This window comes from Gemmatimonadota bacterium, from assembly GCA_041390125.1.
Classification (GTDB): Bacteria; Gemmatimonadota; Gemmatimonadetes; order Longimicrobiales; family Gaopeijiaceae; genus JAGQIF01.
The window spans coordinates 57164-113721 of sequence record JAWKQN010000012.1 but is presented as its reverse complement, the minus strand read 5'-3'; the positions used below and the strand labels follow the sequence as shown (position 1 = coordinate 113721).

Here is a 56558-nt window from a genome sequence, read left to right as displayed (position 1 = left end):
GCCGATCTGTCCTCCGGAGAGGACAGATCCGACCGGGGCGGCGCGCCGGCCCGTTCCCCGATCTTCTTCCACGACAATCTCTTGCGGCGACGTCGCGTCCGGGGCACAGGCTCTGCCCCGGGGGCGGGCAGTGGTGCTTGGCCAGGGCCCCGACCCCTCGGCGCCCGACCCGGCACCCCAGGCACAAGGAGGTCGCCATGAGAACGGAGTGGTTGGGAGCCGCATTGCTCGCTCTGCCGCTTACGGCCTCCTCCGCTTCGGCGCAGGCCCGGGTGGAGGTGGACGAGTGGTGGGAGGCCGAGCAGGCCGTGGCGCCGGATGCAGCGCTCTTCCGGGGGTCGATCGAGGACATCGAGCTCACGGACGCGGCGTACGACGCCTACGGCCGGGGTGGGCGCGGGAACCGCGACGCACGCGGGGGGGACGACCGCTACGGTCGCGAGGAGGACCGCGACGGTTGGGACCGGGACGGACGGGATCGCGACCGCTACGACGATCGTGACGACCGCGGTGACCGCGACCGGTACGACCGGCCCGGCCGCGTGGACGCTCGTGGCCGCATCGAGGTGCGTCCCGGCTGGAACGCGCGGGTGGTGGTGGTGGCCGGCCACGACCGCTACGACCGGGACCGCTACGCCTACCGGCCCGCCTGGCGTCCGGTGGACTGGCGGGTGTCCCTCCATCCGCGGGCGGACCGCTTCGGGCACGGCCGCCTCGATGCCCGCGACCTCTCCCGCATCCTCGGCGGTCGCACGGTCGACCGCCTGGATCGGCACGCCGCCCGGATCGGCGCCCACGGCCCGCTCGTGGGTCGGCTGCTGCCCGGTCGGCGGGGCGGCACCGTGCTGCAGGTCCGGGCGGGCCGCACGCCGGTGGCCGAGCTGATCGCCTACGGTCGGGACCGCCACGTGGATGTGGTGCGCCTCAACGTCCGGCGCTACGACGAGCGCTGGGATCGCTGGGACTGACGCTCCAGGGGCGAGACCGGCGACCGGGGCGTGGGGGCTTCCTCCCACGCCCCGCGTCGCGTCCGGAGGCGGGGCCGTGTGCCGGGGGACGGCCCGCGGTACCTTGGCCGCTCGGATCCGTGATCACCGCAGGAGTGCCCGACATGGCCCTGGCCCGCCGCACCGCCGCGTTCCTCCTCCTCCTCGTGTGCGCGTGCACGCCCGCCCTGCCCGCCCAGGCCCCGGTCCGCTACGAGATCACCTTCGCCAACGCCGTGCACCACGAGGCCCGCGTCACGGTCACGTTCACGGAGGTGCCGTCCGGCCCCCTCGAGCTGCGCATGAGCCGCACGTCTCCGGGTCGCTACGCGCTGCACGAGTTCGTGAAGAACGTCTACGACGTGGAAATCACCGACGGGAACGGGCGTGCGCTCCGGGTCGAGCGGCCGGACCTGCACCAGTGGACGGTGACCGGACACGGCGGCACCGTCCGCATGACCTACACGCTGTTCGGAGACCGCGGCGACGGCACCTATGCCCAGATCGACCCCACCGGCGCGCTGCTGAACGCGCCGGCCACGTGGGTCTGGGCCCGTCAGCTCCGCGATCGTCCGGTCGAGATCCGCTTCGCGACGCCCGCAGGCAGCGACTGGGACATCGCCACGCAGCTCGAGCCCACGGACGATCCGCAGCGCTTCCGCGCGCCCGATCTCGCCTACCTGATGGATTCGCCCACGCTGCTCGGCGACATCGCCTGGCGCGAGTGGACCGTGGCGGGCAACCGGGGCACGCAGACCGTCCGCTTCGCGCTCCGACACCAGGGTACGGAGAGCGCGCTGGACGACTACGTGCGCATGGTGCAGGCGGTGGTGCGGGAGGAGGGAGCGGTCTACGGCGAGTTCCCGACGTTCGACTACGGCACGTACACGTTCCTGGCCGCCTATCTCCCCTGGGTGTCGGGCGACGGCATGGAGCATCGCAACTCCACCGTGCTGACGCGCGTGGCGCGCCTGCCCGAGGACGCCATCGGGGTGCTCGGCACCGTCGCACACGAGTTCTTCCACGCCTGGAATGTGGAGCGCATCCGCCCCGTCACGCTGGAGCCGTTCGACTTCGAGGCCGCGGACGTTTCGGACGCGCTCTGGCTGGCCGAAGGGTTCACCAGCTACTACGACGACCTGGCCATGCGGCGCGCCGGCATCCTGGATGACGCCGCCTTCGGCGATCGCATCGCCGGCATGGTGGACGGTGTGGTCAACAGCCCCGGCCACCGCCACCGCAGCCCCATGGAGATGAGCCGCAACGCCCCGTTCGTGGACGCGGCGGTGTCGATCGATCCCCAGAACACCGCCAACATCTTCATCTCCTACTACACGTGGGGGTCGGCGCTGGGCCTCGCGCTGGACCTGACGCTGCGCTCCCGCTTCGACCGTACGCTGGACGACTTCATGCGCGTGATGTGGGAGCGACACGGAAAGCCTTTCCGGCCGTACACGGTGGACGACGCCCAGGCCGCGCTCGCGCAGGCGAGCGGCGATGCCGGCTTCGCCGCGGACTTCTTCGACCGCTTCGTGCGTGGGAACGAGCTGCCCGACTTCGAGGTGCTGCTGGCGGAGGGCGGCTTCCGTCTCGCGGCCGCCCGCCCGGAGCGCGCCGTCCTGCGCCTCGCGCTCGCGAACGATCCCGCCGGCGTGCGCATCCGCTCACGGCCCCTGGAGGGCTCCGCGGTCTACACCGCCGGGCTGGAGGAGGGCGACGTGATCACCACCCTGGATGGCACTGCGGTCCGCTCCGCCGAGGACGTGGCGCGCGTGCTCTCGGGCCGTCGGCCCGGAGACGCCGTCACGGTCGAGTGGCGGGCGCGGGCCGGCGCGCAGCGCGCCACACTCCGCCTGGACGCCGATCCCGGGCTGGCCGCGACGCCGCTCCCGGGCCCGCACCCGCTCCGGGAGGCCTGGCTGCGCCCCCGGGCCACCCCCCGCTGACCGCCGAGTCTCCCATGCGTATCCGTTCGTCGTGCGCTCTCGCGTTGCTCGCGTCCCTGTTCCCGCTCGCCTGCGACACGAGCCCGGACGCGGATCTCCTCATCCTCGGTGGCGAGGTCTACGACGGCACGGGCGGTGAAGCGGCCCGGCAGGACGTGGCCGTCCAGGGCGACCGCATCACGTTCGTCGGGGACGCCACCGCCCGTGGCCTGACCGCCGCGGACACCGTGGACGCCACCGATCTCCTGGTGGCCCCCGGATTCATCGACATGCACTCGCACGCGGAGCTGGACGAGGACTGGGGCCGCGACGGCAAGCCCTTCCTCTTCCAGGGCATCACCACGGTGGTGCTGGGGCTGGACGGGGGCGGCGATCCAGACGTGGCCGGGCAGCTGGAGCGCTGGCACCGGAACGGCATCGGCACCAACGCCGCCGACTTCGTGGGCCACGGCGCGGTGCGTCGGGCCGTGCTGGGCATGGAGGCGCGCGCGCCCGACGACGACGAGCTCGAGCGCATGAAGGCGCTCGTGCGTCAGGGGATGGAGGGCGGCGCCTTCGGCCTCTCCTCCGGTCTGTTCTACACCCCCGGCTACTACGCCACCACCGAGGAGGTGATCGAGCTCGCGCGGGTGGCGGTGGAGCTGGCCGGCTCCGAGGGCGCCATCTACGACACGCACGACCGCGACCTGGGCGCCTCCTATCAGGGCATCGGCTACGACGCCTCCGTGGCGGAGGGCATCCGCATCGGTGAGGAGTCGGGTGCGCGCGTCATCTTCAGCCATTTCAACCCGCAGGGTGCGCACAACTACGGACGGGCCCCCGTGGGAGCGCGCATGATCGAGGAAGCGCAGGCGCGCGGCGTGGACGTCCAGGCCGCCCAGCACCCCTACACCGCCACGCAGTCCAACCTGGCCGCCTACGCGATCCCGCGCTGGGCCGCGGCGGGAGGTCAGGCGGAGATGGAGCGGCGCTTCGACCATCCGGACACCGCACGCATCCTGGACCGCCAGACGATGGAGATGCTCGAGATCCGCGGGGGCGCCGACAAGATCCTGATCGTCGAGCCCGACCCGGAGCTCAACGGCAAGACGCTCGGCCAGGTGGCGCGCGAGTGGGACCTGCCGGTCCCCCAGACGGTGCGCCGTATCCTGCGGAACGGCAGCGCGGCGGTGATGAACCTCGACCTCTACGACACCGAGAACACGAAGATCCTGGCACGGGAGCCCTGGATGATGACCTGCACGGACGGGCGCACGCCGAGCCCCGACCAGGTGATCACGCATCCGCGGCCGTTCGGTGCCTTCACCAAGAAGCTGCGCGATTTCGTGCTGGACGAAGACGTGATCTCGATGCCGTTCGCCATTCGCAGCATGACCGGGCTGGCGGCGGATTTCCTGCGGCTTCCCGACCGCGGGTACGTGCGTGAGGGCATGAAGGCGGACATCGTCGTGCTCGATCCCGACGGCATCTACGACCGCGCCACCTACGAGGAGCCGCAGGTGTTCTCCGAAGGGACCGTGCACGTGCTCGTGAACGGCCAATTCGCGATCCGCGACGGCGAGGCCACCGGCGCGCTGGCCGGACGGCCGCTGGTGCGAGGCGGCGGAGAGTGGGTACCGCCGGAGCCGTGAGGCATTCCCCGCACGGTGGGTCTCGGACCTGACACGCGCCTGAGGGTCTCGTTCATCTCCTGGGTGCCCGCGAGCTCCCCGGCGCCGAGGTACCCCCGTGCTCAGCGCCCCCTACGGGCGCGACTCGATCCCGCGGAAGGCCTCGAACGAATCGCCGCTAAGGAAGAATCGCACCGAACCGACGAGCAGGAGCACGGCCATGGAGGCGGCCAGGGCTGCGATGCCTCGACCCACCGCACGACGCGTTTGCATCGCGTATGCGATGTTCAGGCCCGCCGGGATGGCGAGCGGCAGATTGCGCGGCCCCGTGAGGAGAAGCGCGAGGATCAGCAGCGCATTCACCCGAACCGTGGCGGAGCGGTCTGACGTACCGCGGCGGATCCTCGCCGCGTTCCGGGCCACCAGGACGGCAGGCACGAGAAGCACCACGCCGATCGCGTGGAGCACGGCGGGCTGGCCCCGCACCGTGCCGTCGAGAGCCAGCAGGGACACGGCGAGGAGGTGCCCGGACGCCATCGTCGCGATCAACACGCCGGTGTATGCGTTCAAGGCGGCGCCCCAACGCGCCGGGCCCTCGGGGGGAGATCGGTGGAGCTCCCGCGCGGCCACAACCAGCGCGAGGAGCACCGAAGGAGCGATCCAGTACGCCTCGCGCGTCACCACGTCGAGCGCCGCTGCCATGGGGGGGTCCCTATTTAGGTAGACACAGTGTACAATCAATTATGACGCGGGTTCGGATGGCGCGCAACTACGACATGCGGAAGCGGGGGAAAGCGGCCGAGCAGGCTTCGGCGGAGATCGTGGCCGCAGCCCACCGTCTCCTCGCTCGCCCGGACGGGGGGACCCTCACGCTCGAGGAGGTCGCGCTCGAGGCCGGCGTCTCCCGTTCGACCGTCTACAACCGCGTCGGCCGCCGCGCAGAGCTGCTCGAAGCCGTCTTCAAGGACCAGGGCCGCCTCATCGGGTTCGACCGGGTCCTGGCGGCGTTGGCGCTGGAGGATCCGCACGCGGCGGTGGACGCCACCGTACACGAGTCGTGTCGCGCCTGGAGCGTCATGCCGGTCGCCATCCGCCGCACCCTGGCCTTGGCGGTGATGGACCCGGAGGTGCGCACGCTCGTCGAGCGCTTCGAGCGCGCACGGCGTGCGCATCTGGCGACTCTGGCGACCACCCTGAGCGAGGCGGGCGTCCTTCCCCCGCGCATGGACCAGGATCGGGCCCACGCGACGCTGGTCCTGCTCACGGGCTTCCCGGCCTACGACGCGCTCGCCTTCGACCGCCCCGCAGCCGAGACGGAGGCCCTGCTGGCGCGCATGGTCCGCACGGCGCTCGGGCTCGGAATCGCGTAGGGCGGACCGGCTCGGGACGATCCCACCCGCACGGCCGAGCCGCTCACCCTCGCAGCGCTGCCACCGGATCCAGGGCGGCCGCCCGGCGCGCGGGCAACCAGGCCGCGAGCCACGCCGTGGCCAGGAGCAGCCCGGCGATCGCTCCCAGCACCACGGGATCTCCCGGCGTCGTCTCGTAGAGCAGCGAACGCAGCACCCGCGTGAGCGCGAGCGCGGCGACGATACCGATCAGGCCTCCGATCGTCGCCAGCGCGATGCCCTCACGGATCACGAGCCGCAGCACGCGTCCGCGATCGGCGCCCAGCGCCATGCGGACGCCCAGCTCCCGCCGGCGCTGCAGCACCGCGAAGGACATCACCCCGTAGATGCCCAGCACGGCCAGCAGCAGCGCGACCCCCGCGAACGCGGTCAGCAGGGTGGCGCCGAAGCGGGCCTGGGCCGTGGCCGCCGCGGTGCGCTCTTCCAGCGGGACGATGTCCTCCACCGCGAAGTGGGGCGCGGCCTCCCGTAGCGCGCCGCGGAGCGGACCGGCCAGATCACCTCCGCCGGCCGCCTTCACGAACACCGTCGGGCGCGGATGCGTCGCCTGCAGGAGCGGCACGTACACGTCCGCGCGCGGTTCCTGTTCGGGCGTCTCGTAGCGCACGTCCCCCACGATGCCGACGACGGTGGCCCCTTCGTGGAAGCCGCCACGGTAGAGGGCGACTTCCCGTCCCAGCGGATCCTCTCCGGGCCAGAAGCGCTCGGCCGCCGTGCGGCTCAGCACCACGACGCGCGGGGCTCCGCGGATGTCGGCCCGCGTGAACGCGCGGCCGCGCAGGAGCGCGATCCCCAGCGTCCCGAACCAGCCGCCCGTGACCATGTGCATCTGCACTTCGGGCGCCTGGTCGAGCCCGATCTCGGGCCGGTCCGCGAACGTCATCACCGTGGTGCCGCAGCCACCGGAGAGCGGCGCGCACAGCGCGAGGCCCGCCTCGGCGACGCCCGGAAGCGCGGCCAGCCGCTCCTCGATGCCGGCGTAGATGGACGGCAGCGAATCCGCGGACGGCGTGCCCGGGGCCAGCGCCATGCGCGCCGTGAGGACGCCCTCGCCGTCGAAGCCGGGATCGACCGCGAGGAGGCGGCCCAGGCTCCGGAGCATCAGGCCGGAGCCGGCGAGCAGGACCACGGCCGCCGCCACCTCCACGACCACCAGGACGGAGCGACCGGTCCGGCGCCCCGAGGCGCGCGAGCCGGTGGCCTCGCCGCCCTCCTTGAGCGTCGCGACCACGGGCGCCTGACCTGCGCTCCATGCCGGGAGCAGGCCGAAGACGAGGCCGGTCAGCAGCGCCAGCCCGATGCCGAACACGAGCGGCAGCGGCTCCAGGCGCACGGTGGAGAAGTCCACGAGACCCACGCCGTTGGAGCGCAGCAAGGCGATGGGATCCACGCGCCGCAGCAGCGCCGTGCCGGCGGCCGCGACGCCGATGCCGGCGAGGCCCCCCACCAGCGAAAGCAGCAGCGACTCCGCCAGCAGCAGGCGCCCGACGCGCAGCCCGGACGCGCCCAGGGCGCGGCGGACCGCGAAGTCGGAGCGGCGCGCCAGCGCGCGCCCCAGCAAGAGGCTGGCGAGGTTGACGCACACGACCAGCAGCACGAAGCCCACGGCGCCGAACAGGACCAGCACGGAGCGGCGGATCTGGGGAGCCACGCGGGCGGCGTCCAGCGGCTCGGCGCGCGCGCTCCAGGCCGCGTCCGCGTCCTCGGCCGGATAGACGGCGTCCACGCGCGCACCGGCCTGCAGCACGGCCTGCTGCGCAGGCTCCGGACCCACGTCCGCCCGCCGCCGACCCACGAGGTTGAAGACGTGCGACTGGGGTTCGGACAGATCCGTCTCGCCCCAGCTCATCGCCGGCAGGAACAGGTCCGCGCGCCCGCTGAGCCCGCGGAATCCCGCCGGCGCCACGCCGATCACTTCGTGGGGTCGCCCGTCGATGGGCAGGCTGCGCCCGATCAGGTCGGGATCGGCGCCGAAGCGGGTGCGCCACAACGCGTCCGTGAGCACCACGAGCGTCCGCGTCCCCGGACCCGTGTCCTCGTCGGCGCGGAACGCGCGGCCCACGCGCGGCTCGATGCCGAGCGTACGGAAGTAGGTGGCGCCCACGATCTCGGCCGCGACCCGCTCGGGCGTCTCCGACGTGATCATGGCCGGCCCGGCGGTCGTGTAGACCGCCAGGTCCTGGAAGGCGTCCTGCGCGTCGCGGAAGACCTCGTACTTCGGATACGACCAGACGGATTCCCGCTCGGGCGAATCGAACGCCTCCGCTCCCGGCCGGACCAGGCTCACGCGCATCAGCGCATCCGGATCCGGGAACGGGAGGGGGCGGAGCAGCAGGGCCCACACCGCGCTGAAGATCGCCGTGCTGCCGCCGATGCCCAGCGCGAGCGTCAGCACACCGACCAGCGTGAACCCCGGGCGGCGCTGCAGGCCCCGCACGGCGTACCTCAGGTCCTGCGCCCACTCCCCCATGATCTCCCTCCGGTAGATGGTGCGGTCCCGGCGTGCAGCGCCGCGCTCCAGGCGGCCGTGCGCTCCGCGGTCCAGGCCCAGGCGTCGCTCGGCTTCGCGACGCGCCGCGTCGGGATCCATGCCGGAGGCCACCAGCCGCTCCACACGCGCCTCCACGTGGAAGCGCAGCTCCTCGTCCAGCTCGTGCCGGGTGCCGGCGCGCGAACGCAGCTTGAGCCGGAGGGTGCGCAGGACGCCGGGGCGGATGCGGGACATGGGCGCGTCAGGCGGAGCGGGCCGACAGGATGGTGGTCAGCGCCGCCGCGTAGTCCGAGATGCGCGCGCTCTCCTCCTCGAGCGCGGCTTTGCCTGCACGGGTGAGCGTGTAGTAGCGGGCCCGGCGGTTGTTCTCGGTGACCCCCCACTCGGCGCGGAGCCAGCCCTTCCGCTCCATCCGATGGAGCGCCTGGTAGAGGGCGGACTCGTCCACGGAGAGCTGTCCACCGGAGCGCTCCTCCAGCCAGGTGGTGATCTCGAACCCGTGGCGCGGTCCCCAGACGAGCGCCTTCAGGACCAGCACGTCCAGGGTGCCTTTGAGCAGGGTCATCGCATCCGTGGGGTGCGGGGAACGAGCGGGCGCGGCCTTCGGGCGGATCCCGGCCGCCGAACCGGTGGGGGCCGCCCTCTTTCCCCAGACTCTTACCCTTAGAGTCTGTAGTCAAGAGGAGGGTTGCCCGCTGGCTCCGCCCGGGGGGCGGCGGGCCCTGCGGCGGGTCCGGTTTCGCCGTGGACCGCGGCCCACCTATGGTGGAGGGGTGAGCAGCCCACCCACCGACCTGGAGCAGGCCCGCGCCGCCTTCGCGCGCCGCGCCTGGCGCGAGGCCCGCGACGCGTTCACCGCGGCCCGCTCCGCGGGCCCGCTGTCGCGCGCGGATCTCGGCGCCCTCGCCGTGGCCGCCGATCTGACCGGCGACGACGAGCTCCTGATGACCGCCCTGGACGAGGCCCATGCGGCGGCCGTCGACGCGGGCGCGCCGGTCGAAGGCGCGCGCTGGGCCTTCTGGATGGGCTTCCATCTGATCACCCGCGGAGAGATGGCGGCAGCCGGCGGCTGGTTCGGCCGCGCCCAGCGCCTGCTGGAGCAGACGGAGGATGCCTGCGTGGAGCGCGGCTACCTGCTGCTCCCCGCGGCGCTGCGCGCGCTCGAGTCGGGTGGGCTGGAGCAGGCGCGGGCCACGGCGGCGCGTGCGATCGAGATGGCACAGCGCTTCCGCGAGCCCGACCTCCTGGCGCTGGCCCTGCACGTGGAGGGGAGGGCGCTCCTGCGCGCCGGCCAGCTGCCGGAGGGTCTCGCCCGCCTGGACGAAGCCATGGTGGCCGTCGCGCGCGGCGAGACGTCCCCCCCGGTGACCGGGGTGGTGTACTGTGCCGTCATCGCCGCCTGTCGCGAGGTCTGGGAGCTCCGACGGGCGCAGGAGTGGACCACGGCGCTCACGCGCTGGTGCGAAGGGCAACCCGATCTGGTCCCCTTCGCAGGCGAGTGCCTCGTCTTCCGCGCCGAGATCCTCCAGCGCCGTGGCGAGTGGGAGCAGGCGTTCTCTGCCGCCCACCGCGCGTTGGAGTGCGCGCAGCGGAGCGGGAAGGCGAGCGTCGTGGGGGCCGCACACTACCAGCAGGCCGAGCTGCACCGCGTGCGGGGCGCGCTGGAGCACGCGGAGGCCGCCTACCAGGCGGCCAGCCGCGAGGGTCTGCAGCCCCTACCCGGGCTGGCCGCGCTCCGCCTGCACCAGGGCGACGTGACGGCCGCACACGCGCTCCTGCGTCGCGCGCTGGCGGAGACGCCCGCCGCACATCGGCGCGCCCGGCTCCTGCCGACGTGGATCGACGTGCTGCTGCGCCGCGGCGACGTGGGCGGCGCGGAGGAGGCGGCAGCCGAGCTCACGGACATCGCCCGCCGGTTCGGATCGGATACGCTGGAGGCGACGGCCGCGCGGGCGCAGGGCGCCGTGGCCCTCGCTCGTGGGGCACCGGAGGACGGGGTGGCGCCGCTGCGGATCGCCGCCGACCTCTGGGAGTCCAGCGGGGTGCCGCACGAGACCGCGCGCACCCGGGTCCTGCTCGCGGCGGCCTGTCGGGCCATGGGGGACGCGGAAGGCGCCGCGCTCGAGGAGGACGCGGCCCGCCGGACGTTCGCGGCGCTCGGCATCGACCCCGATCGAGCTCCGCTCGACGCGCCGGGCAGCGCAGCCGATGAGGAAGCGCAGGACTTCGGCCTCACGCCGCGGGAGCGCGAGGTGCTGGCCCTGCTCGCGACCGGCCTCACCAACCGCGCCCTCGGCGAACGGCTCGGCATCCGGGAGAAGACGGTCGCCCGCCACGTCGCGAACCTCTACGGGAAGCTCGGGCTCTCCTCGCGCGCGGCGGCCACGGCCTTCGCCTACGAGCACGGGCTGCTGGGCGGTCCTGCATAGAACGACCCACACGCGGCCAGGGGGCGCTGCACGATCCGCCCGAAGCGACCCGTTCGGCGCTTCGGTAGGCTTCGAGGAGGAATCCCAACGACCTCGGAGGATCCATGGACCACCCCGCGCGCACCCACTCCGTCGACACCCTGGTGATCGGAGGCGGCCAGGCCGGGCTGTCGGTCGGCCATCATCTCGCACGCCGGGGCGTCCCCTTCCTGATCCTGGAGGCCCGCGCCCGCATCGGGGACGCCTGGCGCGAGCGGTGGGACTCCCTCCGCCTCTTCTCGCCCGCACGCTACAACGGGCTCGACGGGATGCCGTTCCCGGCGCCCGCGTGGACGTTCCCCACGAAGGACGAGATGGCCGACTACCTCGAGCGCTACGCGGCCCGCTTCGCGCTGCCGGTCCGCACCGGCGTGCGGGTGGAGCGCCTGACGCGGGAGGATGGCCGGTTCCGGATCGAGACCCGCGACGGTCGCTTCGATGCACGCGCGGTGGTGGTGGCCATGTCCGACTACCAACGACCGCGACGGCCCGACTTTGCCGCCGCACTGCACGCCGACATCCGGCAACTGCACTCGGCGGACTATCGCAGCCCCGCGCAGTTGCAGGACGGGCCGGTCCTGATCGTCGGCGCCGGCAACTCGGGAGCGGAGATCGCGCTGGAACTGTCCGACCGTCACCCGGTCTGGCTGTCCGGCCGCGACACGGGCGCGCTCCCCTTCCGCATCGAAGGCGCCGCCGCACGGCGCGGGCTGGTGCGTCTGACCTTGCGCGGCCTCTTCCACCGCGTGCTCAGCGTGCGCACGCCGATCGGCCGGGCGCTGCGGCGTCGCATCCTCCACCGGGGCGGGCCGCTGATCCGCACCCGACCGTCGGACCTGCAGGCGGTGGGCATCCAACGTGTGGCGCGCACCGCAGGCGTGCAGGAGGGGCAACCCGTCCTCGAGGACGGGCGCGTGCTGCCCGCCACGAATGTGCTGTGGTGCACGGGCTTCGAGGCCGGGTTCGACTGGATCGACCTCCCGGTGCACGGGGCCCTGGAGCCGCGCCACGCCAGCGGACGGGCGCTCGATGTCCCGGACCTGTGGTTCGTGGGCCTGTTCTTCCAGCACGCCCTGTCGTCCGCGATGGTCCACGGTGTGGGCCGGGACGCGGCCCGGGCCGCCGCGGCCATCGCAGAGGGCTACGCGAAGACGACCTCGCCCGCCTCCACCACCACGCGGTCGTCGATCGTGACCGTGGGCGCGTAGAGCACCATGTCCATGTGCACGGGACAGCGCACGGTGCCGCCGTAGAATACGTTGTCACCGATGGCCACGTGGACCAGGCCCCGGGCCTTCTTCTCCTCCTCGAAATCGCCGTTGCGGCGGCAGGCGCCGTTCAGGCCGATCCCGATCTCGGCGATGTTGTCCGCACGCGGCACCTCGGTCACGATCTTCGCCAGGGCACGCGAGCGCGTCCCCTCGCTCTCGACGGCCACCACCCGGCCCTCCTCCACGCGCAGCACCACGGGCTCGCCCCCGCCCAGATGCGCGATGGGGCCGTCCACCACGATGCGCCCGCTCGCCTTGCCTTCGTTCGGCATCTGCGACACCTCGCCGTCCGAGAACGCGGCCTCGAGCCCCATCTCGGTGGCGAAGCCACATTCGACGATGACGTCCTCCCCGGCCATGGTGGAGGACAGATCCGTTCCGGCGGGCGTGGTGATGCGGATCCGCGAGCCCGTGCGCCACAGCGCGGCGAAGCGATCGCCTTCCTCCTTGAGCGCGTCGTAATCCGCCAACGCGCCGCCGGACGTGAAGTTCTCGAGGGTACGCATGACCATGGACATGCCGCGCAGCGTCTTCGCTTTGTACAGCTTCTTCACCGCGTGATGGTAGGTCGGGGCCCCGCCGGAGCGCGTGAGCCCGATCAGCACGTCCGCGGACTCCAACGCCTTCTGGATCACGGGCGTGAGCTCGTTCTTGCGGTCCGTGCCGCGATCCGGCTGGGTCAGGACGGTGAACTCGGCCCCCGCGTCCAGGATCTGCGCACAGAGCGCGTCGACCATGACACGCTCGCTGGAGGGGTCGCAGACCAGGGCCACCTGCTCCCCGGGCTGGATGGCGAGCAGACGACGGACGATGAGACGGGCCCGGTCCTCGGGCGCGGCGTGCGTGGCGTTCATGGGGTCGGGATCAGGGAGTGGGAGGTCAGCCGTCGAGGGCTTCGATCAGGACCTGGTTGGCGTTGAACAGCGGAATGAGGACGCGGTTGCGGCGGGCGTCGTAGCCGATGTCGGCCGGGGCCTCGATGTCGGTGACGATCCTGCGGAGCGCGCCCGTGGGCCCGACCCGCAGCACGGCTTGCTCGCCCCAGCTCGAGAACATGAAGCCCCCGTCGCGCACGAACTCGACGCCGTCCAGTTGGCGGTCGGAGGCGGGCAGCACGGTGGTACGCTCCCCGTCGGCGGTGAGCGTGAAGACCTCACCGGACCCGAAGGTGACGACGAAGATGCCGCGGCTCCCGACCGCGATGCCGTTGGGGTGGCCGAGGAAATCGCCCTCCGCGATGGCGTTCATGCGGCCGTCGGCGGCCATGCGGTACACGGCGTCCGTCCCGGAGGGCGCGAACCCTTCGCTGAACCCGGTGTCCGTCACCCACAACGTGCCGTACTCGTCCGCCGCGATGTCGTTCAGGAACGTGGCCTCGGGCACACACACCTCGCCGGTGGGCGCGCCGGACGCCAGGTCGAAGATGCGCACGCAGTCGATGTCGGCCACGAACAGGGAGCTCCCGGATACGGCCATGCCCTTGGGCGCGTTCAGGGTCGCGTCGGACGTGGACCCGTCGATCCACTTGAGGGCGATCACCGACCCGTCGGGCGCGACGCGCGAGATGAACCCGTTGTCGTCCCGACCCAGCGGATCCCCGTTGATGTTGGAGACCAGGTAGACGTCGGAGATCGTGTCGTGCAGCACGGACTCGGGCGTGGCGAACCCCACGTCGGCGATGGTGATGCGGGCCTCGGTGGCGAGCGTGCCGGCCCGGCTTCCGGGCTCGCTCTCGCCGCCGCCGCAGGCACCGAGCGGCGCCAGGAGCAGGACGAGCGCGACGCGGTGCCGGATCGGGGCCAACGACATGGAACCTCCTCGGGGGAGCGGGATGCGGACGGCCGTCCGTCCTGCGAGCCGGTGCTCGCGGGAACGGAGGCCCAGCCTGTAGAATCTGGGCGTCGACCCGGGGCCCGCGCGAGGGCCGGAGCGTCCGTCCGCTCGCCCGCCCCACCGATCCGACCGTCAGGAGACCCCGATGCGGAGCCGCTCCACCCCCCTCTCCCTGCCGTTGCTCGTCCTGCTCGCGGCCTGTGCCGGCGGGGAGCCCCCGTCGGGTGAGGCGGCCGACCTCATCCTCACCAACGGGCGGGTGGTCACCGCGGACGACGCCGTGCCGGACGGAGAGGCGCTCGCGATCCGCGACGGGCGGATCCTCGCGGTGGGCACGGCCGAAGAGATGGCCGTCCACCGTGGTCCGGAGACGGAGACGCTGGATCTCGAGGGCCGGCTGGCCATCCCGGGCTTCATCGAGGGACACGCCCATTTCATGGGCATCGGGGACGCCCAGCTGCAGCTCAACCTCATGGACACGGAGAGCTGGGAGGAGATCGTCCAGCGGGTGGAGGCCGCCGTGGCCGACAGCCGCCCCGGCGAGCTCATCCGGGGCCGCGGGTGGCACCAGGAGAAGTGGACGCACACGCCGGCCGGGAGCGTGGAAGGCATCCCCACCCACGCCTCCCTGAGCGCCGTCTCCCCGGACAACCCGGTGGTGCTGGTGCACGCGAGCGGCCACGCCGCCTTCGCCAACGCCAAGGCCCTGGAGCTGGCGGGGATCGACGCCAGCACCGCGGACCCGGCGGGCGGCGAGATCGTCAAGGACGCGGGCGGCCAGCCCACCGGCTATCTCAAGGAGACCGCGGAGGAGCTGCTGGCGCCCGTGGCGGCCGCGGCGACCCCGGTCGATCCGCGCCGCCCGGCGGAGCTGGCCAACCAGGAGCTGATCGCCAAGGGCATCACCTCCTTCCAGGATGCCGGCGCGCCGACGGCGGTCGTGGATCTCTACAAGGAGATGGTCGACGCGGGCGACATCGACGTGCGCCTGTGGGTGATGCTGGGTGGCTCCAACGCCGACCTGGCCGAGGCGCTGCCGCGGTACCGGATGGTGGGGTACGGGGACAACCACCTCACCGTGCGCGCCATCAAGCGCTACATCGACGGCGCCCTGGGCTCGCACGGCGCCTGGCTGCTCGCGCCGTACACGGATCTCCCCACCAGCTCCGGCCTCAACACCGTGCCCATCTCCGAGCTCGAGGAGACGGCCCGGCTGGCGGCCGAGAACGACTACCAGCTCTGCATCCACGCCATCGGCGACCGGGGCAACCGCGAGGTGCTGGACATCTTCGCGGCCACGTTCGCGGACCATCCGGAGAAGGACGACTGGCGCTGGCGGGTGGAGCACGCCCAGCACCTCGACCTGGCCGACATCCCCCGTTTCGCCGAGCTGGGCGTGATCGCCTCCATGCAGGGGATCCACGCCACCTCGGACGCGCCGTTCGTGCCGATCCGCCTCGGCGATCAGCGCGCCCACGATGGCGCGTACGTCTGGCAGAGCCTGATGCAGAGCGGCGCGGTGGTCATGAACGGCACCGACGCCCCGGTCGAGGACGTCGATCCCATCGCCAACTACTACGCCACGGTGTCGCGACGCACACGGGACGGCTCGGTCTTCTATCCCGATCAGCGCATGAGCCGCATGGAAGCGCTCAAGAGCTACACGATCCAACCCGCCTACGGAGCCTTCGAGGAGGACCTCAAGGGGACGCTGACGCCGGGCAAGCTGGCGGACGTGGTGGTGCTCTCCCAGGACATCCTGGAGATCGCGGAGGAGGAGATCCCGAGCACCGAGGTGGTCTACACCATCATCGGTGGCCGCGTGGTCTACCGGAGGCCGTAGGGGTGGAGCGGCAAGGCCTCACGGGCGCCGTGCGACCGGGCATCGTGCGACGGTTGGCCGTGCTGCGGGCCGCCGCGCTCTCGTGCGCCCCGCGTTTGCGCACCGTGCTGCGGGCCGCCGCGCTCTCGTGCGCCGCCGTGCTCGCGGCGGCGCCGCTCACGGCGCAGACCGCCCGCCCGCCCGTGGTCATCCTCACGACGGGAGGGACCATCGCGTCGCGCAGTGATGCACCCATGGCCAGCGGCGACAGCCTGGTGGGCGCCGTGCCGGCGCTGCTGGACCACGCGCAGGTCACCGTCGAGGAGTTCAGCCGCGTGGGCTCCTCGCAGATCACGCCGGCGCATTGGCTGGCGCTCGCCCAGCGCATCAACGGCTTGTTCTCCGAGCGCCCCGACCTGGCCGGCATCGTGATCACGCACGGCACCGACACGATGGACGAGACGGCGTTCTTCCTGAACCTGACCGTGCGCGACGAGCGGCCGGTGGTGATCACCGGGTCCATGCGGTCGGCGACGGAGATCTCCGCGGACGGTCCGGCCAACCTGCTGAACGCGGTGCGCATCGCCGCGGCCCCGCACGCGCGCGGGCGGGGCGTGCTGGTGGCGCTGAACGAGGACATCTCCGCCGCGCGCGACGTCTGGAAGACCGACAACCGCCGGGTGGACACGTTCGCGTCCCCCGAGCTCGGCCATCTGGGCTTCGTGGATCCCGACACGGTGGTGTTCCTCCGGGCCACGCTGAAGCCACACACCACGGAGAGCGAGCTGGACGTCCACGACGTGGAGGTGCTGCCCACCGTGCTGGTGGCGCACGACCACACCGGCTTCGATCCGCGCGATCTCCAGGATCTGGTCGCCCGCCGTCCGGACGGCATCGTGCTGGCGACCTTCGCGGGCGGGCGCACCAGCCCGGGGGCGCGGGAGGGCGTCCGCGCGGCGGTGGCCGCGGGCATCCCGGTGGCGCTGGCCTCCCGGGTGCCCGGGGGCCGCATCGTCGGCGATCCGGCCGCGCCGCTGGGCGCGGTCCTCGCGGCCGACCTGTCCCCCTGGAAGGCGCGCATCCTGCTGATGCTGGGCCTCACGCGCACCCGGGACACGGACGGTCTCCGGAGGATCTTCGCGCGGTACTGAGCGACGCGGACGGCATCCCGGACCGAAACCCGGCTTGCCCGCAGCCGTACGAGTGCGGAGATCCTTTCGGACAGCGACAGATGGCAACCACCCCTCGCACGCACCCTGCGCCCGACCGCTCGGCCCACCGGCCCGCCCCCCCGGGTCGGCGAGCGGTCACGCTGCGGGTCCTGGCCGAGCTGAGCGTGATCTTCGTCGGCGTGTTCGGCGCGTTCGTGGCCGAGGACGTCCGCCAGACCCGCGAAGACCGGCAGCGTGCCCAGCACATCTACGCCGCGATCCTGGGCGAGATGCACGCCTTCAGCTCGCGGGCCCCACTGGTGGCCGCGGAGATGGACAGGATCGAGGCGGAGTGGAACGCAGCGCGAGCGCAGGGCCACGCGCCCCCACCCCCCTACTACCGTGAGCCCCGAGCCGAGTCGCCCCCCTCGGCGATCTGGGAAGCGACGCTCGCGTCGGGGGGTGTGGCCTTGCTCGATCCGGACCTCTTCAACCGCCTCGCGGTGTTCTACAACCGTCTGATCTCGATGAGCGACCGATATCGGCGCTACAACGAGGTCACCGAGCGCGAGATCCTGCCGCACGTGGACGACGGGCCGGATCGCTTCTACGAGGAGTCCGGACGATTGCGCGGCCTCTACCGCGCACACCTGTCCATGCTGGCGGAGATCCGGGAGGAGCTGGCGCTGCTGATCACCGAGGTGGGACCGCTGGAGCGGGAGCTCGAAGTCGTCCTCGGGGAGCCCCGCGCGCCGTAGCGGACCGCGTCCCGTGGCGCTCGGAGGGCCCTCCGAGCGCGTGTCTCCGGCCCGGGGCGGCGAAGAAGACGCGGGGACGCCTACCGACCCGGCCGCGTCAGCACCACGTCCCCACCCGGCCCTCGCAAGGTCGCGAAGAGCGCAGCCCGTGGACCCTCGGTCACCGGCAGGGGCACGTCGAGCACCGCGAGCCCGTCCCGCAGCCGCTGCGGCTCCGGGTGCTCCGCACGGAGATCCACGAGGGTGACGTCCCCCGTCCACCCCGCGGCGGGGTGCGCCGAACCCGACCAGTCCAGCAGGAACGGGAGCGGCCACTCGGGATCGACGGAGTACGGATCCGTCATGGACCAGGCGAGCAGGCTGCCGTCCGGACGCCGGCGCGACCCGGAGACCGGCTCACCGAGCGCGAGGCCGGCCGCGCGTGCGCGCCGCACCGCCCCTTCCAGATCGGTTCCGGCCGCTGCCCAGGCCACCAGACCCGGCTCCTCCAGCCGATCGATCCCGAACAGGGTCGGCAGCTCCCCGCTCTCGCGCTCCGGATCGGGTCCGATCACCTCCACGTAGCACCGGGGCCCCAGCGCCAGGATGCGGTTGCGGGTCCCCCACGCCGGATGGCGACCCCCGGGGCCCGGGGCCACGCCCACGCGCTCCTCGAACCAGCGGACGCCCTCCTCCAGGTCGGGGGCCGCCACCACCAGATGATCCACCCGCTCGAGGACCGACACGCGATTGCTCCGGCATGAGGCTCCGACTACGCTCCGCGCACGGTGACACACCTCGAGCGCTGGAGCAACGGATGATCGTGCGCATGTGGCACGGCTGGACCACGCCGGAGAACGCGGACGCGTACGAGCGCCTGCTCCGGGAGGAGATCTTCCCCGGCATCGCAGCCAAGGGCGTGGCCGGATACCGCGGCATCCGGCTCCTGCGCCGGAGCGCGGGGGACGAAGTGGAGTTCGTCACGCTGATGGAGTTCGACGCGCTGGACGCGGTGCGGCAGTTCGCGGGACCGGACCATGAAGCCGCCTACGTACCCGCCGCCGCACGCGCCGTGCTGAAGCGCTTCGACGAGCGGTCCCGTCACTACGACGTCCGGGAGGAGCGATGAGCGACTCCACGTCCGCTGCCCGCCCCTGGGTGCTCGCCGAGAGCCGCTGGGAGGACGTGCAGGAGCGGTCGTACGATCTCGCGCTGCTCCCCTGGGGCGCCACCGAGCCGCACAACCTGCACCTGCCCTACGGGACCGACACGCTGGAGGCCGAGTCCGTGGCCGTCGAGGCCGCCCGCCTGGCCTGGGAGGCGGGCGGGCGGCCCCTGGTGCTGCCCGCGGTGCCGTTCGGTGTGAACTCCACCCAGCTCGGCCTCGGGCCCACCCTGCACCTGAGCCCCTCCACGCAGCTCCAGATCCTCTTCGATCTCATCCGCAGCGTGGAGGCCGCGGGCATCGAACGGCTGGTGCTCTGCAACGGGCACGGCGGCAACGATTTCAAGCCGCTGATCCGCGAAGCGCAGGGCGAGACCGACGTGTTCCTGTGCGCCTTCGACTGGTGGCGCGCCGTGGACGCCCGCGGCTTCTTCGACCGACCCGGCGATCACGCCGGAGAGCTCGAGACCAGCGTGGTGCTGGCGCTGCGACCCGACCTGGTGGCGCCGCGGGAGCGGTGGGGAACCGGCGATGCGCAGCCGTTCACGGTCGCGGCCTTCAACGAAGGCTGGGCCTGGACTCCGCGCGACTGGCCCAGTGTCACGCAGGATACCGGCATCGGCGATCCCGCCGCTGCCACCGCCGAGAAGGGCGACCGCTTCCTTACTGCGTGCTGCACGCGGATCGCGGCCTTCCTGGTGGAGCTGGGGAGGACTCCCCCGGACGCGCTCTACGAGCCGTTCTCCGACGAGCCGACGACACGGGGCACGTCATGAGCACCATCCCCTCGCTGGAGCGGGACGTGCGCGGGCTCGAGCGCTACGCCGAGGTGCCGCGCCGGGCCGCTTGACGGCTGCGTCTCAGAGGATCGCGTCCAGGTACAGATCCAGGCGGAACTGTCGGTTGGGGCCGTTCAGACCGCGGGAGAGATCGATCCGGATCAGCCCGTCCAGCAGGCTCCCGCCGATGCCCACCCCATAGAGCAGGTCGTCCGCGGCGAAGGCGTCGCGCGCGCCCGCCCACCCCGCGTCCCCGAAGGCGGAGAAGCTCCCCACACCGTCGAAGGTGCGCGCCAACTCCAGCCGGCCTCGCGTGAAGGACGGGCCGGAGATCACGGACGGAGGATAGCCCCGCAGCGTGCCTGCCGAACCGAGGAACCAGGCGCGCTGCGGCGGCGCGTCCCCGAACGTGGTGCCGGCACCGGCCTCCAGGCCCGCCCGCCAGCGGCCCCCGAGCGGGACGGCCACCCGCAGGACCGCGCTGGTGCGGGCGTAGTCGGACGTGGTGTCCGCGCCGATGGCGCGCCAACGCGCGCCCTGGCCGAAGAGCTCCAGGCCCGCCTGCACGCCCAGCGGATCCCCGCCCCACCAGGGAGACACCCTCAGCTCGGCGCCCGCCTCCTCCAGGTCGGTGGCCGGCACGTTACCCCGGAAATCCCAGGAGTCGTCGAAGGCGTGGAAGAGGGCGAAGCCCGCCTCCGTCTCCAGCCGGTCCTGACGCTCCGCCCACAGGCGCAAGGCGAACGATTCCCGGGCCCCGGTCGGCGGACTCCACGTGAGCGAGGCGCCCGTGGCCCGGTAGTACTCCCCGTTGTCCCGTCCGAAGAAGAACGCGTCGAGCGAGTTGCCGAAGCCCAGGTAGCCGGCGCGGGGGTCCGTCGCCGTGACCTCGCGATAGACGCCGAAGGTGAGCGTGCGCAGCACGGTGGAGCGCTCCAGGTCGAGGCGCGCCGAGGGCTCGAAGCTGGAGAAGCCCAGGAAGCCGCTGGCCCCCAGGGTCCACGGCCCGCCGATGGCCGCCTCCACCCGCCCGCCCAGGGCCGGCCCCTCGACGCGGTTGTAGCGCACCAGGTCGGGTCGGGCCCACCCCCAGCTCGCCGACCAGGGCAGGCCTTCGATCGGGGGCGCGGGCAGGTCCGCGAGCGTGCCCAGGTACTCCGCAAGCTCGTCGTCCGTGGCGAACCCGTCGGCCTCCTCCCAGATCGGCGGTGGCAGGTGTGGGCTGACGGCCACCTGGCTCCGGTCCTGCGGGACCAGCAGCAGCGACTCCCGATCCCGCGCGGCGGGCTCGGCACGCGACATCTGCTCGTAGGCCACCGGCTCTCCGTCGGAGAGCAATTGCGCGATGAACGCCATGGCCTCCGCGCGCGACCCGAAATGCACCTCCTGCACCGCACCGGTCGGATCGGCGCCCACGGAGAGGTCCACCGTCTCCTCGCCGTCGTCCTCGGCCGTGGTCACGGACTCGATGTCGTACGCCACGTCCATGGACACCGGCATCTTCAGGATCCCGGCGGCCACCTCTCCTTCCATGCGCAGCGTGCGCGGCAGCCAGACGCGGAAGTCCCACAGCGCGTAGTCCACCGCGATCATGGTGAGGTCGAACGTCCACGGCTTGAAGAGCCCCGGCACGTACTTGAAGGAGCCCTGCTCTTCCTCCTCCTGCAGGTCCGGGATGTCGCGGATCGCGTCGAACTGCTGGCTCAAGCGGAAGACCGCCCGCACCAGCGCGCCGGACTCCGGCTCGATCCAGAGGCTGCCGGTGATGCGGTGCACGTCCGCGCGCCGCGGCAGCACATCCAGCTGGACCGTGCGGAGTTGACGTCCGCCGGGTAGGCTCAGGGTCAGCGTGTCTCCGCTCTCGAAGCGATAGAGGCTGTCGGCACCGGGCGCGAGCGGGTGCGCGAACCAGAAGTCGTCGTTGTCGGGTTGGAAGGCGTCCTCGTCGGAGTCCCCCATGCCGAAGAACAACCGATCCCCGCCCGGCTCGAACGGCTCGTCGAACGGGAGGTCCTCCAGCCAGTCCAGGTCCCCGTCCCGGATCGCCGCATTCCGTCCGGGATACTGGGACCGTGTCCCCAGCACCTGCACCACCGGATCGTACTCCTGATCCCAGAACGCGCGCACGGCCGTCTCGTTGCGGTAGAGGACGCGGTCCTTGAGCGGCGTGCGCAGCGACGCCGCGATGCGCTGATCGATGCGGGCCGTGTAGCGCAGGATGGAGGTGTCCAACGCACCCCAGGTGTCCGCCGCAGCGCTCCAGAGCGTACGGGCAGCGGGATCCACGAAGGCATCGTCGCGGAGGGGAGTCTGGGCGTGCAGGCCGGGCGCGGCCAGGCCGAACAGCGCGAGAGCGGCCAGCGCCGCCGACGCTCCGCTCCACCCGGTTCCGCCCTGTGTCGCGCAGGGGGTCCGCATCCGCGGCTCCACCGTGCGCGGAGACCTCTGCCGGATCATCGGGGTCCTCCTGCCGACGCCGCCGCGCTCCCGAAGCGGACCTCCTTGAACTCCTCCCAGGACACGTAGCGCTGCGCGGGCTCGCCGCCGTCCTCGCTCGGGGCCGGTGTGATCAGGATGCCCTTGTTGTCCCAGTCCACGTCGTTGGAGTCGTCCATGACCAGCTCGCGTCCGTCGACCAGCACCACCCGCACCCCGAAGGCCTCACCCCGCTCGATGCGCGCGATGCGTCCCAGCTCGACCTTGAACGAGTGCCCCCGCTCGATGCGGCCGACGCGTCCCACACCGACGACGAAGGCATCGTCCTCGGCCCGTCCGTCGAGCAGCTCCCAGGTGTACGTCTCGTCCATGTCCCACCGCAGCGTGCCGCGGATCTCCTCGCCCGTCTGGGTCACGACCGTGCCCTGGAGCGGCGCGCCGCCGTCGAAGGCATCGTAGGCAGGGCCGTCCGGCGCGGGCTCGAAGTCCACCCGTTCCAGCGCGTCCCACTCCACCTCGATCATGCCGAGCCCGGGATCGGAGATCTGGACGCCACGGTGCCCACGGCCCACGTCGTTGGAGCCCGACAGCTCGAGCGTGCGGCCCGACCGCAGGGTGACCTTGGCCGAGCGGCGCTCGGCCTCGATGGAGGCGATGTCCCCGAAGGGGATGTCGTGCTCGTCCCCGTCGTCGTCGCGGCCATCGAGGATGTCGGACGTGAACGCCTCGTCCAGGTCCCAGGCGAGGAAGCCGGTGAAGGAACGGCCGCGGTCGTCCTGGACGGTGCCGTAGAGGCGCTGGGAGCGGGCGCGCTCACCCGCGGGGACCGCCGCGAACGTCACCCGCTCCACGTCCTCCCATTCCAGCTCCGTGGTCCGGCCGTTCCGCTCGACGATCAGCTCGCGCAGGGAAGGGCCCAGGTCGGTGGCCCCGCCGGAGAGCGACACCCGCCCGCCCCCTTTCAACACCAGGTCCACGCTGTCCTCGTCCGCGACGACCAGTTCCGCCAGGTGCCCGAAGCGGATGCCGGAGGCGACGCGGGTGGGGAAGTCCGGATCCTCCTCGTCCCAGGTGACGCGGTACCCGCGCAGCTGGATGGCCCGCACGGGCCGTTCGCCTCCATGCTGCTCGGCGATCCACGTGTCGTAGGCGTCCTCCGGCAGGGTCTTGGTCCCGTCCAGCAGGTCCACCCAGCTGGCCTCGTTGCGGTCCCAGCGCAGGAAGCCCTCGTGGACCTCCCCGGCGTGCGTGTGCACGCGCGCCCAGATGCGGTGGGCATCCTGGGCGTGGAGCGGGGCCGCGAGGGCCCAGAAGAAGAGCAGGAGGCGAAGCGGGTAGGGCGTGCGCATGTCGGGTCACCGGCGGAACGGACAGGCTCCCTCCCGTACGGGGGGGTCGAATGGCTGGTTTCAGGGCCGGGGTTCCATGGGGGTCTCAGGGCCGGGGGGTCCATGGGCGGCGTCGGCGTACCCCCGGTGACGCGGTCCGGGGCTCGTGCCGGTCTCAGCCGCCGATCCCCTCCATCTCGGCCACCGCGTCCAGGAATGCCTGCCCGTAGCGCTCCAGCTTGGCGGGTCCCACCCCCGGGACGTCCAGCAGCTCGGCGGCGCTGCGGGGTCGCAGGTCGGCCATGGCGCGCAGGGTGCGGTCGTTGAAGACGATGTAGGCGGGCACGTTCTGGCCGTCGGCGATCTGCTTGCGCACCTCGCGCAGGCGGTCGAACAGCGGGCTGTCGTCTTCGCTCGCTGCGGGGCGCTCGGCCCGGTCCCGGCTCCCCCGGCCGCTGCCGCGGGCGGGCATGCCCTCGGCGGCCAAGGCTTCCAGCGTGGTGCCGGTGCAGACATCGCAGGCGTCCCCGCACGCCTCCAGCGTCTCGTCGAAGTAGCCCAGGATCGCGCGGTGGCGACACCCGCCGTTCTCCACCAGGCGGAACAGCCCCCGCGTGGCCTGCAGCTTCATGTGGTACTGGTCGGGATCCTCGATCCCGTCGAGGAAGCGTTCGTGCAGCTTCACGTCCGCCCACGAGTAGAACAGGAAGCAGTCGCTGGGCAGCCCGTCGCGGCCGGCGCGCCCGATCTCCTGGTACCAGGACTCGACGTCCTTGGGCATGTCGCGGTGGATGACGAAACGCACGTTCGACTTGTCGATGCCCATGCCGAACGCGATCGTCGCCACCACGACGTCCACGTCGTCGCGCGCGAACGCATCCTGGCTGCGTGAGCGCTCCTCGTCGGAGAGCCCGGCGTGGTAGGCCACGGCGTTGACGCCCTTGCGGACCAGGAAGGCGGTGGTCTGCTCCACGCCTTTCCGCGACAGGCAGTACACGATCCCGCGCTCGCCCTTGCGGGCGCGGATCAGGCCGAGGATCTCGGCCCGGGTGTCTCCTTCGCCCTTCTTGCGGCAGTAGATGCGCAGGTTGGAGCGGAAGAAGGAGCCCTTGAACCCCTTGGGCTTGACCATGCCGAGCTGCGCGAGGATGTCGCGCGCCACCGGACGTGTGGCCGTCGCGGTCAGCGCCAGCACCGGGATGCCCTGCAGCTCCTGCTTGAGCCCACGCAGACTCCGGTACGCCGGCCGGAAATCATGCCCCCACTGCGAGATGCAATGGGCCTCGTCCACCACGATCAGCGACAGGGGCCAGCTCTGCATCTCCCGGCGCAGGAAGCGCGTGAGTGCCTCGGGTGCCAGATACACCAGCTCGTAGGCGCCTGCGCGCAGACCGGCCAGGCGGCGTTGGCGCTCTTCCGCGTCCAGGGAGGAGTTGATGGCCGTGGCGCGGAAGCCGAGCGCGTCCAGCGCGTCCACCTGGTCCTTCATGAGCGAGATGAGCGGGGACAGCACCAGCACCGTGCCGGGGAGCAGCTTCGCGGGGATCTGGAACGTCAGGGACTTCCCGGCCCCGGTGGGCATGACCGCGATGCAGTCGTGGCCCTCCGTGACGGCATCGATGATCAGGCGCTGGCCTGGCCGGAACTCGCGGTAGCCGAAGACGGTGTGCAGGACCTCGTCCGCGTTCATGCGCTCCACGTCTCCCCGAGCACGCGCACCCAGTTGCGCCAGGCGATGCGCTCCAGGTCGCGTTGATCGAAGCCGGCGGTCCGGAACGCGTCGAGCAGCCGCGGCAGCGCGGTCACGTCCGGCAGATCCCCGGGCATCGTGGCCCCGTCGAAGTCCGAGCCCAGCGCCACGTGCCCGATGCCGATCCGGTCGGCGACGTACCGGGCGTGCCGCACGATCTCGGAGAGCGACGTGGGGCGGGAGGCGTCTCCGTCCGCGCGCAGGAAGCCGACATGGAAGTTGATGCCCACGAGGCCGCCGCTGGCCCCGATCGCGTCGAGCTGCGCGTCCGTGAGGTTGCGCGGAGAGGCGCACAGGGCGTGGGCGGCCGAGTGCGTGGCCACCAGCGGTGCGTCGCTGATGCGCGCCACGTCCGCGAAGCCCGCGGCGTTCAGATGCGACAGATCCACCAGGATGCCGAGCCGTCCGCATGCGGCCACCAGCCGCCGCCCCGCGGACGTCAGACCCGGGCCGACGTCCGGTGTGCCGGGGAAGTCGAATGGCACCCCGTGACCGAAGGCGTTGGGTCGGCTCCAGACCGGCCCCAGCGAACGCAGACCGGCGGCGTACAGCACGTCCAGCGCCTCGAGACGCGTGTCGATCGCCTCGGCGCCCTCGATGTGCAGGATCGCGGCGAAGCGGCCCTCCGCCAGACAGGCCTGCAGCGCAGGGACGGAGCGCACGACCTCGACCCCTCCTTCGGCATCGCGCTCGATGCGCAGGAGGTCGGAGATCACCCCCAGCGTGTACGCCAACGCGCTCCGGCGCGCCGGCGGCCGCTGCATGGGCACCGTCCACGCACCGGGGACGGTGCGGCCCTGCGCATCCAGCCGGGGCACCGGCTCCGGCCGCTCGCCGGAGGACGGCGTGAACACGGCGCAGAATCCACCCGCGAGACCGCCGGCTCGGGCCCGGGGCAGGTCGATGTGGCCCTGCGCGCTGCGCTCCAGGAAGGAGGGCCGTTCCGCGGCGGTGGTGTTGCGGATGCGGGTGAGCGTGTCGTTGTGGCCGTCGAGGACGGGAATGGGCGTGGGAGCACTCATGGCCCACAGTCTCGCCACTTCGGCCGGGCGGGTCCACGGCCGGCGCGCGCCGGAACCTCCCCGCCCCCCGGCCACGTATCACTCCTGCACCCGCGGGTGGTCTTCCTTCCCGGGACCCCGCGCCATCCTCGGCCGCTCACGGCGGCCCCGGGTGCGGGATGGCGCCGGCCCCATCGGATGAACGTTCCATGTCGCGATGCGCTCCGTTCCTCCTCGCCGGCGCCCTCGCGCTCGTGCCCCCGGCGCTCCAGGCCCAGAGCACGCTCGGATTCCGCGGCGGCGTCAGCATCGCCAGCGCCGACGTGGACGACCTGTCCGGCAGCCTGGAGGAGGAGAACCGCACCGGGTGGTCGGTGGGGACCTTCCTCGCGCTCGGCAACGGGCTCTTCGTGCTGCAGCCGGAGCTCTCCTTCACCGAGAAGGGCTTCGAGCTGATCGGCGCGAACGCGGTGGAGGTGAAGCTGCGCTACCTCGAGCCTTCCCTGCTGCTCAAGGCCGGAGTGCCCCTCGGCCCGGTGCGCGCCGACGTGTTCGGGGGCGTCGGCATCGGGTTCGAGGCCTCCTGCAGCATCGACGGCGTGGACTGCGACAGCAGCGCCTTCGGCCTCGAGACCACGACGGACTGGTCGGCCCTGTTCGGCGCGGACGTGGGACTGATGCTGGGCTCGTTCTCGCTGTGGGGCGACGTGCGCTACGCGATGGGGCTCACGGACATCGAAGAGGCGTCCGACGTGTGGGACGGCATCGAGAACCGCAGCTTCCTGGTCCAGGTGGGTGTGGGGGTGCCGCTGTCGCGCTGAGGTCGGCCGGAGACCGCGGCACGTGGGCTCGCGTCCGCGAACCCGTGCGCAGTGGACCGCCCGAGGCGGGGCCGCGCGCCATGGCCCGCCTCGCCTTCAGGAGGCCGGGCGCAGGCGTGCCAGCAGCACGCCCCCCGCCCCCTGGAGGACGAGCTCGTCCCCGACGAGGGCGGAGGCGCGCGTGCGGTCCAGCGCGTCCAGGAACGCGGTCTCGACCGCGGTCACCGGCTCCGGACAGGCCATGCGCGTGAGGGCCATGCCCCCGAACGTGAGGCCGCCCCCGTCGGAGTTCCACGAGCCGGCCATCGGGTTGCACCCGCTGTGACCGGCCGCCTGCCCGGCGTCGAGGAACTCCAGCGTGGGCCTACGCGGCGCCTGGGCCGGATCCACGCCTCCCTGGAGGAACGTCACCTCCCAGCGGGTGCCGGCGAGCGCCGGGCTGACCGCCGCCGCGGGCTCTCCCCCGGCGGCGGGGGGATCCGGGGTCTCGCCGCAGGCACCCACGACGAGCGCGACCCACGGAACGAGCACACGGAGGCGCATCAGGATGGACTCCCGGCGGCGAGGAGGCTGGACGACCTCCCTACGCTAGCGGAGGTCCCCGCGGGCCGCATCTCGCCCGCGACAGCATCGGCCGTCGCGCGCCCGGAGGCCCAGCACCCGGGGACGCTCACGCCGCCGCGCCAGGAGCCGATGAGCCGCAGGCCGGGTCGCGCCACCTCCAGCCGTCGCACGCGTGCGATGCGTTCGGTGTGTCCGACCTCGTACTGCGGGATCGCGCGCCGCCAGCGGATCACGCGCTCGAAGGCCGGTGCGTCCAGCCCGAACAACGTCCGGTGCTCGTGCAGCGCACGGTCGACCAGCGCCGTGTCGTCCTCGACGAACGCCTCGGGCGCGCGGCTCCCGCCCACGAACGTGGCCGTGAGCACGTGGCCCTCCGGGGCGCGCCCCGGGAAGAGCGAGCTGGAGAAGAGCGTCCCGAGCGTGCGGCGCCCCTCCCCGGTCGGATTCAGGCAGCCGAAGCCACGCAGGACATCGGGAGGCTCCGCGCAGACGAACCCCAGGTGGACGACGGCGACGGGCGCGTACCCGATGCCGTCGAGCGCGTCGGCGGCGGCCCCGTCGAGCTCCCGGACCAGGGCCGCGGCGGCCGGAGCCGGGAGCGCGGAGACGACCGCACGCGCACGCACAGTCCCGCCCGAGCCCGTGTGGACGATCCAGCCACCGGCGTGCGGCTCGAGGGCCACCGCCGGATCCTGCAGCCGGAGCGCCGGCCCGAGCGCCTCGGCGAGTCGCCGCGGCCACTCGCCCAGCCCCTCGCGGAAGGAGACGAGCGTCGGCCGCGGCGCGCCCGCTGCGCGACGGGGACGTCCCCGCAGGCCCCAGCGCAGCAGGCTGCCGTGGGCGCGGACCCCCTCGACCAGGTCGGGCAACGTCGCTGCGGCGGACAACCGGTCGCTACGCCCGGCATAGACCCCGGCCACGAACGGATCCACGAGCCGGTCCGCCACCTCCGGCCCGAGCCGCCCGCGCACGAACTCCGCCACGGTCGGATCGGCACCCGGCCGGGCACGCACGAAGGGCTCGCGCAGCAGACGCAGCTTGCCGCGCGCGCTGAGGAGCGGCGTGCGCACCAGCGCGCCCGGGCCGTGCGGCAGCGCCTGGGGGCGTCCCTTCCACACGACGAATCGGCGTCCGCTCGCCGGCTCGGCCCCGATGCGCGCGGTGTCCCCTCCAAGCCCGTCCAGCTCGGCCAGGAGGTCGGGGTCGGCCACGCGCACGGTCTGGGGACCGTGCTCGATCAGGAAGCCCTCCGGCGTCCGCTCGGTCGCGATCGGCCCTCCCGGGCGCTCGCCGGCCTCGAGCAGCACGACGTCCGCGCCGGACGCGCGCAGGCGCCGCGCACACGAGAGACCGCTGATGCCGGCTCCGAGCACGACGACGTCGGTATCCATGGCTGCCTCAGTCCGATGGGTCGTGCACGACGTCGATGAGATGCGCCACCTGATCCGGATCCACGTCCGGCTCGATGCCGTGCCCGAGGTTGAAGATGTGGCCGGGATGGGTGCCGGCCTCGTCGATGACCCGCCGGGCAGCGCGGGTCAGACCCGCGCGGTCGGCAAAGAGGGCCGCCGGATCCAGGTTGCCCTGCAGGGCCACGTCGTCGCCGAGAATGGCGCGTGCGCGGGACAGGGGCAGGCGCCAGTCGATGCCCACGACGTCGAAGGGCTCGCCCCGCAGGGTCTCCAGCAGCGTGGAGCCGCCGAACGGGAAGTAGATGAACGGCACACCGGTGTCGGCCAGCCCCTGGCGGATCCGCCGCACGGACGGCAGCACCAGCTCCGAGAACGTCTCCGGCCCCAGGAGCCCGCTCCAGGAATCGAAGAGCATGAGGGCCTGCGCCCCGGCGGCGTGCTGCGCCCGCAGATAGGCGAGCTGCACGTCGGCCAGTCGCTCCAGCAGCGCGACGGCCGCGTCGGGGTGCCGGCGCAGGAAGCCGCGGGGCGCCATGAAGGACTTGCTGCTGCCGCCCTGCACCACATAGCAGAACAGGGTGAACGGCGCGCCGGCGAAGCCGATCAGCGGCACGTGTGCGGGCAGCTCGGCGCGCAGGGTGCGCACCGCCTCGAGCACGAACGGGACGGTCTCTTCGGGCTCGGCGGTGCGGAGCCGGTCCAGGTCCGCCGGCGTGCGCACCGGATTGGCGATGACGGGCCCGGGGGCGAACTCCAGGTCGAATCCCATGCCTTCGACCGGAGTCATGATGTCCGCGAACAGGATGGCGGCATCCAGGTCAAAGCGCCGGATCGGCTGCAGCGTGACCTCCACCGCGAGATCGGGCGTCTTCATGAGCGTCATGAAGCCGTGCTGCTCGCGCAGGGCCCGGTACTCCGGGAGGTAGCGCCCCGCCTGCCGCATGATCCAGATCGGACGTCGCGACGGCGCGCGTCGGGCGCAGGCTTCGAGGAAGGGGGGCGGAGACGGATCGCTCATGCTTGCACCTCCGATGCGGCCAGGGAGGCCCGCGCGGCGTCGGCCACGGCGCGGACATCCGCTTCGGTGTGCGCGATGGACAGGAACCAACTCTCGAACGCGCTCGGCGGGAGGTGGACTCCGCGCTCGAGCATCGCGTGGAAGAACGCGGCGAAACGCGCCGTGTCGATGCGCCGCGCATCCTCCCAGCTCCGCACGGGCCCGTCCGTGAAGAACAGCGAGCCCATCGCGCCGACGCGGTTCCAGGTGCCCAGTCCGTGCATCTGCTCGTCCAGGATGGTCCCCAGGGCCTCCAGGCGGTCGTAGAAGTCCGGCTGGGCCTTGATGGTGCGCAGGACCGCGAGGCCGGCCGCGACCGCGATGGGATTGCCGGACAGCGTACCCGCCTGATAGACCGGCCCGCGGGGCGCGATGCGGTCCATGAGGTCGGCGCGGCCCCCGTAGGCGCCCACGGGCAGGCCCCCGCCGATCACCTTGCCCAGTGTGGTCAGGTCGGGCCGGACGCCGTACCGCGCCTGGGCGCCGCCCCAGGCCACGCGGAAGCCGGTCATCACCTCGTCGAAGATCAGCAGCGCGCCGTGTCGGTCGCACAGCGTGCGCAACGCCGGCAGGAAGTCCGGCAGAGGCGGCACACAGCCCATGTTGCCGCCGACCGGCTCCACGATCACGCACGCGACCTCGTCCCGGTGCGCGTCCAGGAGCGCCTCGACGCCGTCGGCGTCGTTGAACTCCGCGACGAGCGTATCGCGCGCGGTCCCCTCGGTCACGCCTGGGCTCGAAGGCACGCCCAGCGTGGCCGCCCCCGACCCCGCCTCCACCAGGAAGCCGTCGGCATGACCGTGGTAGCAGCCCCGGAACTTGATCATCCGGTCGCGGCCGGTGGCGGCGCGCGCCAGGCGCACCGCGCTCATGGTCGCCTCGGTGCCGGAGGTCACGAGCCGCACGCGCTCCAGGGAGGGGATCGCCTCCACCAGCAGCTCGGCCAGCTCCACCTCGCCGGAGGTCGGCGTGCCGAACGACGTCCCATGGGCCAGGGCGCGTTCGATCGCCTCACGCACGGCGGCGTGATCATGACCGAGGATCATCGGTCCCCAGGAACCGACGAGATCGAGATAGCTTCTCCCGTCGACGTCGCGCAGGCGGGCGCCGTGGGCCTCGCGCACGAAGCGGGGTGTGCCGCCGACGGAGGAGAAGGCGCGTACGGGAGAGTTGACGCCACCGGGCATGACCTCCCGGGCGCGCGCAAACCAGGCCTCGCTGGCAGTGGTCGGGCCTCCGGGCTCAGCCACGTGCCTCCTCCTCCCGCAGCCAGGCCGCGGCTTCACGTGCATAGTAGGTGATCACGATGTCGGCTCCGGCTCGCCGGATCGCGAGCAACGACTCCAGGGCCGCGCGACGTTCGTCCAACCACCCGGCGCGCGCGGCCGCCTTGAGCATGCTGTATTCCCCCGAGACCTGGTACGCCGCCGTGGGGCGGCCGAAGCGCTCCTTCACGCGCCAGATCACATCCAGGTACGCACCGGCGGGCTTGACCAGCAGGATATCGGCACCCTCGTCCAGGTCCAGCTCCGCCTCGCGCAGCGCCTCGTCCGTGTTGGCCGGATCCATCTGATGGCTGCGGCGATCGCCGAAGGCCGGCGTGGACCCGGCGGCGTCCCGGAACGGCCCGTAGAACGCCGACGCGTACTTGACGGCGTACGAGACGATCGGCAGCAGCGGGAACCCGGCCCCGTCGAGAGCCTGGCGGATGACCCGAACGCGACCGTCCAGCATGTCGCTGGGCGCCACGGCGGTGGCGCCCGCCTGCGCGTAGGTGACCGCCGCACGGGCCAGGGCCGGCAGGGTGGCGGCCAGGTCGATGTGCGCGTGGGCGTCCAGCACGCCGCAGTGGCCGTGGTCCGTGTACTCGCAGAGGCAGACGTCCGCCCAACGCTCCAGGTCGGGGACCTCCCGCGCCAGGGCCCGCAGCGCCCGCGCGACGGGGCCTTCGGCATCCCAGGCGGCCGTCCCGGCTGCGTCCTTCGCGTCGGGAACGCCGAAGAGCAGCACCCCTCCGACGCCTGCGGTCGCGGCCGCGCGCGCGTCGGCGACGACCTGGTCCACCGACAGCTGCTCCACCCCGGGCATGCTGGAGACGGGCCGTCGGACGTCCTCGCCGTCCACCACGAACAGCGGGAGCACGAACGCACCCGGGTGCAAGCGCGTCTCGCGGACGAGCGAGCGGAGCCCGGGACGAGCGCGGAGACGCATGGGCCGGTTGCTCACGCGCGGGGCTCCGCGAGCGCCCGTTCGACCGCCCCTGCCAGGCCCTCGAAGGAGGCCTCGTCCGCCTCTGCCGGCGCCCACCCCAGGGCGCGCAGGCGCGCCCCCGTGGTCGCGCCCAGCGCCACGCATCGGGCCGAGCGACCCTCGGGCCAGTCGGCCGCCGGGCCGAACCCCTCCGCGGCGGAGGGGCTGCAGAACGTGATGGCGCGGACCTCGCCCGAGGCCAGATCGCTCCGGCAGCGCGCGGCATCCTCCAGGCCGATCCGGGTCTCGTAGGCGGTCACGCGTTCGACCTCGGCCCCGGCCTCCCGCAGGAGCCCGGTGAGCTCGTCGCCCGCCAGCGAGCTCAGGGGAACCAGGACGCGGCGGCCCCGGAAGCTGCGCCCCTCCACCAGGAGCCGGCCCAGCTCCACGGCGCCCGCGGGCCCGGTGCAGGCGACGGCCCAGCCGCGGGCGCGCGCGGCGCGAGCCGTGCCCCGTCCCACCGCAGCCAGACGCGGAGCGGGAGGGGACGTCACCACGGGCAGCGCCTCCACCGCGCGTGCGCTGGTGCAGACGATCCAGTCGAAGGCGTCCAGGCGCGCCAGCGCGTCGGCCAGGGGGGCGGGATCGGAGGGGGGTACGGACCGGACGGTCGGCCACAGATGCACGCGGGCGCCCCGCTCGGCGAGCCGCAGGCCCAGCGGCCCTCCCACGGGCTCCTCCCGGGTCACCGCCACGCCGATCCCGGTCAGGGCGTTCACCCCACCCGCTCCGTCGGGCTCCTCCGCGCCGAGACCAGGCGCGCCGCGCCCCGGGCCAGCAGGCGTTCGGCCAGGGCCTCCCCGAGGCGTTCCGGCTCGCTGGCCGGCCCGGCTCCGCGCTCCTCCAGCACCTCGCTGCCGTCGAGCGAGGCCACCGCGGCGTGCAGCTGAAACTGCTCGGCCCCTCGCGCCAGGGCCCCCAGGGGGGCGTGACAGCCCCCCTCCAGCCGGCGCAGCACCGTGCGCTCGGCCACGGCGGCCGCGCGGGTGGTGGCGTGGTCCAGGCCCGCCACCGTCCCCGCCTCCCCGGTCCGCACCAGGACGGCCACCGCGCCCTGGGCCGGAGCCGGAACGAAGGCGGCCGGGTCCAGCACGTCGGTGACCCGGTCCTCGAGGCCCAGCCGGACGAGGCCCGCCAGGGCGAGGATGGCTCCGTCCAGACGACCGGAGGCGACCACCTCGACGCGGGTCGGGACGTTCCCGCGCAGATCCACCGGCACCAGGTCCGGACGGGCACGCTGCAGGAAGGCGCGCCGACGGGGACTGCTGGTGCCGATCCGGCTCCCGGCCGGGAGCTCGGCCAGGGTGGCTCCGCCGGCGCCGACCAGGGCGTCACGCGGGTCCCCCCGTTCCAGCACGGCCCCCAGGACGATGCCGTCCGGCAGCCGGGTGGGCACATCCTTGAAGGAGTGGACCGCGAGGTCGATCTCCCCATCCAGGAGCGCGCGGTCGAGCTCCTTGGTGAAGAAGGCCTTGCCTTCCACGAGGGAGAGCGGTAGGTCCTGGATCCGATCCCCGGAGGTCTGGACCACGACCAGCCTCGGCTCGGCGTCCAGACCCCCGTCCGCCAGCGCAGCCGCGACCGTGGTCGCCTGCCACAGCGCCAGATCCGAACCCCTCGTACCGATACGCAGTGGACCCTCCCGCCGGTGGCTCGCGGTGCAGACCTCCCACCCCTGTTTCCTGCCAGAGGCTAGAGCCCTGGAGCCCCCAGTGTCAAGACATCTTGTCGTGAAATCGGCTGGACATTTGTCCGCCCCGGAGGGTCGGTGAACGAGCCGGGGATCGCAGAGGACCTGCCCGGGGCGCTCAAGCGGCATACGTGGCCCCTGCACCGGACGGCGGAGCGCAGCGGACTCGTACGGGAGCTGTTGAACCGGCGGCTGCGGGCGGCCCCCTATCACCGGTTCCTGCGCAACCTCCTGCCGGTCTACGAAGCCCTGGAGGAGGGGCTGGCGTCGGCCGGTTCGGTCCCCGCCCTCGCGGCCCTGCAGGTCCCCCCCCTCGGCCGGTCGGCCGCGCTGGTCGCGGATCTCGACACCCTCGCCGGACCGGGGTGGGCGCAGCGCCTGCCCGTCCTCGAGGAGGGCCGCGTCTACGCGGAGCGGGTACGGGAGACGGCCGTCCGGTGCCCCGAGCGCCTCCTGGCCCACGCCTACGTGCGCTACCTGGGCGACCTCAACGGCGGTCAGATCCTGGCCCGGCTCGTCGCGGAGCAGCTGGAGCTCCAGGGTGGGGCGGGCGTCGCGTTCTACGACTTCGGCGCCGTGGGCACGCCTCGCGACCTCGTGGAGCGATTGCGGGAAGGGCTCCGGCAGGCCGGCCGGCACCTGCTCGACCCCGCGGGGATCCTGCAGGAGGCGGAGGAGGCCTTCCGCCTCAACATCCGACTGTCGGAGGCCGTGCTGTCCAGCGGCCCGGAGCCTCAGGCGTCGTCGGTACCGTAGCGGAGCAGATGCTCCAGCAGGCGCAGCGAGCGGTCCGCGGAGTCGCGCACCCCTTCCAGCAGCCCGGGGATCCGTAGACGCTCCACTCCGTCGGCGATCTCCAACGCGGCCGAGCGGGCGTTGCCACTCAGCAGGGAGTGCAGCACACGGTAGGGCACACCCCGCTCGGCATCCCACGACCCGTCCCGGCCGGGAGCGGGATGCTCCAGGATCCGTTTCTGCAGCCGACGACGCAGCTCGTCCGCATCCTTCTGCAGCGTGAGGTCCGCGAGCAACACCACGTAGCCGAGCGGGCGGTCGGGCGCCGTCGTCACGCAGTCGATCTGGACCAGGAACGGCCGGCTGCGGTCCTCTTCGGCCCGGACGACCTCGCCGCGCCAGGAGCGCCGGGTGTCGAGCGCCGCCGAGACGCCCTCGCGCAATGCAGGATCGTTCCCGAACAGCCCCGGCAGCTCGTCCAGGTAGCGCAGACGGGCCGCACCGTCCCCGAGCGCGGCGACGACCGGTGCGTTGACCAGCAGCACCTGCCCGCGCGGGTCGGTGATCACCAGGCCCTGGTCGGAGTCGCGCATCAAGCGATCGACGCGGGCGACCTGATCACGCGCGATGAGCATCCGCACGGATCGGAACTGCAGCATGATGTTCCCGATCGACTCGCCGATGAGCCGCGCGGTGGCGAGGTCGGCGGGCGTCCACCGCGCCGATGTGCCCTCGACGAGCTGGTGCCACTGCGCAAACGAGCGCCGCGGGGAGAGTGTGCTGGGATCGTCACCGATCACGACGGCCTTGTTCGGATCGCCGCCCCACGTCACGACCCGCACCTGCTCGGGGCGCAGCCAGACCAGCATCTCGCCGGCGGCGCTCAGACGCACAGCCAACACGCCACTCGCGATGTCCGCCACGTCGCTCAGATCCGGAGCCTCGCTCCCCAGCGCCGCCGTCGCCACCACTCCGTCGGCGGGCCAACCCCGCGTCAGGACCCACTCCTGCACGCGGCGCAGCTCCGGCGTGCCCGGCACCTCACCCGCCGTCAGGACCTGACCGTCCTCGAACAGTGCGAGTCCCGTCGCATCCACCGCGCCGAGCAGGGTCTGCGGGTTCTCCACCAGCACGGCGCGCCAGTCGCCATGCGCGGCGATCGCCTCGGCCAGGCGCTGCTCCATGCGCCGGACATCGAGCTCCACGCGTGCCTGCATCACGCTCTCGAGCGCGGCGATGCGCATGCTGACCGCCTCACCGATCAGCTCGCAGATCGAGCGCATCTCGTAGGAGATCGCGCGCGGTGCGTAGTGGTGGCACGCGATGAGCCCCCACAACCGGTCGCCCACCACCAGGGACACGACCAGCGTGGCACCCACGCCCATGTTCTTGAGGTACTGGATGTGGATCGGAGACATGCTCCGCAGCACACAGAGCGACATGTCCAGCTCCCGCCCGGTGTCGGGGTCGACGCGCGGCAGGACGGGACAGGGCTCGTAGGCGACGTCGACCAGGACGCGGCTGCGATTGCGCCGGTAGAGCCCGCGCGCGATCTGCGGGATGTCCGTGGCCGGGTAGCGGTTCCCGAGGAACGCTTCGAGATCCGCCCGGCGCTCCTCCGCGACGACCTCGCCGTGCCCCTCCTCGTCGAAGCGGTAGACCATGACACGGTCGTACCCGGCGAGTCCGCGCAGCACCAGGGCCACCTCGTCGGAGAGCTGCTGCAGGGAGGCGCGCGGCAGGATACGATCGAGCGCCGTCTTGAGCAGGTCGGCGGCGGCGAGCGGTGGACCGGCACGCTCGAGCTCCACCACCAGACCGCCGCTCGCCGGGCGATGGAGGAACACGTCGAACGGGCCGCGTTCACCGTGCGTCCAGCGGAAGGCCAGGGCCCGTTCCGCCAGATCCTGGTCCATCCGCGCGCGGATCGGCCCGACGAGATCCGGGAGAACGTCGGCGAGCGGGCGGCCGTGGGGGGTCTGCGGCCCGAGCAGGTCCGTGATGTTCAGGCTGGCCTGACGGATCACCAGGTCGGGCCCCGCCAGCACGAGCAGCATGCCGTGCGGCTGGATCGAGCCCGCCAGATGGATCTGCTCGCGCTCGCAGTTGGCGAGGCTGGCCTCACCGAACGCCGGCCCGTGCGCCGGCCCGGGGTGGAGTTCGCCTCCGGCGCTCACGTCAGCGGCGAATCGTCGTCCGCCGCGCCCGAGATGTGGTAGCGCTTGAGCTTCGCATAGAGGCTCTGGCGGCTGAGTCCGAGCAGCTCCGCCGCGGCGGTGCGGTTGCCGCCCGTGAGGTCCAGCGCTCCCTCGATGTAGTGGCGCTCCACGACGCCGACGGTGTCTCGCACCAGGCGACGCAGCGTCTTCTTCCCGATCTGGTCGGTGAGCGGGCGCAACGACGCGCCCAATCGGTCGGGTGCCGGCTCGCCACCGCTGGCCAGGCGCCGGCCGACGTCGCGGACGACGACCGCGAACATCTGCGGTTGGCCCTCGGGAACGCCCGCGCCCGACAGCTCCACGTCCACTTCGCCGCCCAGATCTCCATGGATCACCGTGGAGAAGCTGCGGATGGCGCCGTGGCGCTGCGCGCTGGCCAGGAGCACCGTGAGGTCGGCGCCGGGACGGCCCAACCACCGACCCAGGCTCTGACCGACCGCGCGACCTTCGGCTCCGAGCTGGGCGAAGTCGAGGAACGAGCGGTTGGCGCGCAGGATGACGCCCTTGCGATCGACCACGACGAATCCGTCGGGGGATGCCTCGAGGAGGCGCTCCAGGTCGACGCCGACCTCCTCGGCCGGGGACTCCGTCGCGTCCGAACCGAGCTGCACCAGGAAAAGCGGCTCGCCCTCGGTCCGCATCAGCGCGACGCGGATGGCCCAGGCGGTTCCGCTCGGCCCCAGGCGCACCTGCGGAGAGGCGGCCCTGCCCTGCTCCCGTGCCCTGCGCAGCAGCAGCTCCACCCCGTCCCGCTCGTCCGGAGCCACGTCCTGCAGGAACGGACGTCCGGTCAGATCCGCGACTCCCTTCCCGTTGGCGCCGAGGACGGCCGCGGCCGCCGGATTGGCTTCTTCGATCCGGAGCGTGTTCGCGTGCACGAGCAGCACGGCGTCGCGGGAGGCCGTGAACAGCAGCCGGTACCGCGTCTCCACCTGCCGCAGCTTCCAGTAGTCCCGCTCGAGGGCCTGCTGGGCGGCCACCAGGCGGGACTGGAGCTCGGCCACGGCCTGCAGGCTCTTGCCGATGGCCACGACGCCGCCGCTGCCACTGGGCACGGCGGTGTACTCGATGGGGAGCTCGCGACCGCTGGGGAAGCGCTGGTTGATCTGCCGGAAGGCGGAGACCTGTCCGGACTGCGCGCTCTGGAGGATGCGGCGGATCTTGTCCGGGCCGGCGTCGACCGTGGTCTCGCTCCAGGACCGCCCGATCCAGTCTTCCGAGGTCTCGCCGACCAGGGCCCCCGAGAAGCTGGCATCGACGATGCGGCCCTCGGGCTCCACCACGAGGAGCACGTCCGGGCCGGGGGACTCTGTCGAGATCATGGGGGGAATGCGCCTCGCCGCTCGTGTAGGAGGATCCGCGGAGCGGGAGCGGTCCGGATCATGGCTCGGGGGCCGTCCCGAGCATCCGCTGCGCCGCTTCCGTTCCTTCGAGAAAATCGTATGCGATGGCGTCGAGGTCCAGCGAGGCCCGCACATCGGACGTCCGCCCCACCGCGCGGCCACCGGCGATGACCCGGAGCCCCGGTCGGCGCGAAGAGCGCCGCACGAGCGCCACTTCCGCCCGCAGCGTCTCGTCCGAGACCGACGAGGCCGACAGGGCGACCACGTCGACCTCGCCCGGCACCGCGAAGGCATCCGCCCAGCTCGGGGCGAACGGAGGTCCGAGCAGGACCTCCCATCCCCGCCGCCGCAGCACCTCGCCGAAGAGGATGGCCGCGAGCGTATGGACCTCGCCCGTCGGGGTGCCGACCAGCACCCGCCCCACGAAGGCGTGGGGGACGTCGGGCGAGAACCGGGCCTCCAGCCGCCGCACCTGTCTCTGCAGGCGAGCCAGACCCAGGGCGACATGGCCGAATCCGATCTGATCGCGCTCCCACATCCGGCCCAGGCGTCGGGCCGCGGCCGGCATGGTCTCGAGCAGGAGGGTATCGACGCGGACGCCGTCGTGGACCCAGCCGGCGAGGAGGGCGTCGACGTCCTCCTCCGAGCCCTCCAGGAGGACCTCCACGAGGCCGTCGCCCACGGGGTGCAGGTCGCGGCGCTCGTCGATCTCGGCCGGCCCTACGCTCGGGTGCCCGGCGAGAAGCGCCGGCAGGAGGGCCTGCTCGACCCGCACGAGCTCCGACGGCGAGAGGCGGATGGCGGTCGGAGGCGCGCAGCGGCGCGCATCCCGCGCGGGCGCGGAGCGGGAAGGCGGGACTGGATCGAGGCGCATGAGTCCACTCCGACGCGGGGAACGTCGGGGATGATCGGGAGCCCCCGGCTCCGCCGCAAGGGTGGTTGTCAGGCCCGACCCCGGGCTGGCGGGGCAGCCGAGTGTCAGGCATTCTTGACGTACGACAACTCGATCACACACCGGATCGAGTTGTGTGGATCTGACACTCCGGAACCACGGGCCCGGAGCCTCCGAAGGGGGAGCGTCGTGACCATGACATTCGAGATCGCCGAGAGCCGTCCTCGGGGCCGTGAGCTGGTCCTGGCCGGCGCGCTCTCCGACGGGATCCTGGTGACCGGGATGCGCGCCTGGAATCCGTCGGTCGGGACCGGGGGCGTCCACGCCCGCGTGGTGGAGATCGAGCAGTTCCCCGAGCGGGGTCCAGGCCAGGACATCCAGCTGACGCTGGAGCCCCAGGACGCGGCGGCCGAGCCGGATTGGGGCGCCGCGCTCCGCAAGGGCGACGTCCTCCGCCTGGACTACTGAGCCCGGTGGGGGCCCGACGTCACCCGGGCCCGGCGGGCGCCCGGGCGCGCGGCGGACGACCCGGCGCGTCCCCCGGCCGGCCCGCCGAAGGGAGGCATCCGTGAAGGCACCCTATCCCTTCTCCGCGTTGGTGGGGCAGGAGGAGATGAAGACCGCCCTGCTGGCGGCGGCCATCGACCCCGCCCTCGGGGGCGTGCTGGTCCTCGGGCATCGCGGCACGGGCAAGTCCACGGCCGTGCGGGGACTCGCGCGCATCCTGCCGCCCCTGCGGGCACGCCCCGGCTGCCCCTACCGCTGCCCCCCCGACGATCCCGCCCCCTGCGCCTTCTGCCGCAACGGGGCCGGGCCGGTGCGCAGGGTGGAGGTGCCGGTCGTGGATCTGCCCCTGGGCACCACCGAGGATCGGCTCGTCGGCACGTTCGATCTCGAACGAGCCCTGCGCACCGGGGAGCGGGCCTTCGAGCCCGGGCTGCTGGCGTCGGCCAACCGTGGCTTCCTCTACGTGGACGAGGTCAACCTGCTCGAGGACCACCTCGTGGACCTCCTCCTGGACGTGGCCACGACCGGGGAGAACGTGGTGGAGCGCGAGGGGCTGAGCGTGCGCCACCCCGCCCGCTTCGTGCTCGTGGGGAGCGGCAATCCGGAGGAGGGCGACCTGAGGCCCCAGCTCCTCGACCGGTTCGGCCTCTCCGTCGAGGTGACCACCCCCACCGACCCGGACGAGCGCGTCGAGGTGGTGTTGCGCCGTGACGCCTACGACCGCGACCCGGAGGGCTTCTCCCGCCGCTGGAGCCGACAGGACGGGCGGATCCGGAAGCGGCTCCTGGCCGCCCGCACGGCCCTCCCGGGTGTCGACACGCCGCGGGCGGTGGTGCGCGCCGCCACGGAGCTGTGCCTGGCGCTGGGGAGCGACGGCCTCCGGGGCGAGCTCACCCTGATCCGCGCGGCCCGGGCGCTGACGGCCTACGAAGGGCGGCCGCGGGTGGAGGCGGGGGATCTCGCGCGGGTGGCGCCGTCGGCCCTTCGCCACCGGCTGCGCCGGGATCCGCTCGACGAGACGGGCTCGACCGTCCGCGTCGAGCGCGCGGTCCGCGAGATCCTGGATGGACGCTGAGGCGGCGGCACCCGGCACCGACTGGCTGGAGCGCGCCGCGCGCGCCCTGGCCGCCTGCCCCTCCGGGCTGGGCGGCGCGATCCTCCTGGCCCCCTGGCCGCACGAGCGCGACAGCTGGCTGGACCGGCTCGCGGCCCTCGCCGGCGGATCTGCCCCCGGTCGCCTGCCCCCGGGCACCGAGCCGGAGCGCCTGACGGGCGGTCTGGACGTGCTGGCCAGCGTGCGCCGCGGCCAGCCGGTCCGGGTGCCCGGGCTCCTGGAGCGCCACCGCGGGGGCCTGCTCGTGGTGCCCCAGGCCGGTCGGACCCCCGCCGAGCTGCGGGCTCCGCTCCTCCAGGCCCTGGAGGGGGAGGCGGTCGGGATCGTGGCCCTGGAGGACGATCCGGCCGAGCGGGTGCATCCCGCCCTCGTGGACCGGGTGGCGTTCCTCCTGGCGGTGCCGGCACGCTGGCGCCCCGAACCCCTTCTCGACGAGGGGCGGGAGGCAGTGGCGCGCGCGCGGGAGCGCTGGAGCCGAGTCCAGGTCTCGCCGGACCAGGTCCGCACGCTGGTCGAGCGCGCGGCCCGCCTGGGGATCGCATCCCTGCGCGCGCCCCGCCTGGCAGTCCGCACGGCGCGCGTGCTGGCCGCGCTCGCAGGCCGGACCGAGACGGCCGCCGTGGATGTGGAGGAGGCCGCCGCCCTGGTCTTCTCCGGACGGACGGCAACCGCGTTGCCCGATCCCCCGGACGCGGAGGGTGTGCCCGAGCCCGGGGAGGCCACCCCACCACCGCCCGACCCCGCCCCGCAGGCGGGCGAGGACGCCTCCCCCGAAGCGGAAGGCGAGGCCGCTCCGCCCGGTTCGGACGGGGCCGACCGGCAGGTCGAGACCGAGCGGCTGCGCATCCCTCCCGAGCTCATCCGGCCCCCCGAGGCCTCCGGACGCGCCCGCGGAAGCGCCGCGGGGCGCGAGGGCGCGCAGGGCCGGGGAGGCGAGCGCGGGCGGACCGTGGGGACCCGCTCGGGCGAGGGTGGACGTCGAGGCCGGCTCCACCTGATCGAGACGCTGCGCGCGGCCGCGCCCTGGCAACCGCTGCGGCGCAGCGGGACCTCCACGGAGCGCCTCGACGTGCGGGCCCAGGACCTCCGGCTGCGGGTGATCGAGCGTCCCGCCGCCACGCTGACCGTGTTCGTCGTCGACGCGTCCGGGTCGCAGGCGCGCGCGCGTCTCGGCGAAGCCAAGGGAGCCGTGGAGCTGCTGCTGGCGGACAGCTACCGCCGCCGTGAGCAGGTGGCGCTGGTGGCCTTCCGCGGACGCGAGGCCACCGTGGAGCTGCCGCCCACCCGCGCGCTGGCCCGCGCCCGGCGGGTGCTGGGCGGCCTGCCCGGTGGGGGCGGCACGCCACTCGCCGCCGGGCTCCGGCTCGGGCGGCTCCTGGCCGAGCGGGCGCTCCGGGAGGGGGCGCGCCCGCGGCTCGTGCTCCTCACGGACGGGCGGCCCAACGTCGACCTCGCCGGGTCCGGGGATCCGGTCCGGGCCGCCGCGGACGCGCTCCTCGAGGCGCGCCGGGTGGGCGCTGCCGCCCTGCCCTGCCTGCTGGTGGACACCGGGGTCCGGCCCCGCGACTCCGTGGCGGACCTGGCGCGCGCCCTGGGCGCGCGGCACGTCCGCCTCCCGCGCGCGGACGCCCACACCATCCGTGCCGCCGTGGCCGGGGTGCCGTCGTGAGCGGGTCCACGAAGGACGCGCCCTCCTGGCTGGACCGCCTGCACGACCGCTGGGCGCGCCTGCTGGCCGACCCCGCGTTCCAACGGGCCGCGGCCGCCTTCCCGCTCACCCGTCCCATCGCGGTCCGCCGCTCGCGGCGCCTGTTCGACCTGAGCGCCGGCTTCGTGTACACGCAGACCCTGCTCGCCTGCTGCGAGCTGGACCTGTTCTCCCGGCTCCTCGAGGGTCCGGCCGACGCCGACGCGCTGGCGGCGGGATCCGGGATCGCCGTGGAGCGACTCCGGCGCCTGCTGGACGCGGCGGTCGCGCTGAAGCTCCTGCGACGGCGCGCCGACGGTCTCTACGGGCTGGGGCGGCACGGCGCCCCCCTGGCCGGCAACCCGGGGCTGCGGGCGATGCTGGCCCACAACCGGCTGCTCTACGAGGACCTGCGGCGGCCCATCCCGCTGTTGCAGGGCGCCGACGGCACCGACCTGGCGCGGTACTGGCCGTACGCGGGGCGGGCCGACCCCACCACGCTGAACGCCGAGGACGTGGCGGCCTACAGTGGACTCATGGCGGCGTCCCAGGAGTTCGTGGCCGCCGAGGTCCTGGATCTCTACCCGTTCGGACGGCACCGCGAGGTGCTGGACGTGGGAGGCGGCGAGGGTGCCTTCCTGGCCGCCGTGCGCGCCCGCCACCCGGGGCTCCGCTTGGCCCTCTTCGACCTCCCGGCCGTGGCGGAGCGGGCACGGAGCCGCCTGGCCTGTCCCGATGCCTCCTGCCCGGAGGTCCGGATCGCCGGAGGCGACTTCCTCACGGACGCGCTCCCGACGGGGGCCGACCTGGTCACGCTCGTCCGGATCGTCCACGACCACGACGACGACGCCGTCCTGACGCTGTTCCGGGCCGTCCGGGCCGCCCTGGCTCCGGGCGGACGTCTCCTCGTGGCCGAACCCATGTCGGGCGTCTCCGGAGCCTCCACGGTGGGACCCGCCTACTTCTCGTGGTACCTCCTGGCCATGGGGACCGGCCGTCCCCGCACGCCCGCAGAGCTGGCCCGGCTTCTCCGCGCCGCCGGCTTCGGGCAGGTCGGCCGGGCCCGCACCCGCAATCCGGTCCTCGCCTCGGTCCTGACCGCTTCGCTCTGACCCGGCCTCCGGGTCGGGGCTCGCCGCTACTCCCTGCCTGCCCGCCAGGGCGGGGCTCACCGCCACCGGCATGCTCCGGGTTGGGGGGCGGGGCCGGGCCGGTCGGGGCCCGTTCGCGGGCTGCCGGTCCCCTTCGATCCCCCTTCGCCGGCGGGTGCGGGTGGGCCTCCCGCCCCGCCGGCGTCGACGGGCGTGGGCCGCCGCCTCCCGGCCCGCCGTCCCCCGTCCCGGCCGCGTCGGGGGAGGACCCTTGCGCCAGGGCGTTGGATGTAATACATCGTTGACATCATCAAGTGTAAGTTTTGCTTTACGCTTGAGCGGAAGCCGCCCTCGAAGGGATCGACACCCCGTGGACACCACCGCACTGGTCCTGGACGCGCCGCGCCGGCTCCGACTGGAGCGGATGCCCCTGCCCGCCGTGCAGGACGGCGACGTGGTGGTGGACGTGCACTGGAGCGGGGTGAGCGCCGGTACCGAGAAGCTGTTGTGGACGGGAGAGATGCCTCCGTTTCCCGGACTCGCCTATCCGCTGGTGCCCGGCTACGAGGCGGTGGGACGCATCACCCACGTGGGCGCCCACTCCGGGCGCAGCGCGGGCGAGTGGGTCTTCGTGCCCGGCGCGAGCTGCTTCGGCTCCATCCGCGGCCTGTTCGGCGCCGATGCGACCCGGCTCGTGGTTCCCGGCGATCGACCCATCCGCATCCGCGACACGGTCGGCGAGGCGGGTAGCCTGCTGGCTCTGGCCGCGACGGCCCTGCACGCGCTGCGACGCGGCCCCACCGAGGAGCCCCTGCTGATCGTCGGCCACGGAGCCCTGGGGCAGCTGATCGCGCGCCTCGCCACCGCGTTGCGCACCGCGCCGCCGGTCGTGTGGGAGATCAATCCCACCCGTCGCGTGGGCAGCGGGTACGCTGTGATCGCGCCCGACGACGACGACGCGGGCCGTCGGTACGCGTGCGTCATCGATGCCAGCGGTCACAAGAGCATCCTGAACACGGCGATGCCGCGCCTGCTGCGCGGGGGGACCATCGTGCTCGCGGGCTTCTACTCCCGCCTCACCTTCGACTTCGTCCCCGCCTTCCTGCGGGAAGCGGAGGTGCGGGTGGCGGCCGAATGGACGCCCACCGATCTGCACGACGTCGCCCGGCTCGTGGACGAAGGCACCTTGGATCTCGACGGCATCATCACCCACCGCATCGATGCCCGCCGCGCTCCGTCGGACTACGCCAACGCGTTCCAGGATCCGACCTGCGTCAAGCTGCTCCTGGACTGGAGAGAGATGGCATGACCGCACCGACGACCCTCGAGGACAGGAACGCCACCCGGGCCGCGCCCTCGGCCGAGCCCGAGCCGGCCGTGGCCACCGAGACCCAGATCATCGCCATCTACGGCAAGGGCGGGATCGGCAAGAGCTTCACGCTCGCCAACCTCTCCTACATGATGGCGCAGCAGGGCAAGAAGACGCTGCTGATCGGCTGCGATCCCAAGAGCGACACCACGGCTCTGCTCTTCGGCGGTCGAAGCTGCCCCACCATCATCGCCACGTCCGCGGCCAAGCGGATGGCGGGCGACGAGGTGACCATCTCCGACGTGTGCTTCGTGCGCGATGGTGTGTTCGCGATGGAGCTCGGAGGCCCCGAGGTCGGCCGCGGCTGTGGCGGGCGCGGGATCATCCACGGATTCGAGCTCCTGGAGAAGCTGGGTTTCCACGAGTGGGGATTCGATTTCGTCCTGCTGGACTTCCTCGGCGACGTCGTCTGTGGCGGGTTCGGCCTGCCGATCGCGCGTGACATGTGCCAGAAGGTCATCGTCGTCGGCTCCAACGATCTGCAGTCCCTCTACGTGGCCAACAACGTCTGCTCCGCGGTCGAGTACTTCCGCACCATGGGTGGCAACGTGGGCGTCGCGGGGCTGGTCATCAACAAGGACGACGGCACGGGCGAAGCCCAGGCGTTCGCGGATGCCGTGGACATCCCGGTGTTGGCCGCGATCCCCCAGGACGAGGACATCCGGCGCAAGAGCGCCAACTACCAGATCATCGGGCGGCCGGAGGATCGCTGGGGACCGCTCTTCGCGGAGCTCGCCGCACAGGTGACGAGCGCCCCGCCGCGGGCCCCGAAGCCGTTGGTCCACGACGACCTGCTCGGCCTGTTCGCCAAGGAGACCGTCGGCGCCGACGTGGTGCTGACACCCGCCACCCAGGCCGACATGCGCGGCGGCACCCAGCCCACCCGCCCGTCCCTCGAGATCCACTACGAGGAGGAGCCCGCGGCATGATCGCCCGCGCCGACGCACCCGCCCGCGCCCTGCCCGTCGTCGCTCCGGCCGCCTCTGGAGCCGAGGGTGGATGCGCGAGCACGGGCGGCTCGTGCGGGTGCCACGGGGGCGCGGAGCGGCTGCTGCAGGCGGAGCGCGGAGAGCGGGCCGCCGTGCTGGATCAGCTCCGGCGCGACTACCCGCTCGGACCCCACGACCAGCCGCAGGGCATGTGCCCCGCGTTCGGGTCGCTGCGCGTCGGCCTGCGCATGCACCGCACCGCCACCGTGCTGTCGGGCTCGGCCTGTTGTGTCTATGGGCTCACGTTCACGTCGCACTTCTACGGAGCGCGCCGGACGGTCGGCTACGTCCCGTTCAACTCCGAGACCCTGGTCACCGGCCAGCTCTTCGAGGACATCCGCCGGGCCCTCACCGACCTCGCCGATCCCGAGCGCTACGACACGATCGTGATGACGAACCTGTGCATCCCGACCGCGTCGGGCGTGCCCCTCGATCGCCTGCCCGACCAGATCAACGGCGTCCGCATCATCGGCATCGACGTCCCCGGATTCGGGGTGCCCACCCACGCCGAGGCCAAGGACGTGCTGGCCGGAGCGTTGCTGCGGTACGCCCGTCGGGAAGCGGAGCATGGACCCGTGCCGCGCCCGGCGAACCTCGTCACGGATCGCCCGACCGTCACGCTGCTGGGCGAGCTGTTCCCGGCGGATCCGATCGGCATCCAACACCTGCTGGACCCGCTCGACGTCGCGGTCGGCTGCACCGTCCCGCCGCGAGAGTGGCGTGAGCTCTACAAGGCGCTCGACTGCGCCGTGGCCGCGGCCATCCACCCGTTCTACGTCGCCTCCGTGCGCGAGCTGGAGGCCGCCGGGCGACCGGTGGTGGGCTCGGGTCCGGTCGGTGTGGACGGCACCGCGGCCTGGCTCCGCGCCATCGGAGACCGGACCGGCACCGCGTCCCGCTTCATCGACGAGGCGGTCGACAAGGCCACGCGCGAGACGCGGGCGGCGCTGGATCGCTTCCCCCTGCGAGGCCGCATCTCCCTGTCCGGATACGAGGGCTCGGAGCTGCTCGTCGCCCGTCTCCTGGTCGAGTCCGGCGCCGAGGTGCCGTATGTCGGCACCGCGCTGCCGCGCACGCCCTGGAGCGCCGCGGACGCCGAGTGGCTGGAGGCCCACGGGTGCCACGTCCAGTTCCGCGCCTCGCTGGAGCAGGACGTGGTGGCCTTCCGCGACCTGAACCCCGACCTCGTGGTCGGCACCACACCCGTGGTGCAGGCGGCCAAGGAAGCGGGCATCCCGGCGCTGTACTTCACCAACCTGATCTCCGCCCGCCCGATCTTCGGCGTCGCGGGGGCCGGGAGCCTCGCCTCGACCCTGCAGGGCGCCCTGGCATCGCGAGAGCCCCTCCAGCGCATGCGTGCGTTCTTCTCGGGCGTCGGGACGGGTCACGCCGTCGGATACGGCTGGCGCGACGTGCCCCAGAAGCCGCTGGCCGCCCGCGAGCGGCACGCACGCGCGCGGCGGCCGGACTCAGGTGCCGACACCGACACGCGGGCCCGCGTCGAGCGCTCCGCCCGTGCCAAGGGCTCGCTGCGCACGAGCGACTCCACCGCCCCGGGGGAGGACGCCTGATGCTCGTCCTCGACCACGACCGCGCAGGTGGCTACTGGGGCTCCGTGTACGCGTTCACCGCGATCCGGGGCCTTCAGGTCGTCATCGACGGCCCGGTCGGGTGCGAGAACCTGCCCGTCACGTCCGTCCTGCACTACACGGACGCGCTGCCTCCGCACGAGCTGCCCATCGTCGTGACGGGGCTCTCGGAGGACGAGCTGTCCATGAGCGGCACCGAGGCCAACCTGGCTCGGGCTCGCGCCACGCTCGACCCGGATCAGCCGGCCGTCGTCGTCACCGGGAGCATCGCCGAGATGATCGGCGGAGGCGTGACGTCGGAGGAGGCACGTCTCCTGCGCTTCCTGCCGCGCACGATCGACGAGGACCAGTGGCAGAGCGCGGATCGGGCCATTGCCTGGCTCTGGAAGGAGTTCGGAGAGCGCAAGGCCCGGGCGCGCATGAAGCGGGAGCGCCCCGAAGGGGCCCGGCCGCTCGTGAACGTGATCGGACCCATCTACGGCACGTTCAACATGCCGTCGGATGTGCACGAGATCTGTCGCCTGATCGAAGGCATCGGGTGCGAGGTCAACCTCGTCTTCCCGCTCGGCTGTCACCTGGACGACGTGCCCCGCCTGGCAGACGCCGACGTCAACGTCTGCATGTATCGCGAGTTCGGCCGACGCCTGTGCGAGGACCTGGCCGTTCCCTACCTGCAAGCGCCGGTCGGGCTTTCGTCGACCGTCCGCTTCCTGGAAGCGCTGGGAGAAGCGGCGGGTGTCGACCCACAGCCGTTCATCGAGAAGGAGAAGCACACGACGCTGAAGCCCATCTGGGACCTGTGGCGCAGCGTCACGCAGGACTTCTTCGCCACGTCCAGCTTCGCGCTCGTGGCCAACGACACGTACACGCAGGGGCTGCATCGCTTCTTCACGGAAGACCTGGGCATGCCCTGCACGTTCCACATGGCACGGCGACCGGGCGCCAAGACGGACCACGCCCAGGTGCGCCAGTCGTTGCAGGAACGGCCGCCCATGCTGCTGTTCGGCAGCTACAACGAACGGATGTATGCCGCCGAGGCGGGGCTGCGCTCGCGCTTCATCCCGGCTTCGTTCCCGGGCGCCATCGTACGCCGCCACACCGGCACGCCCTTCATGGGGTTCGCCGGTGCGACCTATCTGGTGCAGGAGATCTGCAACGCGCTCTTCGACGCGCTGTTCCACATCCTGCCGCTGGGCACCGACCTGGACCGGGGCACGGCCACGCCCGCCCGCGCCGACGGCGGCACCCTGCCCTGGGATGCCGACGCGTCGGAGCACCTGGAGCGTCTGCTGGAGCGACACTCGCCCCTGATGCGCATCTCCGTGGCGAAAGCCTTGAGGGACCGCGCCGAGCGGGATGCGCGGGACGCGCGCGAGCCACGCGTGTCGTTGAACCGGCTCCGTCAGGCCGCTCCGGCGGCCGAGGGTGGATCGTCATGACCACCCCGCTGCGCGGACTCCACGAACTCGAGCACACGGGCGGCGATCCGCTCGGGCTGCTCCTCATGGGCGAGATGCCCGAGCTGCGCCAGGGTCTCCACCCGCCCGCCCGGGATCAACGCGCCCAGGGCCCGCACCCGGTCCGGGGCGATCCAGCGGTCGGCGCCTCCGGTCAGCAGCAGGACGGGACCGGCCGTGCTCCGCAGCACCGGAAGGAGATCTTCCCCACTCCAGGACTGGAACATGCGCAGCACGGCGCCCAACCGGTCCGGATCACCGTGCAGCGCACGGTAGGTGGCCCGGGACGCCTGCGGGACCTGCGAGCCCGTGGAGTCCAGGAGCCCGTCGATGAGGGGCGTGTGCCGCGCGAGGGCCGCCAGCGCGCCCGTGACGACCGGCTGCGTCAGGACGGCCCCGACCGCCCGGGTCACGAAGGCGGGCGCAGCGCCGGGCCGCTCGAACGACGGGTTGATGCCTACGACCGGGACCTGGACCCGCGTCCGCGCCAGGTGCAGCGCCAGCGCAGCGCCGGCGGAGTGCGCCACCAGAAGCGCGAGCTTGCCGCCCAGGACGTCGAGCAGGCCCTCCAGGCCCGCGACCATGCCCGGAAGGGAGAGATCCCCTCCGCGCGTGCCGCCGTGCCCGGGAAGGTCCGGCGCCACCACGCGGAACCGGTGCGCCAGGAGCGGCGCCAGGGTCTCGAAGCTGTGACCGGACGCCCCCGCGCCATGCAGCAGGAGCGCGAGCGGAGCGTCCGCATCGCCCCAGCTCCGGATGTACCAACGCACTCCGTCCCGCGCACGCACCTCGTCGTGACGGGCCGTGGATCCACGACCACCAGAAGCGGGCCCCGACCGGTTCATGCTGGTTCGCTGTCGCTCCCGCTCTGCTCACCGAGACGTTGTCGAAGTCCGCCCGCTGGCGGCCCGCTGGGCGAGGGTATCGCCCGTTCCCGAGGGGGATGCTGAAACTCTCAAGGAGGAAAACATGGAGCAACCCCGTGGCAGCCTCACAGGGCTGAGCGAGGATCAGGCCAAGGAGTTCCACGCTGTGTTCATGCGGAGCTTCATCGGGTTCACCGTGGTGGCCATTGTCGCCCACATCCTCGTTTGGATGTGGCGGCCGTGGCTGTGAGGAGGTGAAGCATGTACAGGATCTGGCTGATCTTCGATCCCAGAAGGACGCTCATCGCACTGTTCCTGTTCCTGGCGGTGCTGGCGTTCACCATCCACTTCATCCTGTTGAGCACGCCCGAGTGGAATTGGATCTCGGGTGATGCGAGCGGCATGGTCAGCATGTCCGCGGCGGAGCTCTCTCCGCTTCCGCCAGGCCGGTAGAAGTCGGATGCAGTCGTAGGAGTGCCCGGGGGGCACCTGCCCCCCGGGAGGCTCCGGCTCGTTGCCGGAAGCCACAATCCGCACCCTGAGACGCCTCGGAGACGACCATGGCGATGCTCAGCTTCGAACGGAAGTACCGTGTGCGCGGAGGCACGCTGCTGGGAGGCGACCTGTTCGATTTCTGGATCGGTCCCTTCTATGTCGGCTTCTTCGGCGTCACGACCGCGTTCTTCGCCATCCTGGGGACCGTGCTTTGCGTCTGGGGTGCCGCGATCGGCGAGGGGCTCCAGGGTCAGACCTGGAACCTCTGGCAGATCAGCATCAACCCCCCGGCGCTCGAGTACGGCCTGCGGATCGCTCCGCTGTACGAAGGGGGCCTGTGGCAGATCATCACGTTCTGCGCGATCGGCGCCTTCGTCTCCTGGGCCCTGCGCCAAGCCGAGATCAGTCGCAAGCTCGGGATGGGGTATCACGTCCCGGTCGCGTTCAGCGTGGCCATCATCGCCTACATCACCCTGGTCGTGGTCCGGCCGGTGCTGTTGGGCGCCTGGGGACACGGCTTCCCCTACGGCATCATCTCGCACCTGGATTGGGTGTCGAACGTCGGGTACCAGTACCTGCACTTCCACTACAATCCGGCGCACATGATCGCCGTGTCGTTCTTCTTCACGAACTGTCTGGCGCTGGCACTGCACGGCAGCCTCATCCTGTCCGTGACCAATCCGCCCAAGGGCGAGCCCGTGAAGTCCAGCGAGCACGAGAACACCTACTTCCGCGATGCGCTCGGCTACTCCATCGGAGCGGTCGGCATCCACCGGTTGGGGCTGTTCCTGGCGCTCAATGCCGGTCTGTGGAGCGCAGTGTGTATCGTCATCAGCGGCCCGTTCTGGACTCGGGGTTGGCCCGAGTGGTGGAACTGGTGGCTGAACCTCCCCATCTGGTTCTGAGGGCAGCGCCATGGCCGAATACCAGAATCTGTTCACGCAAGTCCAGGTCCGGACCGCACCCGACCCGGGGATCGGTCTCGGCGCGGACGAATGGGGCCGGGTGGGAAAGCCGGGAACCTTCAGCTACCTGCTGGGGCGGATCGGCGATGCCCAGATCGGGCCCCTCTACCTCGGCTGGCTCGGAGTCGCTTCGCTGATCTTCGGGTTCGCCGCGTTCGAGATCATCGGCTTCAACATGCTCGCCTCGGTGAACTGGGACTTCATCGAGTTCCTGCGTCAGCTTCCGTGGCTGGCGCTGGAGCCGCCGCCGCCGGCCAACGGGTTGCGGATCCCATCGTTGGAGCAGGGTGGCTGGTGGTTGCTGGCAGGGCTCTTCCTCACCTTGTCCATCCTGCTGTGGTGGGGCCGCATGTATTCGCGGGCCCGGGCGCTCAAGATGGGCACGCACGTGGCCTGGGCCTTCGCCTCGGCGATCTGGCTCTACCTCGTCCTGGGGTTCATCCGTCCCCTCCTGATGGGGAGCTGGGGTGAGGCGGTGCCGTTCGGGATCTTCCCCCACCTGGACTGGACGGCCGCCTTCTCCATCCGCTACGGCAACCTGTTCTACAATCCGTTCCACATGCTTTCGATCGCCTTCCTCTACGGTTCCGCCCTCCTGTTCGCGATGCATGGGGCGACCATCCTGGCGGTGACGAAGATGGGCGGCGATCGCGAGCTCGATCAGATCACCGATCGCGGTACGGCCGCGGAGCGGTCGGCGCTCTTCTGGCGCTGGACCATGGGCTTCAACGCTACGATGGAGTCCATCCATCGCTGGGCCTGGTGGTTCGCGGTTCTCACCACGCTGACCGGCGGGATCGGCATCCTGCTGACCGGGACGGTGGTGGACAGCTGGTATCGCTGGGGTCAGAAGCACGGCCTGGTGCCCGAGTACCCGAGCGCCTGGACGCTCCCCGCGGGTCCGGAGATGACCCCGGGCGAGACCGACGCCCCGCGCCAGATGGTGCCTCCCGATACGTTCCCCGGCCTGCCCGGCCTGAGCGTCAGTGGGGTGGACGGGACCTTCCACTTCCGGCCGTTGGAGCCGGCGATCCTTCCCACCACCGTCGTCGCCGCCGACGCAGGAGCGCAGCCATGAGGTTCCGGACGGGGATCTGCACACTGGCCCTCGTGGCGCTCGCGGCGTGCGAGCGTCCACCCATGGAGTCGCGCCAGCTCGGCTGGCGCGGGCTCGGGCTGGTCGAGACGTACAACCCGCGGCTGCACGAGGACGATTCGGTGGCCGTGGCGGCGGCGATCCCGATCAACCCCGGACCCACGGGCGATGCCACCCCGGCCCCTCCGGGGACCTGGCAGAACGTCCAGGTGCTGGGCGATCTGAGCGTCGCCGAGTTCAACCGCACCATGCTGGCGTTGACCACATGGGTGTCTCCGACCGTGGGGTGCAACTACTGCCACGTGGCCGGCCAGAACGGGGTGGCGGACTTCGCGAGCGACGAGATCTACACGAAGGTCGTCTCGCGCGAGATGCTCCGCATGGTGAAGGACATCAACACCAACTGGGCCTCGCACGTCAGCGACAACGGCGTGACCTGCTGGACCTGCCACGCCGGGAATCCCGTGCCCGAGAACTTCTGGTACTACACGAACCAGAACCAGGTCGAGCGTCACTATCTGGATCGGGACGACATCCGTGTCCAGTCCGACTACGCGCTGGCCTCGGAAGGGGACAACCGTTCATCGATCAAGCAGACCGAGTTCACGTACGCGGTCATGATGAACATGTCGAACGCGCTCGGCGTGAACTGCACCTATTGCCACCAGAGCGCCCGATGGAGCGACTGGGAGGAAAGCAGCCCGGCGCGTCTGACGGCGCTGCGGGGCCTGCGCATGGTGCGCGAAGCCAACCTGCAGCACATGCTCCCCCTCCAGGGCGAATGGCCGGCCGAACGGCTGGGTCCGCGTGGTGACGGACCCAAGCTCGAGTGTGCGACGTGCCACCAGGAGCGCTTCGTGCCGAACTACCGCCTGCTGACGGGCGCGGACTGGCCGGCGTTGCACGGTCCGGCAGTGGCGGCCGCCGCCGCGCCGGACACTTCCGCCGGGGCGGTCGTGGGCGGCGGCGGGCGATGATCCACGGGGCGCGAGCATGATCGCCGCCGGCGCGGCGCTGCTCGCGCTGCTCTTCTGGTGGGCGGGGACCGGTGCGGTGCTGGCGGCAGCGCACCGGCCCCCGGGCCGCTCCACCCTTCTCTTCGCAGGCAGCAGCCTCGGTCTCGTGGCTGCGTTGGCCGTGCTGACGCGCGAGCCCGCGGGCCAGGACCCGCTCGTGACCTTCCTGGCGGTCTTCGCCATCTGGGCCTGGATCGAACTCTCGTTCTACACCGGTTTCGTCACCGGACCCCGCCGCACCGCGCCACCGCCGGGCACCCGCGGATGGCCGCTCCTCCGGTGCGCGCTGGAGGCGAGCGCCCACCACGAGCTGGCCATGGCGGCGCTCTGGTTGGTGGTGACGGGACTGACCCTCGCGGATCCACAGCACTTCGCGAGCGTGCTGCTGGCCGTGCTGATCCTCCTGCATACGAGCGCGCGGCTCAACGTGCTGCTCGGTGTGCGGAATCTGAACGAGCACTTCCTGCCCGCCCACCTGGAGCACCTCAAGCCCTACTTCACGCAGCGTGCGGGCAACCCGCTGCTGCCTCTGTCGGTCCTGGTGGGTTCCCTGGCGACCGCCTGGGCCGCGGCCGCGGCCTTCGCGGCCGTCGGCGACGCCCGAGTGCGCTACGCGCTCCTGGCGGCGCTGCTGGGGATCGGGGTGGCCGAGCACCTGCTGCTGGTGGCGCCCCTGCCCGCACACCGCCTCTGGTCCTGGAGCCTGCCCGGTCGGGGAAAAGCGGGACGCTCCACCCCATAGCCCGTCGCGGGAGCGTCCGCGACGCGGGTCGCCCCCCCTGCCCGACCCGAGGGTTCCGCTTCGCGACACGTCCCTGAAGAAGCGGGCATGCGCATTCCCCGGAAGGGCTGTGAAGCAGGGGCACCCGCGTTCCCCGGCAGGGCGCTGAGAAGCGGCGGGCGCGCGCTAGTACGCGGGCTCGAGCCGGAAGTCCGCCGGGACGGTGTTGGGGTTGGGGCGCATCAGGTAGAGCTGCCCGAACGTGAGCGCGTTGCTCGCCATGAGGAAGCCCCGCTTCAGGCCCCCGACGAACCCACCGGAGGCCCGCGTGCGCTGGATGGCCCGGGTATTCCGGACCATGCGGTCGAGCAGCTTCTTGAAACGCGGCCGCTCGATGGGCAGGGTCAGCGGGAAGACCTGCTTGGAGATCTCCGACGTCTTGCGGAACACCTCGAAATCGTACTCCGTGACTTCCAGCCCGAGGTTCGTGTAGAACTCGCTCCGCAGGTGGTCACGCACATACATCGTCGCGAAGACCGCCAGGAGGAAGAAGCGGATCCAGAGCGCGTTGCGGCCCCGCAGGAGCGAGGGGTCCGCGTGCATGATGGCCGCGAACGCCTCGCCGTGCCGGAACTCGTCCTTGCACCAGTCCTCGAACCACTCGAAGATCGGGTGGAAACGGAAGTCGGGGCGCTTCTCGAGCGTGCGATAGATGGTGATGTAGCGCGCGTACCCGATCTTCTCGGAGAGGTATGTGGCGTAGTAGATGAATTTGGGCTGGAAGAAGGTGTACTTCTTCGTGCGGGTGAGGAACGACAGGTCCACACCCACGCCCAGATCCTTCAGGGTCCCGTTGATGAAGCCGGCATGTCGACCCTCGTCGCGACTCATGAAGCCGAACAGCTCGGCGATCTCCGCATCGCCGACCCGCTTCTTGATCTCCGAGTACAGGATGCACCCGGAGAACTCGGCGGTGAGGGAGCTGACCAGGAAGTCCACGAACTGATCCTGGTTCGGCAGGTGGGACCAGTCCCCCTCGAACGCCGCGGTGCGGCGGAAGTGGTCCTTGTTGGGGTCCCGCCGGAACTCCGCGATCAGCTCGTCCCAGCGCTCGCGGACCCGGTCCACCTTGATCGCTCGCAGCGCCTCGAAGTCCGTCGTGTAGAAGCGCGGAGAGAGGACCGCGTCGTCCTGGGCCTGGCGGGTCGTCTCGTTGACGGGCGCCGTGGCGGTGGTCGGGTACATGGATCTGCTGCCTCCTGGTGCGGGTCCGGTTCCGGGCCTTATTCGAAACCGACGTCGTAGAGCTCGTAGAACTGGAACCGGCCCACCAGCCGGGTCCACTGCCGGCGCAGCCAGCTCGCCCGCCGCACGACCGCCTCCGACTGCAGCGTCGAGCGTGTCCCGTACTCCAGCGTGGTGGGCGCACCGTGGACCTGCACGGCGTCCCCGGGCTCGACCAGGATGTCAGCCAGCTCCACGTGGGCGTGGAAGTGCTCGTGGGTGCGCTCGAGATCCAGGGTGCAGGGCACGCGGACGCTGCGCCGCCAGACGAACCAGAGCGCCAGCACCAGCACGATGCCCGCAACGACGGGAAGCGTCATGAGGACCACCTCGTCGGATGGATGGAGGATGGCGGACCCACGGTCCGCCGGACACGGTCAACTTACGGTCGATCCGGCGCGGCGCCCAGCAGGGGCTCGAACTGCGCCCGACTGCTGGACCCGAAGGCGTCGAGGTCCACCACCAGACCGGTCTGGGGGTCCACCAGGAGGAGCACGCCGGACGCTCGGGCGCTCAGCACCAGAGAGGCGTCGAGCGGCACCCCGACCCTGCTCCGCTCCCGGTGCAGCGGCCGCAGCATCCCCCGCATGAAGCCACCCTCTCCCGCGGCCAGCGTGCGCAGCGTGACTCCGGTGCGGGGGTCGGTCACGCGCACCGTCCCGTCCGCGGACTCCGTGAACGCCACGGTGCGCTCCAGCACGGCGGGATCGGCCGTGGCGGCCGCCACCAGCGCTCCGGGAGCCGGGCGCCCCAGCGCGGTGAGCGTGACCGCCGCAGCCACGAGCAAGCCCGCCCCGGCCAGGAGCGGCCGGGGCACGTGCAGCGTCGGGTTGCTCTCCGGCCAGTCCACCACGGGGCGGCTCACGCGTCGTCTCCGCGGCGGGCGCACGCTTCGATGGCCGCCGCCAGACGCTCCCCGACGTCCGCCGCATCCGCGATGGCCCGGAAGGCGGGATCGGGCCGGTTCACCTGCCAGGGCCGGACGTGCGGCCACAGGAAGAGCCATCCCGGGTAGTCGCCATCTCCCAGCGTCAGGGGAACGTCGCCGGAGCCGCCCCGGAATTCGCGCAGGTCGACGCTGCGGACGTTGCGGAACGGGATGTTCAGCACGCCCGGCAGGGCGACGCCCGTGCGCATGGCCACCCG

51 protein-coding genes and 1 pseudogene (1 of these 52 cut by a window edge) are annotated in these 56558 nt (G+C 72.4%); 27 read left to right on the top strand and 25 right to left on the bottom strand.

Features of this window, described 5'->3' with window-relative positions; translation table 11 throughout:
- The first annotated feature begins 197 nt into the window (after positions 1-197).
- The 3 genes from R3E98_14300 (at position 198) to R3E98_14290 (ending at position 4563) form a co-directional block, all read left to right on the top strand.
- On the top strand, positions 198-968 hold the full coding sequence (locus R3E98_14300) for a hypothetical protein (protein ID MEZ4424576.1): 771 nt from the start codon (positions 198-200) through the stop codon (positions 966-968).
- 143 nt (positions 969-1111) lie between these two features.
- A complete protein-coding gene (locus R3E98_14295; protein MEZ4424575.1) occupies positions 1112-2932 on the top strand; it encodes a PDZ domain-containing protein in 1821 nt (606 codons plus the stop codon).
- Positions 2933-2946: 14 nt separating this feature from the next.
- The gene (locus R3E98_14290; GenBank protein ID MEZ4424574.1) at positions 2947-4563 is read left to right on the top strand and encodes an amidohydrolase family protein; all 1617 of its coding nucleotides are present in this window, start codon (positions 2947-2949) and stop codon (positions 4561-4563) included.
- Between the two features lie 111 nt (positions 4564-4674).
- On the opposite strand, the gene R3E98_14285 is transcribed toward R3E98_14290, so the two are convergent.
- The gene (locus R3E98_14285; protein MEZ4424573.1) at positions 4675-5244 is read right to left on the bottom strand and encodes a hypothetical protein; all 570 of its coding nucleotides are present in this window, start codon (positions 5242-5244) and stop codon (positions 4675-4677) included.
- Positions 5245-5285: 41 nt separating this feature from the next.
- Between R3E98_14285 and R3E98_14280 the strand changes: the two genes are divergently transcribed.
- Positions 5286-5912, top strand: coding sequence for a TetR/AcrR family transcriptional regulator (locus R3E98_14280; protein ID MEZ4424572.1), 627 nt, complete (start codon positions 5286-5288; stop codon positions 5910-5912).
- A gap of 43 nt (positions 5913-5955) precedes the next feature.
- On the opposite strand, the gene R3E98_14275 is transcribed toward R3E98_14280, so the two are convergent.
- Both R3E98_14275 and R3E98_14270 read right to left on the bottom strand, forming a co-directional pair.
- Complete coding sequence (locus R3E98_14275) at positions 5956-8676, bottom strand: ABC transporter permease (GenBank protein MEZ4424571.1); 2721 nt, start codon at positions 8674-8676, stop codon at positions 5956-5958.
- 7 nt (positions 8677-8683) lie between these two features.
- A complete protein-coding gene (locus R3E98_14270) occupies positions 8684-9007 on the bottom strand; it encodes a PadR family transcriptional regulator (GenBank protein MEZ4424570.1) in 324 nt (107 codons plus the stop codon).
- A 208-nt stretch (positions 9008-9215) separates the two neighbouring features.
- Between R3E98_14270 and R3E98_14265 the strand changes: the two genes are divergently transcribed.
- Positions 9216-10871, top strand: a complete 1656-nt coding sequence (locus tag R3E98_14265) for a LuxR C-terminal-related transcriptional regulator (GenBank protein ID MEZ4424569.1) — start codon at positions 9216-9218, stop codon at positions 10869-10871.
- A gap of 104 nt (positions 10872-10975) precedes the next feature.
- On the top strand, positions 10976-12118 hold the full coding sequence (locus R3E98_14260; protein MEZ4424568.1) for an NAD(P)-binding domain-containing protein: 1143 nt from the start codon (positions 10976-10978) through the stop codon (positions 12116-12118).
- Here the strand turns inward: R3E98_14260 and R3E98_14255 are convergent.
- Both R3E98_14255 and R3E98_14250 read right to left on the bottom strand, forming a co-directional pair.
- The gene (locus tag R3E98_14255; GenBank protein ID MEZ4424567.1) at positions 12052-13035 is read right to left on the bottom strand and encodes a leucyl aminopeptidase; all 984 of its coding nucleotides are present in this window, start codon (positions 13033-13035) and stop codon (positions 12052-12054) included. The two genes, R3E98_14260 and R3E98_14255, sit on opposite strands and share 67 nt — an antisense overlap.
- A gap of 25 nt (positions 13036-13060) precedes the next feature.
- The gene (locus tag R3E98_14250; protein MEZ4424566.1) at positions 13061-13990 is read right to left on the bottom strand and encodes an SMP-30/gluconolactonase/LRE family protein; all 930 of its coding nucleotides are present in this window, start codon (positions 13988-13990) and stop codon (positions 13061-13063) included.
- Between the two features lie 169 nt (positions 13991-14159).
- Between R3E98_14250 and R3E98_14245 the strand changes: the two genes are divergently transcribed.
- The 3 genes from R3E98_14245 (at position 14160) to R3E98_14235 (ending at position 17745) form a co-directional block, all read left to right on the top strand.
- A complete protein-coding gene (locus tag R3E98_14245; GenBank protein ID MEZ4424565.1) occupies positions 14160-15857 on the top strand; it encodes an amidohydrolase in 1698 nt (565 codons plus the stop codon).
- A gap of 2 nt (positions 15858-15859) precedes the next feature.
- Positions 15860-16987, top strand: a complete 1128-nt coding sequence (locus R3E98_14240) for an asparaginase (GenBank protein ID MEZ4424564.1) — start codon at positions 15860-15862, stop codon at positions 16985-16987.
- A gap of 80 nt (positions 16988-17067) precedes the next feature.
- Entirely contained in the window at positions 17068-17745 is a 678-nt protein-coding gene (locus tag R3E98_14235) for a hypothetical protein (protein MEZ4424563.1), read from the top strand.
- Between the two features lie 80 nt (positions 17746-17825).
- Here the strand turns inward: R3E98_14235 and R3E98_14230 are convergent, their stop codons facing one another.
- Entirely contained in the window at positions 17826-18470 is a 645-nt protein-coding gene (locus R3E98_14230) for a VOC family protein (protein MEZ4424562.1), read from the bottom strand.
- Positions 18471-18541: 71 nt separating this feature from the next.
- On the opposite strand from R3E98_14230, the gene R3E98_14225 reads away from it, so the two are divergent.
- Complete coding sequence (locus tag R3E98_14225) at positions 18542-18853, top strand: antibiotic biosynthesis monooxygenase (protein MEZ4424561.1); 312 nt, start codon at positions 18542-18544, stop codon at positions 18851-18853.
- A complete protein-coding gene (locus tag R3E98_14220) occupies positions 18850-19665 on the top strand; it encodes a creatininase family protein (protein ID MEZ4424560.1) in 816 nt (271 codons plus the stop codon). The genes R3E98_14225 and R3E98_14220 overlap by 4 nt, the downstream gene beginning before the upstream one ends.
- Before the next feature lie 84 nt (positions 19666-19749).
- Here R3E98_14220 and R3E98_14215 read toward each other — a convergent pair whose 3' ends face one another.
- From R3E98_14215 to R3E98_14200, 4 genes are all read right to left on the bottom strand, one after another.
- On the bottom strand, positions 19750-22086 hold the full coding sequence (locus R3E98_14215) for a hypothetical protein (protein ID MEZ4424559.1): 2337 nt from the start codon (positions 22084-22086) through the stop codon (positions 19750-19752).
- Between the two features lie 35 nt (positions 22087-22121).
- Entirely contained in the window at positions 22122-23453 is a 1332-nt protein-coding gene (locus R3E98_14210) for a hypothetical protein (protein ID MEZ4424558.1), read from the bottom strand.
- A gap of 154 nt (positions 23454-23607) precedes the next feature.
- Complete coding sequence (locus tag R3E98_14205; protein MEZ4424557.1) at positions 23608-25122, bottom strand: ATP-dependent DNA helicase RecQ; 1515 nt, start codon at positions 25120-25122, stop codon at positions 23608-23610.
- On the bottom strand, positions 25119-26204 hold the full coding sequence (locus R3E98_14200; protein MEZ4424556.1) for a dipeptidase: 1086 nt from the start codon (positions 26202-26204) through the stop codon (positions 25119-25121). The genes R3E98_14205 and R3E98_14200 overlap by 4 nt, the downstream gene beginning before the upstream one ends.
- Positions 26205-26392: 188 nt before the next feature.
- Between R3E98_14200 and R3E98_14195 the strand changes: the two genes are divergently transcribed.
- Positions 26393-27004, top strand: coding sequence for an outer membrane beta-barrel protein (locus tag R3E98_14195; GenBank protein MEZ4424555.1), 612 nt, complete (start codon positions 26393-26395; stop codon positions 27002-27004).
- Between the two features lie 96 nt (positions 27005-27100).
- On the opposite strand, the gene R3E98_14190 is transcribed toward R3E98_14195, so the two are convergent.
- The 7 genes from R3E98_14190 to hemC are packed head-to-tail and all read right to left on the bottom strand — an operon-like array spanning position 27101 to position 33914.
- Positions 27101-27547, bottom strand: coding sequence for an META domain-containing protein (locus tag R3E98_14190; protein ID MEZ4424554.1), 447 nt, complete (start codon positions 27545-27547; stop codon positions 27101-27103).
- Positions 27547-28959, bottom strand: a complete 1413-nt coding sequence (gene hemG / locus R3E98_14185; GenBank protein ID MEZ4424553.1) for a protoporphyrinogen oxidase — start codon at positions 28957-28959, stop codon at positions 27547-27549. Before hemG ends, R3E98_14190 begins: the two co-directional genes overlap by 1 nt.
- Positions 28960-28966: 7 nt before the next feature.
- Positions 28967-29998 carry a uroporphyrinogen decarboxylase gene (gene hemE / locus R3E98_14180; GenBank protein MEZ4424552.1) on the bottom strand — a complete coding sequence of 344 codons (1032 nt, stop codon included), beginning with the start codon at positions 29996-29998 and terminating at the stop codon, positions 28967-28969.
- A complete protein-coding gene (hemL, locus tag R3E98_14175; GenBank protein ID MEZ4424551.1) occupies positions 29995-31224 on the bottom strand; it encodes a glutamate-1-semialdehyde 2,1-aminomutase in 1230 nt (409 codons plus the stop codon). Before hemL ends, hemE begins: the two co-directional genes overlap by 4 nt.
- A 55-nt stretch (positions 31225-31279) precedes the next feature.
- Positions 31280-32248 (bottom strand): porphobilinogen synthase, encoded by a 969-nt coding sequence (gene hemB / locus R3E98_14170; GenBank protein ID MEZ4424550.1) that lies wholly within the window; start codon positions 32246-32248, stop codon positions 31280-31282.
- Positions 32249-32259: 11 nt separating this feature from the next.
- The gene (locus R3E98_14165) at positions 32260-33006 is read right to left on the bottom strand and encodes a uroporphyrinogen-III synthase (GenBank protein ID MEZ4424549.1); all 747 of its coding nucleotides are present in this window, start codon (positions 33004-33006) and stop codon (positions 32260-32262) included.
- Positions 33003-33914 (bottom strand): hydroxymethylbilane synthase, encoded by a 912-nt coding sequence (gene hemC / locus R3E98_14160; GenBank protein MEZ4424548.1) that lies wholly within the window; start codon positions 33912-33914, stop codon positions 33003-33005. The genes R3E98_14165 and hemC overlap by 4 nt, the downstream gene beginning before the upstream one ends.
- Positions 33915-34055: 141 nt before the next feature.
- Between hemC and R3E98_14155 the strand changes: the two genes are divergently transcribed.
- A complete protein-coding gene (locus tag R3E98_14155) occupies positions 34056-34733 on the top strand; it encodes a biliverdin-producing heme oxygenase (GenBank protein ID MEZ4424547.1) in 678 nt (225 codons plus the stop codon).
- On the opposite strand, the gene R3E98_14150 is transcribed toward R3E98_14155, so the two are convergent.
- The 3 genes from R3E98_14150 to R3E98_14140 are packed head-to-tail and all read right to left on the bottom strand — an operon-like array spanning position 34712 to position 39148.
- The gene (locus R3E98_14150) at positions 34712-36889 is read right to left on the bottom strand and encodes a GAF domain-containing protein (protein MEZ4424546.1); all 2178 of its coding nucleotides are present in this window, start codon (positions 36887-36889) and stop codon (positions 34712-34714) included. The genes R3E98_14155 and R3E98_14150 overlap by 22 nt on opposite strands.
- Positions 36886-38253 carry a transcriptional regulator PpsR gene (gene ppsR, locus R3E98_14145; GenBank protein ID MEZ4424545.1) on the bottom strand — a complete coding sequence of 456 codons (1368 nt, stop codon included), beginning with the start codon at positions 38251-38253 and terminating at the stop codon, positions 36886-36888. The genes R3E98_14150 and ppsR overlap by 4 nt, the downstream gene beginning before the upstream one ends.
- Before the next feature lie 58 nt (positions 38254-38311).
- Positions 38312-39148 (bottom strand): hypothetical protein, encoded by an 837-nt coding sequence (locus tag R3E98_14140; protein ID MEZ4424544.1) that lies wholly within the window; start codon positions 39146-39148, stop codon positions 38312-38314.
- Between the two features lie 213 nt (positions 39149-39361).
- Between R3E98_14140 and R3E98_14135 the strand changes: the two genes are divergently transcribed.
- The 8 genes from R3E98_14135 to bchZ all read left to right on the top strand — a co-directional run bounded on the left by R3E98_14135 (position 39362) and on the right by bchZ (position 48951).
- Positions 39362-39634, top strand: coding sequence for a hypothetical protein (locus tag R3E98_14135; protein ID MEZ4424543.1), 273 nt, complete (start codon positions 39362-39364; stop codon positions 39632-39634).
- Positions 39635-39779: 145 nt separating this feature from the next.
- Positions 39780-40748: an ATP-binding protein gene (locus tag R3E98_14130; GenBank protein MEZ4424542.1), complete on the top strand. Its 969-nt coding sequence runs from the start codon at positions 39780-39782 to the stop codon at positions 40746-40748.
- Positions 40738-42456, top strand: coding sequence for a VWA domain-containing protein (locus R3E98_14125; protein ID MEZ4424541.1), 1719 nt, complete (start codon positions 40738-40740; stop codon positions 42454-42456). The genes R3E98_14130 and R3E98_14125 overlap by 11 nt, the downstream gene beginning before the upstream one ends.
- Positions 42453-43586 carry a methyltransferase gene (locus R3E98_14120; GenBank protein MEZ4424540.1) on the top strand — a complete coding sequence of 378 codons (1134 nt, stop codon included), beginning with the start codon at positions 42453-42455 and terminating at the stop codon, positions 43584-43586. The genes R3E98_14125 and R3E98_14120 overlap by 4 nt, the downstream gene beginning before the upstream one ends.
- A gap of 349 nt (positions 43587-43935) precedes the next feature.
- Entirely contained in the window at positions 43936-44874 is a 939-nt protein-coding gene (gene bchC, locus R3E98_14115; protein ID MEZ4424539.1) for a chlorophyll synthesis pathway protein BchC, read from the top strand.
- Positions 44871-45863, top strand: coding sequence for a chlorophyllide a reductase iron protein subunit X (locus tag R3E98_14110; protein ID MEZ4424538.1), 993 nt, complete (start codon positions 44871-44873; stop codon positions 45861-45863). Before bchC ends, R3E98_14110 begins: the two co-directional genes overlap by 4 nt.
- Complete coding sequence (bchY, locus tag R3E98_14105) at positions 45860-47494, top strand: chlorophyllide a reductase subunit Y (GenBank protein ID MEZ4424537.1); 1635 nt, start codon at positions 45860-45862, stop codon at positions 47492-47494. The genes R3E98_14110 and bchY overlap by 4 nt, the downstream gene beginning before the upstream one ends.
- Entirely contained in the window at positions 47494-48951 is a 1458-nt protein-coding gene (gene bchZ / locus R3E98_14100; GenBank protein ID MEZ4424536.1) for a chlorophyllide a reductase subunit Z, read from the top strand. The genes bchY and bchZ overlap by 1 nt, the downstream gene beginning before the upstream one ends.
- On the opposite strand, the gene R3E98_14095 is transcribed toward bchZ, so the two are convergent.
- Positions 48915-49739: an alpha/beta fold hydrolase gene (locus tag R3E98_14095; GenBank protein ID MEZ4424535.1), complete on the bottom strand. Its 825-nt coding sequence runs from the start codon at positions 49737-49739 to the stop codon at positions 48915-48917. The two genes, bchZ and R3E98_14095, sit on opposite strands and share 37 nt — an antisense overlap.
- Before the next feature lie 199 nt (positions 49740-49938).
- Between R3E98_14095 and pufB the strand changes: the two are divergent.
- From pufB to puhE, 6 genes and pseudogenes are all read left to right on the top strand, one after another.
- A pseudogene (gene pufB / locus R3E98_14090) lies at positions 49939-50082 on the top strand (light-harvesting antenna LH1, beta subunit).
- A gap of 14 nt (positions 50083-50096) precedes the next feature.
- Positions 50097-50288, top strand: coding sequence for a light-harvesting antenna LH1, alpha subunit (pufA, locus tag R3E98_14085; protein ID MEZ4424534.1), 192 nt, complete (start codon positions 50097-50099; stop codon positions 50286-50288).
- A 107-nt stretch (positions 50289-50395) separates the two neighbouring features.
- Positions 50396-51235 carry a photosynthetic reaction center subunit L gene (pufL, locus tag R3E98_14080; protein ID MEZ4424533.1) on the top strand — a complete coding sequence of 280 codons (840 nt, stop codon included), beginning with the start codon at positions 50396-50398 and terminating at the stop codon, positions 51233-51235.
- A 10-nt stretch (positions 51236-51245) separates the two neighbouring features.
- Complete coding sequence (gene pufM / locus R3E98_14075; protein ID MEZ4424532.1) at positions 51246-52373, top strand: photosynthetic reaction center subunit M; 1128 nt, start codon at positions 51246-51248, stop codon at positions 52371-52373.
- Complete coding sequence (pufC, locus tag R3E98_14070; protein MEZ4424531.1) at positions 52370-53368, top strand: photosynthetic reaction center cytochrome PufC; 999 nt, start codon at positions 52370-52372, stop codon at positions 53366-53368. Before pufM ends, pufC begins: the two co-directional genes overlap by 4 nt.
- Before the next feature lie 16 nt (positions 53369-53384).
- Complete coding sequence (gene puhE, locus R3E98_14065) at positions 53385-54149, top strand: putative photosynthetic complex assembly protein PuhE (protein MEZ4424530.1); 765 nt, start codon at positions 53385-53387, stop codon at positions 54147-54149.
- A 165-nt stretch (positions 54150-54314) separates the two neighbouring features.
- Here puhE and acsF read toward each other — a convergent pair whose 3' ends face one another.
- The 4 genes from acsF to puhB form a co-directional block, all read right to left on the bottom strand.
- A complete protein-coding gene (acsF, locus tag R3E98_14060) occupies positions 54315-55373 on the bottom strand; it encodes a magnesium-protoporphyrin IX monomethyl ester (oxidative) cyclase (protein ID MEZ4424529.1) in 1059 nt (352 codons plus the stop codon).
- A 38-nt stretch (positions 55374-55411) separates the two neighbouring features.
- The gene (locus R3E98_14055; GenBank protein ID MEZ4424528.1) at positions 55412-55732 is read right to left on the bottom strand and encodes a hypothetical protein; all 321 of its coding nucleotides are present in this window, start codon (positions 55730-55732) and stop codon (positions 55412-55414) included.
- A 62-nt stretch (positions 55733-55794) separates the two neighbouring features.
- Entirely contained in the window at positions 55795-56277 is a 483-nt protein-coding gene (puhC, locus tag R3E98_14050) for a photosynthetic complex assembly protein PuhC (GenBank protein MEZ4424527.1), read from the bottom strand.
- Positions 56274-56558, bottom strand: partial view of a photosynthetic complex putative assembly protein PuhB gene (gene puhB, locus R3E98_14045; protein MEZ4424526.1) — the end only. 339 nt of this gene lie beyond the right edge of the window; the window shows 285 of its 624 coding nt (coding positions 340-624); its start codon lies off the right edge, out of view — the gene reads right to left on this strand; the stop codon is at positions 56274-56276. The genes puhC and puhB overlap by 4 nt, the downstream gene beginning before the upstream one ends.

Excerpts from the sequence above, each read along its gene's own strand:
- R3E98_14235 (MEZ4424563.1), top strand. The coding sequence starts at position 17,068 with ATGGCAACCACCCCTCGCACGCACCCTGCGCCCGACCGCTCGGCCCAC.
- R3E98_14140 (MEZ4424544.1), bottom strand. The coding sequence starts at position 39,148 with ATGCGCCTCGATCCAGTCCCGCCTTCCCGCTCCGCGCCCGCGCGGGAT.
- R3E98_14270 (MEZ4424570.1), bottom strand. The coding sequence starts at position 9,007 with ATGACCCTGCTCAAAGGCACCCTGGACGTGCTGGTCCTGAAGGCGCTC.
- pufL (MEZ4424533.1), top strand. The coding sequence starts at position 50,396 with ATGGCGATGCTCAGCTTCGAACGGAAGTACCGTGTGCGCGGAGGCACG.
- R3E98_14205 (MEZ4424557.1), bottom strand. The coding sequence starts at position 25,122 with ATGAACGCGGACGAGGTCCTGCACACCGTCTTCGGCTACCGCGAGTTC.
- hemB (MEZ4424550.1), bottom strand. The coding sequence starts at position 32,248 with ATGCGTCTCCGCGCTCGTCCCGGGCTCCGCTCGCTCGTCCGCGAGACG.
- R3E98_14220 (MEZ4424560.1), top strand. The coding sequence starts at position 18,850 with ATGAGCGACTCCACGTCCGCTGCCCGCCCCTGGGTGCTCGCCGAGAGC.
- acsF (MEZ4424529.1), bottom strand. The coding sequence starts at position 55,373 with ATGTACCCGACCACCGCCACGGCGCCCGTCAACGAGACGACCCGCCAG.
- R3E98_14215 (MEZ4424559.1), bottom strand. The coding sequence starts at position 22,086 with ATGCGGACCCCCTGCGCGACACAGGGCGGAACCGGGTGGAGCGGAGCG.
- R3E98_14190 (MEZ4424554.1), bottom strand. The coding sequence starts at position 27,547 with ATGCGCCTCCGTGTGCTCGTTCCGTGGGTCGCGCTCGTCGTGGGTGCC.
- R3E98_14290 (MEZ4424574.1), top strand. The coding sequence starts at position 2,947 with ATGCGTATCCGTTCGTCGTGCGCTCTCGCGTTGCTCGCGTCCCTGTTC.
- R3E98_14260 (MEZ4424568.1), top strand. The coding sequence starts at position 10,976 with ATGGACCACCCCGCGCGCACCCACTCCGTCGACACCCTGGTGATCGGA.
- R3E98_14225 (MEZ4424561.1), top strand. The coding sequence starts at position 18,542 with ATGATCGTGCGCATGTGGCACGGCTGGACCACGCCGGAGAACGCGGAC.
- R3E98_14135 (MEZ4424543.1), top strand. The coding sequence starts at position 39,362 with ATGACATTCGAGATCGCCGAGAGCCGTCCTCGGGGCCGTGAGCTGGTC.
- R3E98_14125 (MEZ4424541.1), top strand. The coding sequence starts at position 40,738 with ATGGACGCTGAGGCGGCGGCACCCGGCACCGACTGGCTGGAGCGCGCC.
- R3E98_14295 (MEZ4424575.1), top strand. The coding sequence starts at position 1,112 with ATGGCCCTGGCCCGCCGCACCGCCGCGTTCCTCCTCCTCCTCGTGTGC.
- bchZ (MEZ4424536.1), top strand. The coding sequence starts at position 47,494 with ATGCTCGTCCTCGACCACGACCGCGCAGGTGGCTACTGGGGCTCCGTG.
- ppsR (MEZ4424545.1), bottom strand. The coding sequence starts at position 38,253 with ATGATCTCGACAGAGTCCCCCGGCCCGGACGTGCTCCTCGTGGTGGAG.
- R3E98_14210 (MEZ4424558.1), bottom strand. The coding sequence starts at position 23,453 with ATGCGCACGCCCTACCCGCTTCGCCTCCTGCTCTTCTTCTGGGCCCTC.
- pufA (MEZ4424534.1), top strand. The coding sequence starts at position 50,097 with ATGTACAGGATCTGGCTGATCTTCGATCCCAGAAGGACGCTCATCGCA.
- bchY (MEZ4424537.1), top strand. The coding sequence starts at position 45,860 with ATGATCGCCCGCGCCGACGCACCCGCCCGCGCCCTGCCCGTCGTCGCT.
- R3E98_14300 (MEZ4424576.1), top strand. The coding sequence starts at position 198 with ATGAGAACGGAGTGGTTGGGAGCCGCATTGCTCGCTCTGCCGCTTACG.
- R3E98_14255 (MEZ4424567.1), bottom strand. The coding sequence starts at position 13,035 with ATGAACGCCACGCACGCCGCGCCCGAGGACCGGGCCCGTCTCATCGTC.
- R3E98_14110 (MEZ4424538.1), top strand. The coding sequence starts at position 44,871 with ATGACCGCACCGACGACCCTCGAGGACAGGAACGCCACCCGGGCCGCG.
- R3E98_14275 (MEZ4424571.1), bottom strand. The coding sequence starts at position 8,676 with ATGTCCCGCATCCGCCCCGGCGTCCTGCGCACCCTCCGGCTCAAGCTG.
- R3E98_14130 (MEZ4424542.1), top strand. The coding sequence starts at position 39,780 with ATGAAGACCGCCCTGCTGGCGGCGGCCATCGACCCCGCCCTCGGGGGC.
- pufC (MEZ4424531.1), top strand. The coding sequence starts at position 52,370 with ATGAGGTTCCGGACGGGGATCTGCACACTGGCCCTCGTGGCGCTCGCG.
- R3E98_14200 (MEZ4424556.1), bottom strand. The coding sequence starts at position 26,204 with ATGAGTGCTCCCACGCCCATTCCCGTCCTCGACGGCCACAACGACACG.
- puhE (MEZ4424530.1), top strand. The coding sequence starts at position 53,385 with ATGATCGCCGCCGGCGCGGCGCTGCTCGCGCTGCTCTTCTGGTGGGCG.
- hemE (MEZ4424552.1), bottom strand. The coding sequence starts at position 29,998 with ATGAGCGATCCGTCTCCGCCCCCCTTCCTCGAAGCCTGCGCCCGACGC.
- hemL (MEZ4424551.1), bottom strand. The coding sequence starts at position 31,224 with ATGCCCGGTGGCGTCAACTCTCCCGTACGCGCCTTCTCCTCCGTCGGC.
- R3E98_14245 (MEZ4424565.1), top strand. The coding sequence starts at position 14,160 with ATGCGGAGCCGCTCCACCCCCCTCTCCCTGCCGTTGCTCGTCCTGCTC.
- R3E98_14195 (MEZ4424555.1), top strand. The coding sequence starts at position 26,393 with ATGTCGCGATGCGCTCCGTTCCTCCTCGCCGGCGCCCTCGCGCTCGTG.
- hemG (MEZ4424553.1), bottom strand. The coding sequence starts at position 28,959 with ATGGATACCGACGTCGTCGTGCTCGGAGCCGGCATCAGCGGTCTCTCG.
- pufM (MEZ4424532.1), top strand. The coding sequence starts at position 51,246 with ATGGCCGAATACCAGAATCTGTTCACGCAAGTCCAGGTCCGGACCGCA.
- R3E98_14280 (MEZ4424572.1), top strand. The coding sequence starts at position 5,286 with ATGACGCGGGTTCGGATGGCGCGCAACTACGACATGCGGAAGCGGGGG.
- R3E98_14285 (MEZ4424573.1), bottom strand. The coding sequence starts at position 5,244 with ATGGCAGCGGCGCTCGACGTGGTGACGCGCGAGGCGTACTGGATCGCT.
- R3E98_14055 (MEZ4424528.1), bottom strand. The coding sequence starts at position 55,732 with ATGACGCTTCCCGTCGTTGCGGGCATCGTGCTGGTGCTGGCGCTCTGG.
- R3E98_14250 (MEZ4424566.1), bottom strand. The coding sequence starts at position 13,990 with ATGTCGTTGGCCCCGATCCGGCACCGCGTCGCGCTCGTCCTGCTCCTG.